At 71.2% G+C, this 55526-nt stretch carries 57 protein-coding genes, 2 tRNA genes and 1 other RNA gene (2 of these 60 running past the window's edge); 37 read left to right on the top strand and 23 right to left on the bottom strand.

Annotation, left to right across the window (positions count from 1 at the left end; genetic code table 11):
* Positions 1-483 carry the 5' end (the start) of a M20 family metallopeptidase gene (locus AB0M83_RS05600; RefSeq protein ID WP_364512893.1) on the bottom strand. Its footprint begins 747 nt before the window's first position, so the window shows 483 of its 1230 coding nt (coding positions 1-483); its start codon is at positions 481-483; the stop codon falls past the left edge of the window.
* 77 nt (positions 484-560) lie between these two features.
* Between AB0M83_RS05600 and AB0M83_RS05595 the strand changes: the two genes are divergently transcribed.
* The 4 genes from AB0M83_RS05595 (at position 561) to AB0M83_RS05580 (ending at position 1850) form a co-directional block, all read left to right on the top strand.
* On the top strand, positions 561-1043 hold the full coding sequence (locus AB0M83_RS05595; protein WP_364512891.1) for a tRNA adenosine deaminase-associated protein: 483 nt from the start codon (positions 561-563) through the stop codon (positions 1041-1043).
* A gap of 23 nt (positions 1044-1066) precedes the next feature.
* The gene (locus tag AB0M83_RS05590; protein ID WP_364512888.1) at positions 1067-1495 is read left to right on the top strand and encodes a nucleoside deaminase; all 429 of its coding nucleotides are present in this window, start codon (positions 1067-1069) and stop codon (positions 1493-1495) included.
* A gap of 30 nt (positions 1496-1525) precedes the next feature.
* Positions 1526-1729, top strand: coding sequence for a CsbD family protein (locus tag AB0M83_RS05585; RefSeq protein WP_364512885.1), 204 nt, complete (start codon positions 1526-1528; stop codon positions 1727-1729).
* Positions 1730-1762: 33 nt separating this feature from the next.
* A tRNA-Ser gene (locus AB0M83_RS05580) sits at positions 1763-1850 on the top strand.
* Between the two features lie 96 nt (positions 1851-1946).
* Here AB0M83_RS05580 and AB0M83_RS05575 read toward each other — a convergent pair.
* Both AB0M83_RS05575 and AB0M83_RS05570 read right to left on the bottom strand, forming a co-directional pair.
* Complete coding sequence (locus AB0M83_RS05575) at positions 1947-2114, bottom strand: hypothetical protein (protein WP_364512882.1); 168 nt, start codon at positions 2112-2114, stop codon at positions 1947-1949.
* 1252 nt (positions 2115-3366) lie between these two features.
* Positions 3367-3885 carry a GNAT family N-acetyltransferase gene (locus AB0M83_RS05570; protein ID WP_364512880.1) on the bottom strand — a complete coding sequence of 173 codons (519 nt, stop codon included), beginning with the start codon at positions 3883-3885 and terminating at the stop codon, positions 3367-3369.
* A gap of 86 nt (positions 3886-3971) precedes the next feature.
* Between AB0M83_RS05570 and AB0M83_RS05565 the strand changes: the two genes are divergently transcribed.
* Positions 3972-4739 (top strand): NAD(P)H-binding protein, encoded by a 768-nt coding sequence (locus AB0M83_RS05565; protein ID WP_364512878.1) that lies wholly within the window; start codon positions 3972-3974, stop codon positions 4737-4739.
* Here AB0M83_RS05565 and AB0M83_RS05560 read toward each other — a convergent pair.
* Together AB0M83_RS05560 and AB0M83_RS05555 are read right to left on the bottom strand one after the other, a co-directional pair.
* Complete coding sequence (locus AB0M83_RS05560) at positions 4732-5304, bottom strand: hypothetical protein (protein WP_364512875.1); 573 nt, start codon at positions 5302-5304, stop codon at positions 4732-4734. The genes AB0M83_RS05565 and AB0M83_RS05560 overlap by 8 nt on opposite strands.
* A complete protein-coding gene (locus AB0M83_RS05555; RefSeq protein ID WP_364512873.1) occupies positions 5301-5723 on the bottom strand; it encodes a hypothetical protein in 423 nt (140 codons plus the stop codon). Before AB0M83_RS05555 ends, AB0M83_RS05560 begins: the two co-directional genes overlap by 4 nt.
* A 322-nt stretch (positions 5724-6045) precedes the next feature.
* Here AB0M83_RS05555 and AB0M83_RS05550 point away from each other — a divergent pair, with 322 nt between their 5' ends.
* The gene (locus tag AB0M83_RS05550; protein WP_364512871.1) at positions 6046-6969 is read left to right on the top strand and encodes a TauD/TfdA family dioxygenase; all 924 of its coding nucleotides are present in this window, start codon (positions 6046-6048) and stop codon (positions 6967-6969) included.
* A 16-nt stretch (positions 6970-6985) separates the two neighbouring features.
* Positions 6986-7432 (top strand): limonene-1,2-epoxide hydrolase family protein, encoded by a 447-nt coding sequence (locus AB0M83_RS05545; protein ID WP_364512869.1) that lies wholly within the window; start codon positions 6986-6988, stop codon positions 7430-7432.
* Between the two features lie 322 nt (positions 7433-7754).
* On the opposite strand, the gene AB0M83_RS05540 is transcribed toward AB0M83_RS05545, so the two are convergent.
* Positions 7755-8744, bottom strand: a complete 990-nt coding sequence (locus tag AB0M83_RS05540; RefSeq protein ID WP_364512866.1) for a CapA family protein — start codon at positions 8742-8744, stop codon at positions 7755-7757.
* Positions 8745-8870: 126 nt separating this feature from the next.
* Here AB0M83_RS05540 and AB0M83_RS05535 point away from each other — a divergent pair, with 126 nt between their 5' ends.
* The 6 genes from AB0M83_RS05535 to AB0M83_RS05510 all read left to right on the top strand — a co-directional run bounded on the left by AB0M83_RS05535 (position 8871) and on the right by AB0M83_RS05510 (position 14608).
* Positions 8871-11348, top strand: a complete 2478-nt coding sequence (locus tag AB0M83_RS05535; protein ID WP_364512863.1) for an endonuclease/exonuclease/phosphatase family protein — start codon at positions 8871-8873, stop codon at positions 11346-11348.
* A gap of 135 nt (positions 11349-11483) precedes the next feature.
* Complete coding sequence (locus AB0M83_RS05530; protein ID WP_364512860.1) at positions 11484-12134, top strand: hypothetical protein; 651 nt, start codon at positions 11484-11486, stop codon at positions 12132-12134.
* Positions 12131-13324 carry a putative T7SS-secreted protein gene (locus AB0M83_RS05525; RefSeq protein ID WP_364512857.1) on the top strand — a complete coding sequence of 398 codons (1194 nt, stop codon included), beginning with the start codon at positions 12131-12133 and terminating at the stop codon, positions 13322-13324. Before AB0M83_RS05530 ends, AB0M83_RS05525 begins: the two co-directional genes overlap by 4 nt.
* Positions 13324-13902: a hypothetical protein gene (locus AB0M83_RS05520; RefSeq protein WP_364512855.1), complete on the top strand. Its 579-nt coding sequence runs from the start codon at positions 13324-13326 to the stop codon at positions 13900-13902. Before AB0M83_RS05525 ends, AB0M83_RS05520 begins: the two co-directional genes overlap by 1 nt.
* Positions 13899-14231, top strand: a complete 333-nt coding sequence (locus AB0M83_RS05515; RefSeq protein ID WP_364512852.1) for a hypothetical protein — start codon at positions 13899-13901, stop codon at positions 14229-14231. The genes AB0M83_RS05520 and AB0M83_RS05515 overlap by 4 nt, the downstream gene beginning before the upstream one ends.
* Positions 14228-14608, top strand: coding sequence for a YbaB/EbfC family DNA-binding protein (locus AB0M83_RS05510; protein ID WP_364512849.1), 381 nt, complete (start codon positions 14228-14230; stop codon positions 14606-14608). Before AB0M83_RS05515 ends, AB0M83_RS05510 begins: the two co-directional genes overlap by 4 nt.
* A 5-nt stretch (positions 14609-14613) precedes the next feature.
* Here the strand turns inward: AB0M83_RS05510 and AB0M83_RS05505 are convergent, their stop codons facing one another.
* From AB0M83_RS05505 to AB0M83_RS05480, 6 genes are all read right to left on the bottom strand, one after another.
* Positions 14614-15018 carry a hypothetical protein gene (locus AB0M83_RS05505; RefSeq protein ID WP_364512847.1) on the bottom strand — a complete coding sequence of 135 codons (405 nt, stop codon included), beginning with the start codon at positions 15016-15018 and terminating at the stop codon, positions 14614-14616.
* The gene (locus tag AB0M83_RS05500; RefSeq protein WP_364512844.1) at positions 15015-17744 is read right to left on the bottom strand and encodes an FtsK/SpoIIIE domain-containing protein; all 2730 of its coding nucleotides are present in this window, start codon (positions 17742-17744) and stop codon (positions 15015-15017) included. Before AB0M83_RS05500 ends, AB0M83_RS05505 begins: the two co-directional genes overlap by 4 nt.
* A 32-nt stretch (positions 17745-17776) precedes the next feature.
* Entirely contained in the window at positions 17777-18022 is a 246-nt protein-coding gene (locus AB0M83_RS05495; RefSeq protein ID WP_286001186.1) for a hypothetical protein, read from the bottom strand.
* Between the two features lie 4 nt (positions 18023-18026).
* Positions 18027-18287, bottom strand: a complete 261-nt coding sequence (locus AB0M83_RS05490; protein WP_003056176.1) for a hypothetical protein — start codon at positions 18285-18287, stop codon at positions 18027-18029.
* 519 nt (positions 18288-18806) lie between these two features.
* Positions 18807-18891 (bottom strand) — tRNA-Ser (locus tag AB0M83_RS05485).
* Between the two features lie 46 nt (positions 18892-18937).
* A complete protein-coding gene (locus AB0M83_RS05480) occupies positions 18938-19702 on the bottom strand; it encodes a protein phosphatase 2C domain-containing protein (RefSeq protein ID WP_364512840.1) in 765 nt (254 codons plus the stop codon).
* A gap of 77 nt (positions 19703-19779) precedes the next feature.
* Between AB0M83_RS05480 and AB0M83_RS05475 the strand changes: the two genes are divergently transcribed.
* Together AB0M83_RS05475 and AB0M83_RS05470 are read left to right on the top strand one after the other, a co-directional pair.
* The gene (locus AB0M83_RS05475) at positions 19780-21471 is read left to right on the top strand and encodes an N-6 DNA methylase (protein ID WP_364512837.1); all 1692 of its coding nucleotides are present in this window, start codon (positions 19780-19782) and stop codon (positions 21469-21471) included.
* Between the two features lie 8 nt (positions 21472-21479).
* A complete protein-coding gene (locus AB0M83_RS05470) occupies positions 21480-22370 on the top strand; it encodes a serine/threonine-protein kinase (protein ID WP_364512834.1) in 891 nt (296 codons plus the stop codon).
* Here the strand turns inward: AB0M83_RS05470 and AB0M83_RS05465 are convergent.
* Positions 22360-22869 carry a hypothetical protein gene (locus AB0M83_RS05465; RefSeq protein ID WP_364512831.1) on the bottom strand — a complete coding sequence of 170 codons (510 nt, stop codon included), beginning with the start codon at positions 22867-22869 and terminating at the stop codon, positions 22360-22362. The two genes, AB0M83_RS05470 and AB0M83_RS05465, sit on opposite strands and share 11 nt — an antisense overlap.
* Before the next feature lie 222 nt (positions 22870-23091).
* Here AB0M83_RS05465 and AB0M83_RS05460 point away from each other — a divergent pair, with 222 nt between their 5' ends.
* Complete coding sequence (locus AB0M83_RS05460) at positions 23092-23736, top strand: L,D-transpeptidase (RefSeq protein WP_364512828.1); 645 nt, start codon at positions 23092-23094, stop codon at positions 23734-23736.
* A gap of 111 nt (positions 23737-23847) precedes the next feature.
* Positions 23848-26676, top strand: coding sequence for a PQQ-dependent sugar dehydrogenase (locus AB0M83_RS05455; protein WP_364512825.1), 2829 nt, complete (start codon positions 23848-23850; stop codon positions 26674-26676).
* 88 nt (positions 26677-26764) lie between these two features.
* Here the strand turns inward: AB0M83_RS05455 and AB0M83_RS05450 are convergent, their stop codons facing one another.
* Positions 26765-28282, bottom strand: coding sequence for a 3-hydroxyacyl-CoA dehydrogenase (locus AB0M83_RS05450; protein ID WP_364512823.1), 1518 nt, complete (start codon positions 28280-28282; stop codon positions 26765-26767).
* A gap of 52 nt (positions 28283-28334) precedes the next feature.
* Between AB0M83_RS05450 and AB0M83_RS05445 the strand changes: the two genes are divergently transcribed.
* A complete protein-coding gene (locus tag AB0M83_RS05445; RefSeq protein ID WP_364512820.1) occupies positions 28335-28925 on the top strand; it encodes a TetR/AcrR family transcriptional regulator in 591 nt (196 codons plus the stop codon).
* Between the two features lie 29 nt (positions 28926-28954).
* On the opposite strand, the gene AB0M83_RS05440 is transcribed toward AB0M83_RS05445, so the two are convergent.
* Positions 28955-29626 (bottom strand): TetR/AcrR family transcriptional regulator, encoded by a 672-nt coding sequence (locus tag AB0M83_RS05440; RefSeq protein ID WP_364512817.1) that lies wholly within the window; start codon positions 29624-29626, stop codon positions 28955-28957.
* Between the two features lie 127 nt (positions 29627-29753).
* On the opposite strand from AB0M83_RS05440, the gene AB0M83_RS05435 reads away from it, so the two are divergent.
* A complete protein-coding gene (locus tag AB0M83_RS05435; protein WP_364512814.1) occupies positions 29754-30200 on the top strand; it encodes a nitroreductase family deazaflavin-dependent oxidoreductase in 447 nt (148 codons plus the stop codon).
* On the opposite strand, the gene AB0M83_RS05430 is transcribed toward AB0M83_RS05435, so the two are convergent.
* The 4 genes from AB0M83_RS05430 to AB0M83_RS05415 all read right to left on the bottom strand — a co-directional run bounded on the left by AB0M83_RS05430 (position 30190) and on the right by AB0M83_RS05415 (position 33161).
* Positions 30190-30390: a hypothetical protein gene (locus AB0M83_RS05430; protein WP_286001196.1), complete on the bottom strand. Its 201-nt coding sequence runs from the start codon at positions 30388-30390 to the stop codon at positions 30190-30192. The two genes, AB0M83_RS05435 and AB0M83_RS05430, sit on opposite strands and share 11 nt — an antisense overlap.
* A gap of 9 nt (positions 30391-30399) precedes the next feature.
* Positions 30400-31065: a response regulator transcription factor gene (locus AB0M83_RS05425; RefSeq protein WP_364512811.1), complete on the bottom strand. Its 666-nt coding sequence runs from the start codon at positions 31063-31065 to the stop codon at positions 30400-30402.
* On the bottom strand, positions 31062-32216 hold the full coding sequence (locus AB0M83_RS05420; protein ID WP_364512808.1) for a histidine kinase: 1155 nt from the start codon (positions 32214-32216) through the stop codon (positions 31062-31064). The genes AB0M83_RS05425 and AB0M83_RS05420 overlap by 4 nt, the downstream gene beginning before the upstream one ends.
* 312 nt (positions 32217-32528) lie before the next feature.
* On the bottom strand, positions 32529-33161 hold the full coding sequence (locus AB0M83_RS05415; RefSeq protein ID WP_364512805.1) for a hypothetical protein: 633 nt from the start codon (positions 33159-33161) through the stop codon (positions 32529-32531).
* A gap of 175 nt (positions 33162-33336) precedes the next feature.
* On the opposite strand from AB0M83_RS05415, the gene AB0M83_RS05410 reads away from it, so the two are divergent.
* The 11 genes from AB0M83_RS05410 to ffs all read left to right on the top strand — a co-directional run bounded on the left by AB0M83_RS05410 (position 33337) and on the right by ffs (position 45109).
* Positions 33337-34086, top strand: a complete 750-nt coding sequence (locus AB0M83_RS05410; protein ID WP_364512802.1) for a response regulator transcription factor — start codon at positions 33337-33339, stop codon at positions 34084-34086.
* Complete coding sequence (locus AB0M83_RS05405) at positions 34064-35575, top strand: HAMP domain-containing sensor histidine kinase (RefSeq protein WP_364512799.1); 1512 nt, start codon at positions 34064-34066, stop codon at positions 35573-35575. Before AB0M83_RS05410 ends, AB0M83_RS05405 begins: the two co-directional genes overlap by 23 nt.
* A gap of 166 nt (positions 35576-35741) precedes the next feature.
* Complete coding sequence (locus AB0M83_RS05400) at positions 35742-37616, top strand: glycosyltransferase family 39 protein (protein ID WP_364512797.1); 1875 nt, start codon at positions 35742-35744, stop codon at positions 37614-37616.
* Between the two features lie 555 nt (positions 37617-38171).
* Positions 38172-39179 carry an ABC transporter substrate-binding protein gene (locus tag AB0M83_RS05395; RefSeq protein WP_364512794.1) on the top strand — a complete coding sequence of 336 codons (1008 nt, stop codon included), beginning with the start codon at positions 38172-38174 and terminating at the stop codon, positions 39177-39179.
* On the top strand, positions 39176-40114 hold the full coding sequence (locus AB0M83_RS05390) for an ABC transporter permease (RefSeq protein WP_364512791.1): 939 nt from the start codon (positions 39176-39178) through the stop codon (positions 40112-40114). Before AB0M83_RS05395 ends, AB0M83_RS05390 begins: the two co-directional genes overlap by 4 nt.
* Entirely contained in the window at positions 40111-40899 is a 789-nt protein-coding gene (locus tag AB0M83_RS05385) for an ABC transporter ATP-binding protein (RefSeq protein ID WP_364512789.1), read from the top strand. The genes AB0M83_RS05390 and AB0M83_RS05385 overlap by 4 nt, the downstream gene beginning before the upstream one ends.
* Before the next feature lie 39 nt (positions 40900-40938).
* Positions 40939-43641 carry a nitrate- and nitrite sensing domain-containing protein gene (locus AB0M83_RS05380; RefSeq protein WP_364512786.1) on the top strand — a complete coding sequence of 901 codons (2703 nt, stop codon included), beginning with the start codon at positions 40939-40941 and terminating at the stop codon, positions 43639-43641.
* Positions 43638-44072 carry a roadblock/LC7 domain-containing protein gene (locus AB0M83_RS05375; RefSeq protein ID WP_284747416.1) on the top strand — a complete coding sequence of 145 codons (435 nt, stop codon included), beginning with the start codon at positions 43638-43640 and terminating at the stop codon, positions 44070-44072. The genes AB0M83_RS05380 and AB0M83_RS05375 overlap by 4 nt, the downstream gene beginning before the upstream one ends.
* Positions 44072-44416: a DUF742 domain-containing protein gene (locus AB0M83_RS05370; RefSeq protein ID WP_364512978.1), complete on the top strand. Its 345-nt coding sequence runs from the start codon at positions 44072-44074 to the stop codon at positions 44414-44416. The genes AB0M83_RS05375 and AB0M83_RS05370 overlap by 1 nt, the downstream gene beginning before the upstream one ends.
* Positions 44394-44993 (top strand): ATP/GTP-binding protein, encoded by a 600-nt coding sequence (locus AB0M83_RS05365; RefSeq protein WP_364512783.1) that lies wholly within the window; start codon positions 44394-44396, stop codon positions 44991-44993. Before AB0M83_RS05370 ends, AB0M83_RS05365 begins: the two co-directional genes overlap by 23 nt.
* Before the next feature lie 21 nt (positions 44994-45014).
* Positions 45015-45109, top strand: an RNA gene (gene ffs, locus AB0M83_RS05360) — signal recognition particle sRNA small type.
* 180 nt (positions 45110-45289) lie between these two features.
* Here ffs and AB0M83_RS05355 read toward each other — a convergent pair.
* Positions 45290-46165, bottom strand: coding sequence for a fused MFS/spermidine synthase (locus tag AB0M83_RS05355; protein WP_364512780.1), 876 nt, complete (start codon positions 46163-46165; stop codon positions 45290-45292).
* Positions 46166-46197: 32 nt separating this feature from the next.
* Between AB0M83_RS05355 and AB0M83_RS05350 the strand changes: the two genes are divergently transcribed.
* The gene (locus tag AB0M83_RS05350) at positions 46198-46593 is read left to right on the top strand and encodes an ALF repeat-containing protein (RefSeq protein ID WP_364512976.1); all 396 of its coding nucleotides are present in this window, start codon (positions 46198-46200) and stop codon (positions 46591-46593) included.
* A gap of 44 nt (positions 46594-46637) precedes the next feature.
* Positions 46638-48911, top strand: coding sequence for a DNA polymerase III subunit gamma and tau (locus AB0M83_RS05345; RefSeq protein WP_364512778.1), 2274 nt, complete (start codon positions 46638-46640; stop codon positions 48909-48911).
* Between the two features lie 125 nt (positions 48912-49036).
* Here AB0M83_RS05345 and AB0M83_RS05340 read toward each other — a convergent pair whose 3' ends face one another.
* Entirely contained in the window at positions 49037-49891 is an 855-nt protein-coding gene (locus AB0M83_RS05340; protein ID WP_364512775.1) for an N-acetylmuramoyl-L-alanine amidase, read from the bottom strand.
* A 79-nt stretch (positions 49892-49970) separates the two neighbouring features.
* Here AB0M83_RS05340 and AB0M83_RS05335 point away from each other — a divergent pair, with 79 nt between their 5' ends.
* Together AB0M83_RS05335 and recR are read left to right on the top strand one after the other, a co-directional pair.
* On the top strand, positions 49971-50330 hold the full coding sequence (locus AB0M83_RS05335; protein WP_155549341.1) for a YbaB/EbfC family nucleoid-associated protein: 360 nt from the start codon (positions 49971-49973) through the stop codon (positions 50328-50330).
* Between the two features lie 5 nt (positions 50331-50335).
* Positions 50336-50932, top strand: coding sequence for a recombination mediator RecR (gene recR / locus AB0M83_RS05330; protein ID WP_328612972.1), 597 nt, complete (start codon positions 50336-50338; stop codon positions 50930-50932).
* Here recR and AB0M83_RS05325 read toward each other — a convergent pair.
* On the bottom strand, positions 50929-51489 hold the full coding sequence (locus AB0M83_RS05325) for a glucosaminidase domain-containing protein (protein ID WP_364512773.1): 561 nt from the start codon (positions 51487-51489) through the stop codon (positions 50929-50931). The two genes, recR and AB0M83_RS05325, sit on opposite strands and share 4 nt — an antisense overlap.
* A 57-nt stretch (positions 51490-51546) precedes the next feature.
* Positions 51547-52644, bottom strand: coding sequence for a UDP-N-acetylglucosamine 2-epimerase (locus AB0M83_RS05320; protein WP_364512770.1), 1098 nt, complete (start codon positions 52642-52644; stop codon positions 51547-51549).
* 84 nt (positions 52645-52728) lie between these two features.
* Between AB0M83_RS05320 and AB0M83_RS05315 the strand changes: the two genes are divergently transcribed.
* The 3 genes from AB0M83_RS05315 to AB0M83_RS05305 form a co-directional block, all read left to right on the top strand.
* Positions 52729-53751 carry a glycosyltransferase family 2 protein gene (locus AB0M83_RS05315; protein ID WP_364512768.1) on the top strand — a complete coding sequence of 341 codons (1023 nt, stop codon included), beginning with the start codon at positions 52729-52731 and terminating at the stop codon, positions 53749-53751.
* 8 nt (positions 53752-53759) lie between these two features.
* Positions 53760-55064, top strand: coding sequence for a hypothetical protein (locus AB0M83_RS05310; RefSeq protein WP_364512765.1), 1305 nt, complete (start codon positions 53760-53762; stop codon positions 55062-55064).
* Positions 55065-55128: 64 nt separating this feature from the next.
* Positions 55129-55526, top strand: partial view of a DUF6541 family protein gene (locus AB0M83_RS05305; protein ID WP_364512763.1) — the beginning only. Its footprint extends 1579 nt past the window's final position; 398 of the gene's 1977 nt are visible here — the first part of the coding sequence; the start codon lies at positions 55129-55131; its stop codon lies off the right edge, out of view.

Below are 55526 nucleotides of genomic sequence, written 5' to 3'. Positions count from 1 at the left end.
GATCATGAACCGGGCGCCGTGGTGACCCTCTTCGCCCGGCTGGAACATGAACACGACCGAGCCGGCCAGCTGGTCCTTGCGTTCGGCGAGCAGCCGCGCCGCCGACGCCAGCATCGCGACGTGCGTGTCGTGCCCGCACGCGTGCATCGACTCCTCGTCCTCGGACGCGAAGTCGAGGCCGGTCTCCTCGGTCAGCGGCAGCGCGTCCATGTCGCCGCGCAGCAGCACCGCCGGGCCGGGCCGCGCGCCGCGCAGGACGGCCGTCAGCGACGTCGTGGCCTTGCCTTCGGTGACCTCGAGCGGCAGGTCGGCGAGGGCTTCGCGGATCGCCGCCTGGGTGCGCGGCAGGTGGAGGCCCTGCTCCGGGTGGCGGTGCACGGCGCGCCGGAGGGCGACCGTGCGGTCTTGCAGCGCCCGCGCGTCGTCGAGGAGGCCGGCGAACGGCGTGCCGGGCAGCGTGGGCAGGTCAGTGGGGCCGGTCATGCTCCCGATAGTGCCCCATGCGGCGCTTCGGGCGCACCGTGCGTGCGCTCGGTCGAGCGGCGGAATACGGTGTGCGCATGGCGGTGGATGAGCCGGTCACGGGCTTCGCGGTAGCCGTGGTCCGGGAAGACGGTCGGTGGCGGTGCAGTGCGCTCGACCCGGGGGCGCTGACCGAGCTGGACGCAGCGATCACTGAACTGGGCAAACTACGTTCCACCGGTGCGTCCTTCGGGCTCCTGGCGGTCGACGACGAGTTCTTCGTCATCGTCCGGCCGAGCCCGCGAGGGCCGTCGTTGCTGCTCTCGGACGCGGCGGCGGCACTGGACTACGACATCGCGGCGGACGTCCTCGACGTCCTGCGCGTCGATCCACCGGACGAAGAGGACGACTCTGTCTGGCCCGAAGGCGACCTGTCGATCCTCGCGGACATCGGGCTGCCCGGGCCGGAGCTGGAGGTCATCGTCGGCGACGTCGACCTGTACCCGGACGAGCAGCTGCAGATGATCGCGCAGCGCGTCGGATTCGGCAGCGAGTTCGCCAAGCTCCTGGACGAGCTCTGAGACGGCCGTCCGACACCGAAGCCGTGGAAGCGGCGCTGGAGGCAGCGCGCGCCCCCGGCTCGGACGTGCCGATCGGGGCGGTGGTCTTCGCCCCGGACGGCAAGCCCCTGGCGGCGGCGCGCAACGCCCGGGTCGAGCTGGGCGATCCGACGGCCCACGCGGAGATCCTCGCGCTCCGCGCGGCGGCGGGCGTGGTGGGCGACGGCTGGCGCCTGGAGGGCTGCACGCTGGCGGTGACGCTGGAGCCGTGCACGATGTGCGCGGGCGCGCTGGTGCTGGCGCGGATCTCGCGGCTGGTGTTCGGTGCGTGGGAGCCCAAGACGGGCGCGGTGGGGTCCCTGTGGGACGTCGTGCGCGACCGCCGGCTCAACCACCGCCCGGAGGTCAGCGGAGGCGTCCTTTCGGCGGAGTGCGCCGCCGTCCTGGAGACGTATTTCGCGACGCGGCGCTGACCTGCGTGCCCTGGTGGGTACCCCGTCAGTATGACTATGAAGGACAAGGTCCAGCAGGCGGTGGGCGGCGCACGGTCGAAGCTCGGAGCGGCGACGGGCAACCGGCGCCTGGAGGCGTCCGGACGGATGCAGCGCCGCCGCGCACAGGTGACCGAAGTGGCCCACGACCTGCGCGACCGCTTCCGAGAGGCCCAGGTCAGGCGGCGTACGCCCCGCCCCGGTGACCCCTCGTAAGGCTCGCGGGTGCCCTCCGGTATTGTTCTCGGCGGTGGCGTGTCCGAGCGGCCGAAGGAGCACGACTCGAAATCGTGTGACGGCTAATCCCCGTCCGTGGGTTCAAATCCCACCGCCACCGCTCTACGCAGGCAAACGCCCGGCGACCCTCATGGGGCTGCCGGGCGTTCTGCTGTCTCGTCTCAGTTCCGTCTCATATGCCCCTCTGATCAGGCGGTCACGAGCGCGCCTTCCGGGCCGTCGTCTTCGTCGTCCGGATCGGCCCACATGTGGCGCCTACCTGCTCCGCCACCGACGTCACCAGCTTGGTGTTGGCGTGCATGTACCGCTTGGCCACGGCCGCGTTGGACCAGCCCATCAGCTCCATCGCCGCGGGCAACGGCACCTTGAGCTCAACAGCACCGTCGCGGCTGTGTGTCGCGCGTCGTGGAGCCGGGCGTTGCGCATGCCTGCCGGGCACCGCAACGCCTTCCGCTCGCGGTCGTCCGGCGTCGGGTGCGTCGGCCAGCCGATCGGCGTGGCGAACACCCACTCCTCTTCCTTCCGCAGGTCCGCCGCCTCGCGCTCGTCCGCCTGCCTTCAGCGCTTCTCTTTCCCTTGAATATCCTCACGCATGGCAGCTCGGAGGTCTTCTACGGCTTGTCCATACGGCTGGTGTACATCTAGCCACTCTGATGAGCTACTCGTTCCCCAGTTCCATTTTCCTACAGTCAGGGTCTCCGTGATGAGTGCCTCTCGGACATGGCGCAACTTATCGTATGCGTTTTCCACAGCATGAGTGACGGTCGGAGGTGCGACTAATGCTGCATGATATCTATGTGCCAATAGGGACTTGGATCGAAAATTCGACATCACTGTGGCCCGATCAATTGGCGTAGGTTGGCTCAAGGCGAGGATTTGCATCGCGGCGTCGGTCTCGGTGAGAGCCACGAGATACGAGGTATAGGCGTTGCGTCGCACCTCCTCAAACTTGTGTCCACGTTCCCTTTTTGCCCGTGCTCGATCGACTAGCAGTGTGCTGCCGACTCCAAGGATTCCGCCGCTTAGTGTGCCCACCAGCGTTAGCCACTCCATCATCCAACTATAGAAGACGACCTAGAATCGCTCACTCCGCAGAACGGATGAACCTACAGAAGAAGTGCACAGGACGACCGTGTTTGGCTAGAGAGGGGCGCCGACATGCTGCCCCAGTCAGAAGCTGACAACTCCCGTGGAGTCAGTGGTTCAGTTGCTATTACTCGACGGCGAGCCTGGCATAGGGGCGCGGGCTTTCGGGAGGCCCTCCGAGGCCTCAGAGGCTCTCAGTGCTTGACGTCCGGCTTGTCATGTCCCCTGCTCCCTTGCCGCAGCTGCGGCAAGGGAGCAGGGGAAGAGAGCGCCCGCCGAAGCCTTGCTCTCTTGCTTCCTTGACGGCCGGAAGCCGCCCCGGACGGCCGTCTCAGTTCCCGTCTCATTCCGTCCCCGTTCAAGCCGGTTCGCCGGTGTTCCAGCCTCTTGCTGACCTGGGCAGACGTACCCGCCAGGACCTGCTTGGACAGAGTGCCTCGGAACTCGAAATCGTGTGACGGCTAATCCCCGTCCGTGGGTTCAAATCCCACCGCCACCGCTCCCGAATCGCCCGGCGACCCTCACCAGGGTCACCGGGCGTTTTGCTGTGACCACACGCCGAGCCATTGCCGGGCGCCATAAGCCTCGAACCGCTTCACTTCCGTGAAGCCCAGCTTCGCCGCGAGCCGCATCGAACGGTCGTTGGCGGTTTGGGTGCAGAGAGCCACCGGCTCACCGGGATGCGCGCCGGCGAACCAGCCGAGGGCCGCCGCGCACGCCTCTGTCGCGTAGCCGTGGCCCCATGCGGCTGGCAGGAACAGGTAACCGAGTTCGGTTTCCGCGACGTGGTCTTCGCCGTCGCGAGGGTCGAGCGTGATCATGCCGATCATCGCCCCGCCGAGATCGACGACGAACAGGCCGGGACGCCGCCCGGGCACTGCGGCTGTCGTGCGTTCCAGTTCGTCCCGGGGTTTCGGGCCGCCGATGTAGGTGCCCACGTCCGGCGAGGCGAACAGCTCGATGAACGCGGCACGGTCGCGGGCCTCGGACGCGCGGAGCACGAGCCGGGCGGTGCTGAGCGGCGCGGGTGGCCACGTGGCTCCGGGCATGCCTGGCAACCTAGCGCACGCCTTGACTTGAAGGGCTCTTGAAGTGTGACGGTCGTCGGCACCAGCTGATCACCAAGGAGCGCACCATGAAGGTCCTCGTCACCGGGGCCACCGGCAACACCGGCCGCCACGTCGTTCGTGGCCTGCTCGATCGAGGCGCCGACGTCAGGGTTCTCGTCCGCGACCCGGCCAAAGCGCCCGGAGGAGAAGTCGTCCAAGGCGACATCACCGATCCCGGCAAAGCCGCCGAGGGAGTCGACGCCGTCTACTTCGTCTGGCCCTTCTACTCCTCCGAAGGAATCGTCAAAGCCGTAAAGCCCTTCAAAGACAAGAAGGTCGTCTACGTCTCCTCGGCAGCGGTCGAAGACGGCGGATTCTGGGGCGACGTCGAGGAAGCCATCAGAAACGTCACTGACGACTGGACCTTCCTTCGCATCACCGGACTCGCCACCAACACCCTCGGCTGGGTGGAGCAAGCGAAAACCGGCAAAGTCCGGGCGCCCTACGGTCAAGCCAAGCGTTCGCTCGTCCACGAAAAGGACGTCGCCGACATGGCGATCAAAGCATTCACCGAAAACCACGCGAGGCAGATCTACCTCGTCACCGGACCGGAAGCGCTTACCCAAGCCGAGCAGGTCGAAATCATCGGCGAAGCACTCGGCACGTCCGCGAAATGGGAAGAACAACCGCTCGCGGAAGCGGCAACGCAACTGGGCGAGGAATTCGCGAAGAGCGCCCTGCCCTACTGGGCCTCCCTCGTCGACGATCCGGAGCCTGTTTCCCTCGACGTGGCGCAGGTGACCGGGCATCCGGCAAGAAGCTTCGAAGACTGGGCCCGGGAACGGTTCAGCTGAGCTCGACCGCCGGCACCGTCAACGGCTCCAGCTCCGCCAGCAGCGAAGACAGCGACGCGATCTTCGCCGAGACCGTCCGGACCACCGCCGTGCACGTCGTGCTGACCGTGCTCACCACTTCGGGTGACCGGTCGTCCGCCAGTACCGCCGCGACGGCCGCCGAGGCCGTGTCCGCGAGGGCGGACACCTCCGCCGACGCCGACGTCGCCAAGGCGTCCAGCTCGGAAGCGATCCGGACGCCCAGCTCGGCGGTGGCCGCGGCCGCGCGGGCCGCTGCGGCGTACTGACCGTCCACTGTGTCCGCCCAGATGCCGAACGTCTCCGCGCTGCCGCCGGTTTCGCCCTGCTCGACGCCGTTGCGGAACTCCGCGGAAGCCGACGTCATCAGCGATGCGCCCGCGTCGACCGCCGAAGCGGACGCGCTGATCGCCGACGGCGAACAGTCCAGGTGCCGCAGGGCCGCGACCGGGTCCGGGGCGCCGATGCGGCCCGCCGCCGTGCGCAGGGCGGCCAGCCGGGCGGCCGCCGACGTCAGCGCCGGGTGCTCGAACACCGGAGAGGTCACGGCGCCACCGCGATCCGCCCCCGGAAGCCGGAGCTCCGGGTGCTCTCCGCCGCCATGCGCAGCCGGCCGGCCAGGTCGGACGTCGCGTCGCCGAGGACGCGCGCGTCCGCTTCGCGCGCCGCGAGGGCGGACGCCCAGCGCGCCGCCAGCTCGCGGGCCTGCGGGGAAATGCCGAACGGGGTCGAGTCGACGCGGGCTTCGGCGAACTGTCCCGCCGCTTTGTCGTCGGCCGCCGCGGCCTGGTCGAGCAGGTCCGCGGCGGTGCGCAACCGGTCGGGTGCCTTCGGGGCGTTCCGGGTGGCGAAGCCCCCGGCGCTCGAAACCTCACCCCCCTTCTTCAGGGGGTTCCGGGCGGCGGAGCCTCCGACGCGGAGCTCCGGGATGTCACTACCGAGCCGCGAGCCTCTGCCTTCCGGCATGGGGACCTCCGTCGTCAAGGGCGCTCACCCGATCGTGGAAGATCTTGCCTCATGGTCCCGAGCCGCCCGCATCGCGGTGACCTGCGGCGTTGATCGCGTTCCACCAAGTGGACGTCTTGACCGCAGGGCGGGAGGAAGAACACCATGTGCACATGCCCGCCACCTCGGAAAGCACGCCTATCCGGTGGCACGGCCGCGCCTCCAAGCGGTCGATCGGGGAAGGCACCGTGGAGCTCCTGCTGCGCCGCGGCCGCCTGGGCTCGCCCCCTGCCTGACGCGAACCCGGCGTCCGAATTCTCCCGAAAACCCTTGGAGCACAACCATGTCCGTAGACCTGCCTGCCCGGATTCAGCTGCGGGAGGCCGTCACCCCCGATCACGGCATCGTCGAAGGTCCCCGCGTCCTGCACCGAAGCGGACGCGGCGAGCCGTACGAGCGCTTCACCCTCCGACCGCTGGGCCGGGTGATCGGCGCCGAGGTCGACGGCGTCGACCTGGCCGAGCCGCTGACCCCTGAGCTGCGGGAAGACCTGCACCGAGCCCTGCTGGAGTGGAAGGTGATCTTCTTCCGCGACCAGCACATCACGTCGGCGCAGCAGCGCGCGTTCGCCGCGAACTGGGGCGAGCTGGAGACCAACCCGTTCATCCCGAAGGGTGACGACGACGCCGTCACGCGCTTCGAGCGCACCGCCGCCATGCCCGGCTACGAGAACATCTGGCACGTCGACGTCACGTGGCGGCCCAACCCGGCGCTCGGCTCGGTGCTGCGGCTGATCGAGGTGCCGCCCGTCGGCGGCGACACGATGTGGGCCGACATGGCCGCCGCCTACGACAACCTGCCCGAGGACGTCCGCGCCCGCATCGACGGGCTCACCGCGGTGCACGACTACCTCCCCGGCTTCGACCGGTTCTCGGACCCGGCGCTGCTCGCGCAGTGGCAGGACGAGTTCCCGCCGGTCGAGCACCCGGTGGTCCGGACGCACCCGGAGACCGGGCGGCGCACCCTGTTCGTCAACCAGGCGTTCACCACGCACATCGTCGGCATGGACCGCGACGAGAGCGACCGGCTGCTGCGGTACCTGTTCCTGCAGGCCCACACGCCCGAGTTCCAGGTCCGGTTCAGCTGGCGGCCGGGCTCGGTGGCCTTCTGGGACAACCGCGCGACGCAGCACTACGCGGTCAACGACTACCACCCGCACGTCCGGATCGCGGAGCGCGTCGCCATCGCGGGCGACCGGCCGTTCTGACCCTTAGCCTGGGGGCATGACCGATGAACCCCAGGTAGTGGTGACCGGTTTCCTCAAGGCCCTCGAGGACCTCGACATCGACCGCGCGCTGACGTTCGCGGCGAGCGACATCGTGTACCAGAACGTGCCGTTGCCGCCCGCTCGCGGCGTCGCCGCGGTCGAAAAGCAGCTGCGGCTCATGGCCAGGTTCGGCTCCGGGTTCGAAGCGCGGACGCACCACATCGCCTCCGACGGCAACGTCGTGCTCACCGAACGCACCGACGTGCTGCGCCGCGGCGCGTGGGGAGCGGAGTTCTGGGTGTGCGGCACGTTCGAGGTCGAAGCCGGCCGGATCGTGCTGTGGCGCGACTACTTCGACTGGACGACGGTCCTGGCCGCGAGCGCGAAGGGCGCCGGGCGGGTCGCGCTCGCCGGCGCGCGGACGCTCATCGGGCGCTACAAAGGAAAGCGGGCTGTGCGCTAGACCCGGTGTTCGCCGCGGTCGTGGTCCCGAAGGTCCACGACCGCGGCTATCCCCAGCACCAGCACGAACACGCAACTGAGAACAATCAGCCCCCACATGATGGTTCTCCCTCCCCCACGTGTTCGTGCCGGCCGAGAGCTGTCGAAAGTGGTCTGTGCCACTTTTCCGGCGGCTCTCGCAGACCGTACCGCCGCTTCACGCGGGTTGTTCCGGGTCTTAGGGAGCATTTAAGGCAGATGCGCCGGATGGGTGACAGAGGCGCCGGATCCTGTCACAGTCCGCGCGCGATCGGTTACCTCCACCTTCCTCCCCGCCGCCACCCTCAACGGAGGAGCTTCGCTCCACTGTCTTCACCCAGGCCAGCCACTGACGCGATTCCGTCCCGCACGGACAACGTCGTGGAGCGCAGCGCCGAGAGCTCCGCGAGGTACCGCAGCACCTTGCCCGCTTCCTCGCCGTCGAGCGGCTCGCACTCGTTGCCGGCGTCGCGCCGCACGGGGATGAGCTCGAGCCGGGGCTCGGGACCGAACAGGCAGCCGGCCAGCAGGCCGTCGACGTGCCGGCCGCGCATCGTCGGCCAGTCGAGGACGAGGTTGCCGAGGCTGTAGAGGATCGGGCGGCCGCGGTACACCTCGACGGCCTGGATCGTGTGCGGCCCGTGTCCGGCGACGAGGTCGGCGCCGGCGTCGATCGCCGCGCGTCCGTAGGTGACCTGGTACTCGGCCAGTTCCGGCCCCGGCAGCCCCCAGTGCATCGAGACGACGACGTGGTCGTGGGCAGCTTTGGCCTGCCTGACGTCGGCGACGAGCCGCTCGACGTGCTCGGGCACGGGCGTCGTGCGGACCAGCGGCGGGCGGCCGGGGATTTCCGCGACGCGCGGATCAGGCTGGTAGGCGGTGGTCGCAAACGCTTGCGCGACGCCCGGGGAGCCCGACTGCGCGGCTTGGCCGTAAGCGCGGCGAAGTGAGGTGTACGCGAGGAATGCGACCTTTTCGCCGGATCGCTCGAGCACGGCGGGCGCGTGCGCGGCGTCGAGGTTCGCGCCCGCGCCGCAGTGCGCGATCCCGGCTCGGTCGAGGACCGCGAGGCTCGCCATGGCGGCGGCCGGCGGGTGGGTCACGTCGTTGGCGCACGAGACGACGTCGATGCCGGCCGACGTCAGCGCCGCGGCCATCGGCGCGTCGAGCGGTCCTTCGAGGTTCACGAACCGGAGGTCGGCTCCCTTGAGCAGCGGAGCCAGCCGGTCGAACGCCGTCGCCGGCGTCGCGCGGCCCTGAACGTTGACGTCTCCGCCGAGTACCAGCGTGATCACAACACCTGCTCTGCCGAAAGAGTGACGACGAAAGTAGTTGTTACGAATCGTTGCATCTTTGTCTTCCTCCTCCTCATCTGTTCGGGGGACTATGCCACGACTGCTCAAGTACAAAGGGGACTCAGGGTGATCAAGACCCACAGAGCCAAGACCGCGCTGACGGTGGCCGTCGCGTCCGGCTTGGTGCTCGGCGGAGTGGCCGCACCGGCCGCGTTCGCGGCACCCAGCGCCGACGCGGTCATCGCCGAGGTCTACGGCGGTGGCGGCAACTCCGGCGCCACGTTGACCAACGACTTCGTCGAGCTCGCCAACCACGGTACTGCCGCCACGAGCGTCGACGGCTTCAGCGTCCAGTACCTGCCCGGCTCGGCGAGCGCGTCCAGCACGTGGCAGGTGACGCAGCTGGCCGGCAGCGTCGCGCCCGGCGGGCGCTACCTCGTGGCCGAGGGCAAGGGCAGCGGCGGCACGGTCGCGCTGCCCGCACCGGACGCGACCGGCACGATCGCGATGTCGGCGACCGCGGGCACGATCGCCCTCGTCGCCGGCACGACCGCGCTGACCTGCAAGACCGCCGCGGACTGCGCCGCGGACCCCCGGATCAAGGACCTCGTCGGGTTCGGCGCGGCGACCGTGCGCGAGGGCAACCCGACGGCCGCGCCGGCCAACTCGACGTCCGTCGCGCGAGGCCCGGCCCTGGCCGACACCGACGACAACGCGGCCGACTTCACCGTCGGCGACCCGTCCCCGACGAACACCAAGGGCGAGACGACCGGCGGCGGGAACCCCGGCGAACCGGGCACCCCGGCGAAGATCCACGAAATCCAGGGCACCACGCGCATTTCGCCGTTCAAGGACAAGAAGGTCAGCGACGTCACCGGCGTCGTCACCGCGACCCGGACGTTCGGCTCGGTGCGCGGGTTCTGGCTCACCGACCCGAATCCGGACAACGACCCGCGCACCAGCGAGGGCCTGTTCGTGTTCACCGGCTCGACGAGCCCGGCCGTCGCGGTCGGCGACGCGGTGACCGCGACCGGCACCGTCCGCGAGTTCTACCCGGACGCGCCGGCGACGTCGAACTACCAGTCGCTCACCGAGCTGGGCGGTGCACAGTGGACGGTCGGCTCGCACGGGAACGCGTTGCCTGCGCCGACCGTGCTCAACCCCGACACCGTGCCGACGACGTACGCGCCGTCGCCCGGCGGGAACATCGAGCCACTCCCGCTGGAGCCGGCGAAGTACGCGCTGGACTTCTGGGAGTCGCACGAAAGCGAGATCGTTTCGGTCAGCGACGCCCGGGTCGTCGGCCCGTCGAACTCGTTCAACGAGCTGTACGTGACGTCCAAGCCGGACCAGCACGAGTCCGTGCGCGGCGGCAGTGTCTACTTGGGATACGACCAGCTGAACAGCGGCGTCATGAAGGTGTCGTCGCTGATCCCGTTCGACCAGCGGCCGTTCCCGAAGCTGAACGTCGGTGACGTGCTGACCGGCACGACCTCCGGCCCGGTCGAGTACAGCAACTTCGGTGGCTACACGCTGTTCGCCAGCGTGCTCGGCACCGAAAAAGACAACGGGCTGCAGGCCGAGTCGACGCGCAAGCAGCGTTCGGGAGAGCTCGCGGTCGCGACGTACAACGTCGAGAACCTGGCGCCGGGCGACCCGCAGGCGAAGTACGACCGGCTCGGCGAGGCGGTCGTGACGCACCTGGCGACGCCGGACATCGTTACCCTGGAGGAGATCCAGGACAACACGGGCGCGACCGACGACGGCACGGTCGCGGCGGATCAGACGCTGCAGAAGTTCACCGACGCCATCGTGGCCAAGGGCGGCCCGCGCTACCAGTGGCGCTCGATCGACCCGGTGAACGACGAGGACGGCGGCCAGCCGGGCGGCAACATCCGCGTGGCGTTCCTGTTCAACCCGGCTCGCGTGTCCTTTGTGGATCGTCCGGGTGGGACGTCGACTTCTCCCGTGGGCGTCGTCCGTGAGCACGGGAAGACGCACCTGACGGCGTCGCCGGGCCGCGTCGACCCGGCGAACGAGGCCTGGGAAGCCAGCCGCAAGCCGCTCGCCGGCGAGTTCGTCTTCAAGGGCCGCACGGTGTTCGTCATCGCCAACCACTTCAACTCCAAGGGCGGTGACCAGCCGACGCACGGCCGGTTCCAGCCGCCGGTGCGCAGTTCCGAGGTGCAGCGGGCGAAGCAGGCGACGGTGCTGCGCGGGTTCGTCGATTCGTTGCTTTCGGCCGATCGCAACGCGAACATCGTCGTGGCGGGTGACCTGAACGACTACCCGTTCTCGCCCGCAGTCCAGACGCTCACCGCCGGTGGCGCGCTGAAGGACCTGATCGCGTCGGTGCCGGAAGCCGAGCGGTACAGCTACGTGTTCGAGGGCCAGTCGCAGGTGCTGGACCACATCCTGGCGTCGAAGGCGCCGCGCGGGGTCGACTACGACGTCGTCCACATCAACGCGGAGTTCGCCGACCAGGCCAGCGACCACGACCCGCAGGTGATCCGGTTCCGGCCGAGCGCCGGCAACCCGATCCAGGACGCGCTCAACGACCTGCTCGACTACCTCGAGCAGGTGCTGGGGAAGTACTTCCCGTAAGTCTCGTTCGACGAAGGCCACCACCGGGCGCTTGCCCGGTGGTGGCTTTTTTTGTGCCACACCATCGGGTGATGGGGAAACCGCATCGCGGGTGCTGCCGTCTTTACTGGTGACGGGACCACAGGGGAGGGTGGCGTGGACGGGTACGCGGTGAAGGCCGGCGAGCTGGGCAAGCTCATCGACGACCTCGGCACGGCGGCGGACAAGATGGCCGGCGCCAACCGGAAGCTCGGCGGCGGCGGAGCGTTCGGATCGTTGGGGACGGCGGAGCTGGGGCAGGCGGGGGTCGAGTTCGAGGAGGCGTGGGGGTACGGGATCGGACGGCTCGGCGAGGCGGCTTCGGAGATCAGTGAGCGGCTGAAGGTGGCGAAGGAGAAGTACGAGCGGATCGAGGCCGAGTTCGGCGGCGAGCTGAAGAAGTTCGGCTCGATGGTGCTGGGCGACGACGACCCGGCTGAGCCACACGCGCAGCGTGGGAACTACCCCGGGGCCGGCCGGCCGAGCGGCGAAGACCCGGTCGGCGGCGGCTCGTTCGGCACCGTGCTGGGCGACGACGGCATGGTGGGCGGGGGAGTCACCGGCGGCGTGCCGGGCATCGACGACCAGGCCGAGGGCGAGGAGCCGGGCGCGGGCCTCGGCGGTGGCGTGGTGGGTGGTGGGGTGACGGGCGGGGTGCCCGGGGGCAACGACCTGGCCGAACACAAGGGCGGGGATCCCGGCGGCGGCATGGTCGGCGGCGGCGCGACCGGCGGCATCACCGACATCCTGAACGGCCTCGACCGGTGAGCGCCCGCGACTTCCCGGCCCTGGGCTTCGACCCGGCGCCCGGCGACCTCGACGGCGTCACCGACCTGGCCGGCAAGTACCGCTTGGTGAGCGGCGACCTGACCGAGGCCGACGACTCGCTGCGGCAGATCGTCCGCAAGCAGGGCATCTGGCAGGGCGAAGCGAGCGAGGCGTTCGCGAGGCGCATCGGCCCGCTGCCGCAGTACCTCGAGGGCGCGGCGAAGTCGATGGGCCAAGCCGCGGACGCGCTCGAAGACTGGTCCCGGGACCTCGGGGAACTGCAGAAACGCGCGGCCGACCTGGAGGCCCGGGCGGAGGCGGCGGCGAAGGCGGCCGAGCAGGCGCGTGCGAACCCGGACTTGGCCCTGGCCGACCGAACGTTCCCGGACCAGCAGTCACTGCAGATCGCCCAGCGCCTGCTGGACAACGCGGGCCACCAGCTCCAGGCCGCGATCGACGGCTGCCAGAACGTCCAAGACGCGGCGAAGCAGCTCCAGCAGGAGCACACGGAGGCGGCGGCCGGGGTCGCCGAGGCGCTGCGGAAGGCGAAGGAACTCGCGCCGGACGAGCCGGACCTCCTCGACCAGCTGACCGACGCCGTCGGCGGGGCACTTGTCGACTTGTCGAACACCCTCGCGGACAGCGTGGATGAGGCGTGGGATTTCGTCCAGGATCACGCGGAGGTGATCGCCAAGGTCTCGGACGTGTCGGGCGACATCGGGAATGCCCTCGGGCTCGTTGGTGAGTTCCTTCCTGATCCCGCCAAGGAAATCGTGGGAGCGGTCGCGACCGGCTTCGGGGTGGCAGCGCTCGCCGGCCACGCCACGGCCAAGCTGGCGGGTGCCGATGTCGCTACGGAGACCCTGATCTTCGACGGGCTCGGTGCGGTGACTTCGCTGGTCGGCACCTTCGCCCCACCGGGAGTCGAGGCCGCGATGAAGGGCATCGGCTACGGCGCACTCGATACCCAGCTCAAGCTCGACGTAGGCGCGCGGGCGGCGGGGGTGAGCTTCGAGGGGCCGATCGGCGACCTTGTGAACTACTGGGTGCCGAAGGACGCGACCCAGGCCGCTGCTTCGTTCGTTTCTCCGGCGGGTGTGGCGTATTGGAATGCTGCTGAAGCTGGAGCGAAGGCGGACAACGCACCGGATCGCCGGCGCGCGCGGGCGGAAGACGAGGTGTGGAACTGATGCCTCTCGAAATCGATCTGCCGCCGGGGTTCGCGGGCATGCCGGTGGGCGCCGACGACAAGATGAACCGCGGGCACGCCTGGTCCATCGCGGAGGACGCCGCGGCCGGAGCCGGGACGTCCGTCGAGGAGTTCGGCAGCTACCTGATGGCCTTGGTGCCGACCATGCAGGCCAACGGCATCCGCGTCTTCGGCAAGTTCGCGGTCGGTACCCGGAAGGGTGACGTCGCGACTCTGACGCTGGGTGTGGTGCAGTGGCCGGAGTCGGCGCCCGGCAGCCCGGACGTCATGGTGGCGGCCATGGCCGAGCAGTACCGGAGCCGGCACAAGCGTGCGGTGGTCCAGCCGGTGCGCCTCCCGATCGGCCCGGCGATCGTCGCGATCAGCGGAGCTGAGCTGCACCTGCCCGACCGCGACGTCTCCACCCAGACCAAGGCGGAGTACCAGATCCCCCTGCCGGACGGCCGGTCCGTAGTCATCCTGTCGGTGGTCGCGGAGTCCGAAGACGCTTGGCCTGCTGTCGCCGAAGCGACGGCGAGGGTGGCCTGGAGCCTCCGCAGCGAGGAGGCCGCGCAGTGATCGCACTGTCCCGCGAGGCGAGCAACTCGGCCGGGCCTTGGATCGCTTTGCTCACGATCCTGGTCTGCGGGGCTGCCTTCGCCGGCGCGTTGACGATCGTCATCATCCGGCTCTCGCGGCGCGGCCAGCCGCGCGAACAGCAACTGAATCGCTTGGCCGCCCAGCTCGACGGCCGGAGCCGCGTGAGCATCCGGACGGTGGAGTTCGGCGTGGCGAAAGCCGACCTCCTCTGGGTCGCGCGGAGCCGGGGCTACTCCATGGTCGAACACCGCTTCGGCCGGTACTACGAGTTCGTCTACACACCACACCTGCCGGGGAGGGTGGTATGAGCAACGCGCAGCTCATCGAGGAAATGCGCTGGCAGCTCAGGCAGATCGAGGACCGCAAGGCCGACAACCAGCGCATCCTTGCCGGTATCGCCGGGGGCGACCACACCACCGTGACATCGCCGGATCGGTCCGTCACCGTCCTTGCCGGGCCCGGTGGCGTCGTGAGCGAAGTGCGGTTAGCGCCCGAAGCCATGCGGTTCGACGCCGTCACGCTCAGCCGGACCGTCACGGCCACCATCCGGGAAGCCGCGGCTGCCGGGGGACGGCTCGCCGAGCGACCGCAGCCGCAGCCGCCACGGCGAGCACCGCAACCGCAGCCAAAGCGCAGGCAAGCTCCCACCGACGACGAGCCCTACGACACGGTGTTCGATGTCTGAGCAGGCTAGACCGGCGGCTGCTCTCCCCGCTTCGGCGCCGCTCGTTTGGCGCGCCACCCCAGGCTCAGCACCGCCTGCACCAGCTCCTGGTAACTGGGCTTGACCTCCTCGAGGTACCGCTCCAGATACGCCGGGCGCGCGGTCAGGACGGGGCGGGGCTCGTCGCCCGGGTCCAGCCAGAGCAGGCCCTGGATGTTGTGCAGCGCCATCTTCCACCAGCGCGTCGCGCGCTCGGCCGCGCGGGCCTCGCGCTCGGTCGCCACCTCGATCGCCGTCTGGGCTTCCTCGATCTCTCCCGTCAGCGCTTCGGCGCGCGCCAGCTCCCATTCGCGCAGGTTCTCCGCCGAGCCCCGGGACAGGGCGATGATTTCCTTGTACCGCATGGCCGCGGTGGCGCCGTCGTCGGTCACTGTGCGTTCTCCGGGCGCTGGAACGGGATGATCACTTCGGGAGCGCCGTGGGTCGTGCGGTCGAAGAACAACGCGCGGCCCGGCCGCGGCGACCAGTGCACCACCTGGCCCGCCGCGAATGGCGACAGCTCGTTGCCCTGGACGTCGAGCGCCGCCCACGTGCCGATGTCGTCGGTGCCCGCGAAGCCGAGCGTGTCCTTGAGCCGGGCGATGCTGCGCCACCAGCCGATCGTGTGGATGCCGTGGCCCGGCCCGTGTTTGAGCACCAGCCGCAGGTGGTCGAGGCCGCTCTTCAGCTGCCCGACGGCTTTCACTTCCAACGTCGGCAGCGCCGCGTCCACCCCGTACAGGAGCAGGATCTTCGCGCCGCCGGACATCGAGCCCGTCATCGACTCCAGGACGCCGGTCAGGTCGTCGACCAGCGTGGCCGCGTGGCCGTCGGCGCGCAGCCGCTCGGTCAGCTCCAGTGCCGCCGGGGCGCAGGCCTCGATCGGGCAGCTCAGCACGAACTCGACCTCGCCCGGCTCGTACTGCCGCGACAGCGAGCGCGCCGCCGAGTCCATGATGGACAGTGCTTCGGCGGTGGCCGACCCGAGCACCGCGACGTTGCGGCCCGGCGCCCGTGGCAGCTCCACGCTGCACGCGGCCTCGGCGACGTCGATCGACTGCCCCAGCAGGGCCCGCGGCCGCGAGTTCGGCTTCAGGTCGAGATACGCCGAGAACTGTTCCAGCACCGGCGAATGCGCGCCGTCGAACAGGCGGGGGCGCGGGAACCGGCCCTGGTACTCCTCCCACAACCGGTGCTGCAGCCGGACGAACACGTTCTTGCTGCTGGCGTCCGGGATGTGGGCGAGCTGGTTGCCGTGCGCGACGCCGGAGTCGTGGTTGATCACGCCGTGCCACTTCGGCGCCGAGACCGCGGCGTTGTTCGTCTCGGCCAGCACGCGCCGCGCCTTCGGCATCGCGATGCGCAGCGTGCACTGTTCGAACACCGCCGGCTTGCCCCAGAACGCCTCGATGCCGGCGACGTCCTGGCTCGCCAGCACCAGGTGGATGCCCTGCGACCGGCCGCGCCGCGCGATGTCCTCCAGCAGCTGCGTGGCCGTCGCCGTCACCTGGTCGCGGCCCGCGAACAGGTACTGGAACTCGTCGATCACGGCGACGATCCGCGGCCAGTGCCCGCCGGGGTCGGCTTCGCGGAGGTCGGCGAGGTTGGTGACCTCGTGCTCCTTCGCGGCGGCGGACCGGCGCCGCAGCTCGTCGGCCAGGAAGCGCAGCAGCGCCAGGCCGAACTCGCGGTCGGTGTTGACGTTGACGCCGACGAGCCGCGCGTGCGGCAGCCAGCTCGCGTCCTTGCGCCCCGGCGCCAGGCCGGCGAACGAGACGCCTTCCTTGAAGTCCAGCAGGTACAGCGCCAGCTCGTTCGGGTCGTACCGGGCCGCGAGGCTGCCGAGCAGCGCGTACAGGAAGTTCGTCTTGCCCGAACCGGACGGCCCGCCGATCAGGACGTGCGGGCTCGCGTCGCCGATGACGACCTCGACCGGCTCGCCCTCGAAGAACCCGACCGGTGCGCGCAGCTCCCGCGCCGAGCTTTCGTGCCCGAGCTCGGCCGGCAGCAGGTCGTCGAACGACCGCGGTCCGCCCTGCTTGGCGATCAGCGCCGCGGCGATCCGGTCGGCGGCCCGGATGACCTGCCCCGACGGCATCGGCGGATCGAGGTCGACGACCAGGTCGGTGCCGGTCATGCTGCTGATCGCGTGCCGGTCGTCGATGAGGCTGAGCGTCTCGACCGACGCGCTCACGGCGGTCGGCACGTCGATCATGATCAGGCAGATTCCCGCGGCCAGCGCACCGCTCGCGACGCGCTTGAGGTCGCGGGCGCGCTCCGGCTCGAGGGTTTCGCCGTTCCCGTACAGCACGACGATGCGGTACGGCTCGACCCGCTCCTGCCGGGCGACGCGCAGCTCGCGCAGCGACGTGTGCCCCGCCTGCATCCCGGTCGCGTGGATGCGGCGGATGTGCCCGGCCAGCTCGTCGAGGAGGTCCTCGAGCCGGCCCGGGTCGTACAGGGAAAGCGCGCTCGTGCGGCTCAGCGGGTAGAGGTCGGGCAGGATCGCGGTCAGCTGCCCGATGTCCCACAGGTGCACGCGCACGGCACCCGGTTCGAACGTCGAGAGCACGCGGATCAGCAGGTTCTGCACGATGCCGTCGATGGTCGGGCGCGTCTTCGGCGCCGACGTGATCGCCAGGTGCGACTCGTCGAGGAGCGGGACGGCGACGTCGAACGTGCGGGTGGCGTCGCCGCCGGCCGCCGTCGCGGAGCCGACGCGCCACAGGCCGGGCGAGGTGATGCCGGCGTTGTGGCCGACGCGGCCGAGCCAGTCACCCGGTGGCAGCCCGGCCGGGCCGGGTGCGTTCTGCGAGACGAGTTCGCGCAGCGTCGAAGGGCCTTGACCCCAGTCGACGTAGAAAGCGCTTCGCACACTGCCGAGCGCGCCGAACACTTCGTGCGCGGCGGGGTGCCGGGACCACTCGTTCTGCTGTTCCGGAGTGGCGTGGTTCATGCCGACGCGGACGATGTCGCGCTCCAGCTCGAGTTTGGCGAGGTCGGCCTCCGCGGCTTGGCGCGCACCGGCCGCCGCGCCCAGGACCAGCCCGATCTGGTGGCGGACCCGGTCGAGTGCGGTTTCGACGCGGTTGCGTTGCTCGGCTGCTTTGTTGGCCATCGGCGTCCCCAAGAAAGGTGTCCCCAAAAGGATTACAGGCGCGACCGGTATCCGCTCACCAGATCTTCGGCAGCGGCCAGGCGGACGAGGAGCTGATCCAGCCCCTCGCCGGCCTGCGCGTACTGCGAAGGAAGCCAGGGATCGGCCTTGGCCTGGGCGTCCACGAGAGCTTGCCGGGCTTCGCCGAGCAGGCTTGTGGCCCGCTCGGAGTGGGCGCGCGCGTCGGCGAGCCCGGCCACGGCGGCGGTGAGCAGCTGGTGGAGTTCGGCAAGCGACATCCGGCTAGAGACGCGCCGAGTAGGAGTCGGCGGAGGAAATGCTTGCTTGGACCGTGCTCTGCAAGCCGTTGATGCCTTGCAGTGCCTCCGCCAGCAACCCGTGTGCCTGGCTCACTTCGTGCTGGCTGCTGCCTTGCGTCGCTTGTGCGAGCGACTGCTGGGCTTCTTCGAGAGACTGCGCTGCCTGCTGCAGGGCGGCGATGCTCGCGGACGCCTTTTCATTGGCGAGCGCGATGCCAGCGCGGATCTCTTCGACTCCGGCCATCGGGCCTCTACTCCTCGAAATTTCGTCGGTCGTACGGGGGCGAATCCATTGAAACAGATCCAACGACTCAGCGTGATCATCTGACTGTGCGGAGTGATCACGGGCCTGGAATCAGCAAGGCCCCGGACGTGGGAACGTCCGGGGCCGGGCCGATCACGGTGCGTGCCGGGGTTGACCTGGCACGTCTCTTGCACACTGAAGTCGCTGGCCGGCGCTACCCCAGGTCAGAGCGGTTTTCGTGCCACTGCTGGCCTTTCTGGAAGCGTCGGGCTCGGGTTGGGGTGAGACTAGCGCGACCGGAGCAACGGGCTGCGTTCAGCCCTACTGGTAACTCCCTGTGGACGAGCGAATTTGTCCGGCAATCGCTCGAAAGACATTTCACATTTCGGGCAGCGGCGGGGCGGCCGAGCAACCGCACGGGCAGGTGCGCGTGCGGGCGGATTCGGGGCAGGCCACCGATTTCCGGAGCGGAACGACGAAACGCCGGGCGCGCGGCCCGGCGTTTCGCCTGTTCAAGTGCGGAGGATACAGGATTCGAACCTGCGAGGGCGTGAACCCAACACGCTTTCCAAGCGTGCGCCTTAGGCCGCTCGGCCAATCCTCCGCAGGAGACGATACCGGATGGCCGTCCCGGGACCTGAAGGTGGGTCTCAGCCGTCGGTGGGGCGGGGCGCCGGGACGATGTCGGCCACCACGCAGGTGATGTTGTCCGGGCCGCCGCCTTCGTTGGCCAGGCGGATCAGCTCGGGGATCACCTCGGCCGGGTCCGGGATCGCCGCCAGGACGTCGCGCATGGTCGCCTCGGTCACCGGGCCGCTCAGGCCGTCCGAACAGAGCAGGTACCGGTCGCCTGGCTTCGCCTTGAACGTCCAGATGTCGGGGTCGCTGGAGCCCGTCGTCTGCAGGGCCTTCATCAGCAGCGAACGCCGCGGGTGCGAGGCCGCGTCCTCGGCCGCGACCCGGCCGTCCTCGACCAGGGCCTGCACGAGCGTGTGGTCGCGGGTCAGCCGGCGCAGGCCGCCTTCGCGCAGCAGGTACCCGCGGGAGTCGCCGACGTGGGCCGCCGCGAACTCGACGCCGTCGAACATCAGTACCGTCAGGGTCGTGCCCATGCCGACGGTCGCCGGCTCGTTGGCAGCGACCTCCGTCAGCCGCTGGTCGATCGACTTGACCACGCCGGCCAGGGTCGCGGCCAGGTCGACGCCCGTGAGGTCCATCCGCCGGAGGTCGACGTCGAGCTCGCGCAGCACGTCGACCGCGGTCGCGCTGGCGACTTCGCCGTGCGGCTGGCCACCGATGCCGTCGGCGACGGCGAGCAGACGGGAACTCGCGTACAGCGAGTCCTCGTTGACCCGGCGTCGCCGGCCGACGTCCGACCCCGCGGCGTACCGCAGGACGTACCGATCGTGTGTCATGTCCCCATGAAAGCATTGGTTGACTGAGTTCACAAGCAATCCGGCTGAATGGAGCACCCTCCGATAGAGTGCCCGCCATGGACGACGACGCCACGGTCAGCGCGGCCGATATCGCGCGGCTCGCCGGGGTCGGCCGGGCCGCGGTGAGCAACTGGCGCCGTCGCTACCCGGACTTCCCGCCGCCCGTCGGCGGCACGGCGTCGAGCCCGCTGTTCGGCCTGTCCGCCGTCGCCGGCTGGTTCCGCGCCCGCGGCAAGAAGTTCGAGCTGTCCGCCGGCGAACGCGCGTGGCAGCGCCTGCGCGCCCTGGGCGACGACCTCGGCCTCGCCGAGCGCGTGAGCCGCGCGGGTGCTTTCTTCGCCTTCCAGGCCGGAATCCTCGACACTTTCGACAGCAAGCTCGACGACCCCGAGCTGCTCGCCCTGCTCAGCGAGATGACCCATCGCGCCGGGCCGCTGGAGTCGTTCGAGCTGTTGTGCCGCCGGTACTTCGAAGCGCATTCGCGGCGGCTGTCGGCCACCCCGGAGCCGGTCGCCGAGCTGATGGCCCGGCTCGCCGGCCCGGTTTCGGCGATCCTCGACCCGGCGTGCGGCTTCGGCGCCCTCGCGCTGGCGAGCGGCGCGAAAACCGTGCTGGGTCAGGACAGTGACCCGATGACGGCTTCGATCGCGACGGTGCGGCTGCGGCTGCGCGGCATCGAGGCCGAGGTCCACGCCGTCGACGCGCTGCGCGAAGACGCCTTCGCCGGCCGGACCGCCGAAGCCGTGCTGTGCGACCCGCCGTTCAACGAACGGGCCTGGGGACACGACGAACTCGTCGGCGACGCGCGCTGGGAGTACGGCCTGCCGCCGCGTGGCGAGCCCGAACTCGCGTGGGTGCAGCACTGCCTCGCCCACGTCGAACCCGGTGGCACGGTGGCGATCCTGATGCCCGGCGCGGCGGCCGGGCGGCGCAGCGGGAAGCGCATCCGCGGCAACCTGTTGCGCGCGGGCGCGGTGCGCGCGGTCGTCACGCTGACGCCGGCCGGCCCCGACCTCTGGCTGCTGCGGCGGCCGGTGCCCGGGCAGCGTCCGCCGTCCACCGTCCTGCTGGCGGAGGCGGGGGAGGATTTGTCCACAGTGGACGAGATGTGGCGGGAGTTCGGCGAGCACCCCGAATCCGGCGTCCGGATCATCGACCTGCTCGACGACGACGTCGACCTCACGCCGGCCCGGCGCCGCGGCCGTGACGAGGACCTCGGCCAAGCTTTCCAGGCCGTGCGGGGCCGGTTCGCCGCGCTGGCCCCGCGGCTGCCGGCGCTGGAAGCCGCCGACACCGAACCGGCGTTCACGACGATCGGCGAGCTGGTCAAGGCCGGGGTCGTCGAGGTCAAGCACGCGGCCCGCGCCGACGCCGAGCACCCGAACGCCGAAGCCGGTGACGTCGTCGCGTCCGTGACCGGGATCGCGTACGTCCACAGTGGACCACCGGAACCGGTCGGGCCCGGGCTCACCGTGTACCGCGTCGACCCGGACCGGCTGGACGCGGACTTCCTGGCCGGCTGCCTGCGCGCGGCCGACCTGCCCGCCGCGTCCGCGTCGACGCGCATCGACAGCAGGCGCGTGCGGATCCCGCGGGTCGCGATCGGCGTCCAGCGCGAGTACGGCCAGGTCTTCCGGCGGCTCGCCGAGTTCGACGCCGTCCTGCGCGAGACGGCCGAAACGGGCCGTGAGCTGGTCCGGCTAGGCTTCGCGGGACTTGTCGAAGGACGGCTCACACCGGGCCGATAGGGGAACGGATGCTGATCGCCGACCGCTACGAGCTCGACGAGCTGCCGCTCGGGCGCGGCGGGATGGGCGCGGTGCACGGCGGGCGCGACCGGCGGCTCGGCCGGCGCGTGGCGATCAAGCTGCTCAGGCTGCCGGGCCGGGACGAAGAACTCGAAGCCCGCTTCGCGCGTGAAGCACGGATCCTCGCGACGCTCGACCATCCCGGCGTGCCGACGCTGTACGACTACGGCACCCACGACGACCGGTTGTTCCAGGTCATGCAGTTCGTCGACGGTGTGACGGTCGCCGACCTGCTCGCCGAGCACGGGCCGCTGCCGGTGCCGTGGGCCGCGGCGATCGCCGCGCAGGCGTGCGCGGTGCTGACCGCCGCCCACGCGCTCGCGGTGTGCCACCGCGACCTCAAGCCGTCCAACCTGATGCTCGGGCCGGACGGCGGCGTCAAGGTGATGGACTTCGGGCTCGCGGTGCTGCGCGAGGCCGACGCCGCGCAGTTCACGCGGGCCGGGCAGCTGCTGGGGACGCCGTCGTACATGGCGCCCGAGCAGATCCAGCGCGGCGGCGCCGAACCGCGAAGCGATCTGTACGCGCTGGGGTGCGTGCTGCACGAGATGCTCACCGGGCGGCGGCTCTTCGACGGGCCCACCGCGTACGCCGTGTTCGAGCGGCAGGTCAAGGAGCTGCCGCCGCCGGTGGCGGGAGTCCCGAAGCAGCTCAACGCGCTGCTCGCGGAGACGCTGGCGAAGGATCCCGAAGCGCGGCCACCCGGGGCGGCCGCGCTGTACGACCGGCTCGGCGCGTTCGTCGGTGAGCTGCCCCCGCTGCCGGGGTTCCTGGTGCCGCCGTCGGTGCCCAGCCCGGGCCGGATGTACGCGCGGATGCTGGGGCGCGTCAGCGGCTGAGCGCCGCCGCCGGCCGGTCGGCGAGCGGCAGGCCGCGCCGCTGGATGCGGGAGTAGGTCGTCGCGTTCTGCACCGCGATGCTGACGCCCAGGGTGAGCGCGATCGACGCCGACGTCAGCGGGCCGGCGACCCCGAGCGCGGTGCCCAGCGCCACCAGGCCCACCCGGACGGCGATGGTCAGCAGCCACAGCCCGACGGTGACGGCCGAGCCCTTCTGGAACGTCGTGCCGTCGCGTTCGGTGAGCGTCGTCGTGGTGCTGCGCAGCACGCCCAGGCCGGCGAGGACGACGAGATCGGCGCCGAGCAGCCCGAGTTCGGCGGGCGACGCGCCCGGCAGGGCCTCCGCGGCGAGGTAGGCGCCGACGGCTACCAGGATCAGCGGCATCAGCACCAGGGTCCGGCGGGTGAGCAGCGTGCCGCGGATCTGCTTGTAGACGACCTTGTAGAGGACGTAGGCGGCGATGACCGCGTAGAGCAGGACGTTCGCTGCGCTGGGCATTGCGGGCTCCTTGGTTTCGAGGTGCTCCCAGCTTCGGCGAACGGCGCGGCGGAATCGTCGGCGTGGGGACCGGGCCCGGGTGGAACCGGGGGTCAACCCGCGGGTGGAGACGCCACCCGTCCGGGCTACCCAAATCGTGACCTTCGCGGACGAACCTCGAACGGGTGACCGCCGTCTTTACGGGTGTCCACAAGCGATGATCGAGTATGGGGGTAACGGATCGTGAAGAGGCTTTTGGCGGGAGCGGCCGCGCTGGCCACCGCGTTCGTGCTGGCCGCCTGCTCCGGGGGTGGGGCGGCGACGCCGAACGCGGGCGGCGGGGCCGTCGCCGCCGCGGGTACGGGAGGCGGGGCGCCGACCACGTCGAGCACCACCGCGGCCCCCACCACGACGACCAGCGCCACCCCGACCCCGACGCCGTCGACCACGAAGCCGGCGCCGACCAGCACCTCGGCCAAGCCGAAGCCCAAGCCCAAGCCGGTCGCTCCGGCGGCCAACCCCGGCGTCCCGTGCGCCGCCGCGGCCGCCGCGCCGGGCACCGCCGCCTGCGTCGACATCTCCGCGCACAAGGCGTGGATCCTGCAGGGCGGCAAGGTCGTCTACGGGCCGGTGCCGATGCTGCCGGGCCGCAAGGGCTACGCGACGCCGACCGGCACGTTCCACGTGCTGTCGAAGGAAAAGGTGCACCTGTCGAAGGAGTTCGACAACGCGCCGATGCCGAACTCGGTGTTCTTCTACCCGGGCGACGCCTTCCACACCGGCAGCCTGTCGGTGTACTCGCACGGCTGCATCCACCTGTCGGCGAGCGCGTCGCTGAAGTTCTTCACCACCCTGCATATCGGTGATGTCGTGCAGGTTGTCCCCTAATCACAGACCGGCCAACACGGACAGTAGGTCACGAACAGATAAATTCACGCGGCCGAGTGCAACTGGCCCCCTTGCTCAGGCGATAAGTGATCGCTTGGGAAGGGGGGCCAAATGGCCTTGGGAAAGCTCAGAGCACTACGTCACGCCTTCGTGGCGACGGTGTTGACAGGGGCGCTGCTGCCCGTCGTGACCACGGGGGTGGCGGCAGCGGCGACCACGCTCCCGCCGGGGTTCGTCCTGCGGGACACCGACACCGGAGCGGGGAAGCTCCAGCTCACCGACTTCGCGTACCTGCCGGACCAGTCCGTCCTCGCCACGGCGAAGAACGGCCGTGTCCAGTGGGTTCCGACCAGTGGGACGCCGCGGACCATCGCGACGCTGCCGACCCGCGAGATCAGTGACATCGGCCTGGTCGGGCTGGCCGTCGCACCGGACTACGCGACGTCGCACACGATCTACGTCACGCGCTCGCTGAACGTCACCGGCGGCTTCGTCATGCGGCTTTCGAAGTTCACCGTGGGCCTGGACGCGGCCGGCGCGCCCGCGTCGCTGTCCGGCGAGCAGGCGCTGTTCGAGGTGCCGGGCATCTACGAAGTCCACGGCATCAACGGCGTCGTCCCCGCCGCCGATGGCACGCTGTGGCTGTCCATCGGCGACAACGCCGACTTCGAAAAGGTGGACGCGGGCGCGCTGCGCTCGCAGGACATCAACCAGCCGTACGGCAAGATCTTCCACCTGGCCGCCGACGGCAAGGGCGTGCCGGGCAACCCGTACTACGACGCGGCCAACCCGGCGTCGACCGCCAGCAAGGTCTTCGCGCGCGGGTTCCGCAACCCGTTCCGGATGACCATCGACTCGAACTCCGGCCTGCCGGTCGTCGGTGACGTCGGCTGGAACGTCTGGGAAGAGGTCGACGTCGTCCAGCGCGGATCCAACCAGGGCTGGCCGTGCTGGGAAGGCAATCACCCGGTCTCGGGCTACAGCACTCTCGCGGGCTGCGCCGGTGTGCCGAACCAGGCGCCGATCTTCGAGTACCAGCACGGTGCCGGCACGATGCAGGGCAACAGCGTCACCGGCGGAATCGTCTACAACGGATCCAGCTACCCGGCGTCCTACCGCGGCTCGTACTTCTTCGGCGACTACGTGACCAACAAGATCTGGACCCTGCGCTACGACGACCAGGGCAAGCTCACGCAGGCCCCGGAGAACCCGCCGGTCTTCACCGGCATCGGCGGCCCGGTCAAGTTCGCGGCGGCGCCGAACGGCGACATCGTCTACGCCGACATCCTCAGCGGCAACCTGCGCCGGCTGAGCTACTCGGCGGGCAACACCGCGCCGGTCGCCAAGGCCACGACGACCACCGACCCGGACACCCGCACGGTGTCCTTCGACGGCTCGACGTCGGTCGACTACGACAACGACCTGCTGAAGTACGACTGGGACTTCGGTGACGGGACCACCGCGGCCAACGCCGGGCCCACCACCAGCCACCAGTACGCGGCGGGCACCGAGTCGTTCACCGCGAAGCTGACGGTCCGGGACCCGCTGGGTCTCACCGGCACGACCGACATCAAGGTCGCGCCCGGCAACCACACCCCGCAGCTCACGGTGACCACGCCCGGGGACACCGCGACGTTCGCGGTCAGCCAGCAGGTCGACCTGAGCGCCACGGCGACCGACGCCGAGGACGGCACGCTGCCGATCACGTGGACCACCGCGGTCCGGCACTGCCCGAGCGAGGCGACCTGCCACTCGCACCCCGGCGCCGGCGGCACCGGGGCGAGCTTCGCGCAGCCGTTCACCGAGCACCCGGACTCCCGGATGGAGTTCACCGCGACGGTGACCGACAGTGCGGGCGTCACCACGTCCAAGACGTACACGGCGATGCCGCGCCAGCACCGGATCACCTTGCTCAGCACGCAGCCCGCGGCGCTGAGCATCCCGGTCGAGGGCGGTGTCAGCACGGCGCTGGTGACCGAGGGCGCCAGCTTCGACATCGAGGCCGCGCCGCTGGGCACCGACGGCGTCTCGAAGTTCACCGGCTGGCAGGGCGGACCGGCGGACACCACGTGGGTCATCACGATCGGCACGGGCGATCTGGCGCTGACGGCCAACTACGCGACCCCGATCGACCAGCGCTACAACGCCGACCCGGCGTTGCAGGCGAAGCTCGGGGCGCCGACGGCGGCCGAGGTCACCGACGGCGCGGTCCACTACCGGGCGTACGCCAACGGCCGCCTGTACTGGAGTGCCGTGGGCGGGACGAAGTTCCTCACCGGTCCGGTGCTGGACAAGTACGTCGCCATGGGCGGGCTCACCAAGCTCGGCCCGCCGACGACCGACACCGCGTCCAATGCGGACGGTGCGCAGTTCAACGACTTCAACAACGGCGGCAACCAGGGCTCGATCTACTACACGGCCGCGACGGGTGCGCACGCGATCTACGGTGAGATCCGGAAGAAGTGGGCGGCGCTCGGCTACGGCCAGATCCTGGGCTACCCGACGAACGACGAGGACGGGACCCCGGACGGCGTCGGCCGCTTCAACCACTTCCTCAAGGGCGCCGGCGTCGGTTCGATCTACTACACGCCCGCGACGGGCGCGCATGCGATCTACGGCGAGATCCGGAAGAAGTGGGCGGCGTTCGGGTACGAGCGCGGGCTCGGCTACCCGACGAACGACGAAGACGGGACCCCGGACGGTGTCGGCCGGTTCAACCACTTCAGCTTCAACCACTCGATCTACTTCACGAACGCGACGGGCGCGCACGTGATCAAGGGCGAGATCCGCAAGCGCTGGGCGGCGCTCGGCTGGGAGCGGTCGTACCTGCGGTACCCGACGACGGACGAGTACGTGACGAACGGGGTGTACCGCAGCGACTTCCAGGGCGGCTACATCACGTACACGCCGCAGACGGGGGCGGTCGACCGCCCCTGGTGACGGTGGTCGTCAGGAAGTGAACGAACAGACGCGGGCCGTCTCCGGGATTCCGGAGGTGGCCCGCGTCCGTTTCGGGTCCTCTGTGGACTCAGGAGCGCAGAGCCGCGGGTGTCGTCCCGGCCGACGTCAGCGGCAGCCCGAGTGCCACCCGCTCGGTCAGCCACGGACTCGGCCGGTACCGCGGATCCCCGGTGGACGCGGCCAGTCCGCGCAGGATCCGCAGCACGATGTCGCCGCCCACCAGGTCTCCCCAGGTCAGCGGGCCACGCGGATACCCGAGGCCCAACCGGACCGCCGTGTCGATGTCGCCCGGGGACGCCAGGTTCTGGCCCGCGATGAAGCATGCCGTGTTGACGATGGAGGCCAGGAGGCGCTGGGCGATCGGGGCGGGGCCGTCGCGGACGACCGTCACCGGGTGGCCCGTCGCCGCCAGAGCGCCCCAGGCCGCGCGGCCCGCCGCCGGGTCGAGTCCCGGGTGGACCGACATCGTGAGGCGCCGTTCGTAGCCGCCCAAAGGATCCACGCCGGCGACGCGGTCCAGCGGCAGCCCGGCGCGCGTGCCCGCTTCCACTGTGGACTCGCCGTAGAGCGGGACGAGCAGGACCGCGTCCGGGTACGCGTCCGACACCACCTGCACGCCGGCCGCCGACAGCACGCGGCCCAGGTGCTCGTCCGCCGCGAACACCGGGCTCGTCGGCTTCGGCGGCGCGGCCGGCTCCTCGATGACCTGCTGCTTTCCCTCGGCGTAGGAGTAGAAGCCTTCGCCGTTCTTGCGCCCGAACAGGCCGGCGGCGACGCGCGGCCGGGTCAGCCACGACGGCCGCAGCCGCGGTTCGCCGTGGAAGCCGCTCCAGATGCTCTCCAGCACCGCGTGGGACACGTCGAGCCCGGTCAGGTCGAGCAGCTCGAACGGCCCGAGCTTCAGGCCGAGCACGTCCCGCGCGACGCGGTCGACATCGGCGGGCTCGGCCAGCGCCTCGGCGAGGATCTGCAGCGCCTCGGTGTTGAGGCCGCGCCCGGCGTGGTTGACCAGGAAGCCCGGCGCGTCCTTCGCCAGCACCGGCTCGTGACCCCAGCTCTTGACCAGCTCGAGGGCCTCGGCGGGCAGCCAGTCGTGCGTGCGCGTGCCCGGGACCACCTCGACCAGGCGCATCAGCGGCACCGGGTTGAAGAAGTGCAGGCCGATCAGCCTGCCGGGCTCGGCCAGCTCGGCGGCGATCTCGGTGACCGACAGCGAGCTGGTGTTCGTTGCGAAGATCGTCTCCTGTGGACAGACGCGCTCGAGCCCGGCGAACAGGGCCCGCTTCGTTCCGAGGTCTTCCCGGACGGCCTCGACGACGAGGTCGACGCCGTCCGCGGGCGCGTCGGGCGCGTCCACCGCGACCAGCCGGTCCTTGACCGCCTGCGCGTCGTCGAGCTTGCCCTTCGAGGCCAGCTTGTCGGCCATCGCGCCGACGTGCTCGATCGCCTCGGCGACGGCCTCGCGCCGGACGTCGGCGAGCTCGACGGTCACCCCCGCGGTCGCGGCGAGCTGGACGATCCCGCGGCCCATCACCCCGGTCCCGATCACCCGGATCCTGCCGACCTTCCCGGCCCACCCCGTCACGTCGCCTCCGCCTTCCCGCCGATGTCGTCGGGCCGACGGTACCGTCTCGGCCGTGACGGGGAAGCGGCTGACGCGGGCGGAAAGCCGCGAACGGACGAAAGACCGGCTGCTCGCGGCGGCCGCGGAGCTGTTCGCCGAGCGCGGCGTCAACGGCACGTCGGTCGAGCAGATCGCCGAACGCGCCGGGTACACGCGCGGGGCGTTCTACGGCAACTTCGAGGACAAGCACGAGCTGGTCGTGGCATTGCTGGCTCAGCGCCGGTCACAGGAGGCGGGGGAGGTGGCCGCGCTCGAGGGTGACGTCATGGCGCGGCTGAAGGAGTGGCACGCGGCGCGTGCCGAGCACCTGCCCGAGTGGTTCGCGCTGCGGACCGAGCTGACGCTGTACGCGCTGCGCAACCCCGAGGCCCGGCCGTCGGCGGGCGCGACCGAGCGGGCCGCGCGCGAGCTGATCGAGGCGAGCGTGCGGGAGACGTTCGCCGCCCGCGGGGTCGAGCCGCCGGCCGATCCGGCGTTCCTCGCGCTGGTCATCCACGCGCTGGAGGACGGCCTGCTCCGGCAGCGCTACCTGAGCCCGGACGGCACGAGCGACACGGTGATCGCCGACGCCGTCGAGCTGCTGCTGCGGACCTGGCTGCGTTAGAGACTCGGCTGCTTGGAGACCTGGCCGCGTTAGAGGCCGACGAACTCCGCCATCCGCTTCGCCGAGTGGGTGAAGAACTCGTCGGCGGGGTCGACGCTGCCGACGTACTGCCCGAACAGGTCGAAGTTGATCGCCCCGAACAGCTGGGTCCACGCCATCAGCAGCCTGACCACGGTTTCGGGTCCGGCGATGATCCCGAGGGCCTTCGTGAGCGTCTCGGCCTGGGCGCGCAGCTGGGGCGGGACTTCGCCGTCGATGGCCCGCAGTTCGGTGTGGGTGAGGACCTTGACCAGGGCGAGCGCGACGCGGGCCGCGGGCGCGACGGTGTCCTGCGGGGCCTGGTAGCCGGGGATCGGCGAGCCGTAGATCAGCGCGTACTCGTGCGGGTGCGCTCGGGCCCAGTCGCGGGTCGCCTGCCAGATCGCGAGCCACCGGTCGCGCGGGGCGCCCTTGCCCGGGTCGGCCTGTTCGGCTGCCTCGCCGATCGCGTTGTAGGCGTCGACGATCAGGTCGGTCAGCAGCCGGTCGCGGCTGGGGAAGTACCGGTACAGCGCGGACGACACCATGCCCAGCTCCCGCGCCACCGCGCGCAGCGAAAGCCCGTGCGCGCCGACCTCGGCGAGCTGGCGGCGGGCCTCGTCCTTGATCTCCTGGGTGAGTTCGGCGCGGGCACGTTCGCGCGCGGTCCGGGTCGCGGTCATGGGGATCAGTGTGCCATGACGAGAGCAGCGCACAAAACAGAGAGCACTGCTCTTGACAGTGTGCGGTGCTCGGGTGTTCACTGCTCTTAACCGAGAGCACTGCTCTCCCAAAACTTCGGAGGACATCATGACCGCCGCCCGCTACATCGAGCCGAAGAAGTCGACCAACGCCTTCAACGAGGCCGTCGCGAAGCTGACCCGGATGGGCTTCAGCGTGTGGGGCAGCCGGGTGCTGACCGTCGTCGGCCGCAAGAGCGGCGAGCCGCGGTCGGTGCCGGTCAACCTGCTGACCGTCGACGGCGTGCGCTACCTCGTCGCCCCGCGCGGCGAGACGCAGTGGGTGCGCAACCTGCGCGCCGCCGGCCAGGGCACGCTGCGCGTCGGACGTCGCGTCGAGGAGTTCACGTTCCGCGAGCTGGGCGACGACGAGAAGCCGGGCATCCTGCGGGCCTACCTCAAGCGCTGGAAGTTCGAGGTCGGCGTGTTCTTCGACGGTGTCGACGCCAAGGCGTCCGACGAGAAGCTGCGCGAGATCGCGCCCGGCTACCCGATCTTCGAGATCTTCACGAAGTAGGTTTGCGCCGCTTGGTCAGGTTCGCGGCGACCAGCACGACGCCGGCCAGGAACGCGACGAGCCCGATCAGGAACCACAGCTTCTGCCCGGTCATGAAGCTGCCGGTGATCACCCCGATGCCCTGCAGCACCCAGACGGCGCCGACCAGCACGAGCACGACCCCGACCGCGAAGGTGATCCAGCGCCTCATGCGGCCAGTCTAGGCAGGCCGGTCGCCCGGGACGAGTTCGTGCCGGTAGGCGTAGACCACGGCGTGCACGCGGTCGGGCAGCCCGAGCTTGCTCAGCACGCGGGACACGTGCGTCTTGACCGTCTCCTCGCCGACGTGCAGCTGCCGCGCGATCTCGGCGTTGCTGCAGGCGTTGGCGATCAGCAGCAGGACCTCCCGTTCGCGGGAGGTGAGCCGGGCCAGCTCGGGCGGTTCGGCGGCCGCGGGCTCGAGCACCGACGCGAACTTCGCGACCAGCCGCCGGGTCACCGACGGGTCGATCAGCGCGTCGCCGCGCGCGGCCACCCGCATCGCCGCGACCAGCTCCTCCGGCGCCAGGCTCTTCAGCAGGAACCCGCTCGCCCCGGCGCGCAGCGCGCGATAGACGTACTCGTCGGCGTCGTAGGTCGTGAGCACGAGGACGCGGGTGTCGTTGCCCGGTGCGGCGAGGATGGCTTCGGTCGCGGCGAGGCCGTCGAGGCGGGGCATGCGGACGTCGAGGACCGCGACGTCCGGGCGCAGGCGGGCGGTCTCGGCGACGGCTTCGCGGCCGTCGGACGCCTCGCCGACGCAGGTGAAGTCGGGCTGGGTGTCGAGGAGCGCGCGCATCCCGGAGCGGAACATCGCGTGGTCGTCGGCCAGCAGGACGCGGATCATGTGCTCTCCACCGGGAAGGTCGTGCGCAGCTGCCAGTGCTCGCCGGTTTCGCCGTAGGAGACCTGGCCACCGAACAGGGTGACGCGCTGGCGGATGCCCGTCAGGCCGCGGTGCGCGTGCTCCTTCCGGGTGGCGCGGTCCGGGCGCAGGCCGTTCGTCACCGTGAGCACGACTTCGGTGCGGCCGTGGTTCAGCTCCACTTCGACCGGGCCCTCGCCGTGGCGCAGCGCGTTGGTCAGGGCTTCCTGGACGATGCGGTACAGGGCGACGTCGAGCGAGCCGGGGAGCTCGCGGGGTTCGCCGCGCAGGGTCAGCCGGGTCGGCAGGCCGGCCGCGCGGACGGTCTCGACCAGCTCGTCGAGGTTGTCGAGACCGGGCTGCTCGGCGTTGGTCTCCGCGTGCAGGAGGTCGAGCAGGCGGCGCAGGTCGGCCATCGCCGACCGGCTCGCGGACTCGACCGCGCCGAGCGACTTGCGCACGGGCTCGACGCCGTCGGGGAGGCCGAGCCGGGCGGCGCCGGCGTGCACGCCGATGGCGCTGACGTGGTGGGAGATGACGTCGTGCAGGTCGCGCGCGATGGTCGTGCGCTCCTCGGTGACGGCCCTTCGCACGGCCTCCTCTTCGTGCTGGCGGCGTTCGTCCGCTTCGCGCTCGAGGTCGGCGATGTAGGCGCGCCGGGCGGTGGTGTACCGGCCGACCAGCCACGGCAGGAGCCCGCTGACGCTGACGCTGATGGCGGTCAGCCGCCAGTCGGACGCGGTGCGCCCACCGCCTTCGATGCACCCGGCGACGACGCCGGCGAGCAGGGCGAGGAGCGCGAGGACGGCGGGTTTCGGGCGCAGCCAGGCCCCGGCCCGGTAGCCGGCGATCAGGATGCCGGCGTTGTTCCCGGTGACGTATCCCTGACAGGTGCAGAGAAGGAGCGGCGAGCCGGCGAAGAGGAGGGCGTGTGCGAGGGCGACCCACCCGGAGTACCGCGCGGGGCCGGCGAGGGCGGCGTTGACGGCGATCCCGCCGAGCAGAACGGCCCAGGCGCGCCAGCCGGCTTCGCCGAGCGGGCCCCGGAGGGCGAAGAGGGCGGCGTCGCAGACAACGCAGACCAGCGCGACCAGCAACGACTGGCGCCGCAGGGATCCGCTGATGTCGTGCACACCCGCAACTGTGCCCTAGTCGGCAGGAGGGATGGGCGGAAACGCCCCGATGCGGCGGGAGGGGGACGCGGCACCGGGGCGTTCCCTGGCAGGAGGGCAGTGATCGGCCAGGCTCGGCCAGCTCCGCTCTTGCTGGGCCCAAGCGCCCCAATGTGGCCTTCGGTGCGTTGGACGCACCCAAGGCGGCCTTCGGTGCGTCAGACGCAACCAAGGCCACATTGGGGCGCTGGAAGCGCCGGAGGTCGTGAACGACTCGTTCATCGCGCCTGGTGTCAGGAAAGGTCGTTCATGACGTTCGACCAGGCGCCGTCGTCAGTTCGTGGGGCGGGTCGGGTAGTTGCCGCCTCGGCGCTGGCCCGGCTGGCGCTGGCCCTGCAGTGCCTGGCCCAGCGAGGTCGCCGTTGCCGTCTGGCCCTCCACCTTGGCCACCACCGTCACGTTCGCGTCGCCCTGCTTCACGTCGCCCGTCTTCTGGGTCGAGGCGTCGAGCGTGTACGTCTGCTTGTAGCCGTCCTTGCTCGTCAGCGTCACCGACGTCGCGCTCAGCTCCGTGACGTCGCCCGTCTGGAGGCGCTCGGTCGTGTAGCCGCCGCTGCCGTTCGACACCACGAAGTCGCCGTGCAGCGCCTCGCGCAGCGCGGCCATGCCGCCGAAGCCGCCGAAGTTTCCGCCCGGGCCGCCCTGGCCGGGGAATCGGCCGCCGCCCGGGCCGCCGAAGCCGCCCGGTCCCTGCTGGGCCGCGTTGTCCGCGCTGCTGGTGCCCGCCCAGATCGCCGCGCCGCCGCCGGCCGCGATCACCACCGCGATGCCGGCCGCGATCGCCGTCTTCTTGCCGGACCAGCCCTTCTTCGGCGCGGCCGGGGCCGGGTCGCCCCAGTTCGCCGGGGCCGGCTGGCCAGCGGGGGCCGGCTCGCTCTGGGGCGGCGTGTTCGGCTCGGTCGTCATCGTGTCCTCCGGTCGTACCCACACTGGTCCAGGCCAGGTTCACCGCCGTGGCTGTGTTTGAGCTGTGCGGGGCGTCAGCACGCGCTGTGGCTCCCTTACCCGGACGAAGGACTCTCACAGGAAACGCACAGCGAGGTCACAGTGAGCACCGATGGGACGCCGAGAAGATGGCACTATGACCGCTATGAACGCCACGTCACCCGGCCCCGGCAAGGCCGACCTGCGGCGCGCCGACGGGAGCCCCGTCCGGGTCCTCGTCGTCGACGACGAGGCGACGCTGGCCGAGCTCGTGTCGATGGCCTTGCGCATGGAGGGCTGGGAGGTGCGCAGCGCGGGTGACGGCACGGAAGCCGTCCGGATCGCGCGCGACTTCCGCCCGGACGCCGTCGTCCTCGACGTCATGCTCCCCGACTTCAGCGGCCTCGAAGTCCTGCGGAGAATGCGCTCCGAGGCGCCACACCTGCCGGTGCTCTTCCTGACGGCGAAGGACGCGGTCGAAGACCGCATCGCCGGGCTCACCGCGGGCGGCGACGACTACGTCACCAAGCCCTTCAGCCTCGAAGAGGTCGCGCTGCGCCTGCGCGCGCTGCTGCGCCGGGCCGGCGGGGTGACCGGCGCGGGCGGGTCGACGCTCGTCGTCGGCGACCTCACCCTCGACGAGGACAGCCGCGAGGTCCACCGCGGCGGCGATCTCGTGCCGCTGACCGCGACCGAGTTCGAGCTGCTGCGCTACCTCATGCGCAACCCCAAGCGGGTGCTCTCGAAGGCCCAGATCCTGGACCGCGTGTGGAGCTACGACTTCGGCGGCCAGGCCAACATCGTCGAGCTCTACATCTCCTACCTGCGCAAGAAGATCGACGCCGACCGCGAGCCGATGATCCACACCATGCGGGGCGCCGGGTATGTCCTCAAGCCAGCGGGCTGAACGGCGGCGGTTCCGGCCGCGGCGGCCGTGGTCGTTGCGGCGGCGGCTGATCGTCCAGCTGGCCGCGCTGCTCGCGCTCGTGTGCGTCGTGGTCGGCGTGGTCACGGAGTTCGCGCTGAGCGAGTTCCTGGTGCGCCAGCAGGACGACCGGCTGAAGGCGGCCACCGACCGGGCCACCCACGGTGGCGTGCGGTCGCCGTGGGAGTACCCGGACGCGCCGCCGCCGGACCCGCTGCGGGTGCTGGGCCAAGGCGACGGCACGCTCGCGGTGGTCCAGAACGGCGCGCAGATCTCCGCCGGCGTGCTCGACTCGAGCGTCGGCTCGCCGTCGAAGCGCAAACCGCCGTTCAAGGGCATGCCCGTGGACCAGGCCTTGTTCCTGCTCGCGCTGCCGTCGGACGGCAAACCGCACAGCGTCGACCTCGGCAGCGCGCTCGGCGAGTACCGCGTCGTCTCGACCGTGACGCCCACCGGCCAGCGCACGATCATCGGCCTGCCGCTCAAGGACGTCAACGAGACGCTCTGGCGGCTGGGGTTCATCCTCGGCGGCGTCGCGCTCGCCGGGATCCTCGTGGCCGGCGCGGTCGGCGCGGCGACGATCCGGCGCACGATGAAGCCGCTCGACCGCCTGGCCGCGACCGCGACGCGCGTCTCCGAGCTGCCGCTCGACCGCGGCGAAGTCGCGCTGTCCGAACGCGTTCCGGAGGCCGACACCGACCCGAACACCGAGGTCGGCAAGGTCGGCTCGGCGCTGAACCGGATGTTGCAGCACGTCGCGAACGCGCTGACCGCGCGGCACGCGAGCGAGAACCGCGTCCGCCAGTTCGTCGCGGACGCGAGCCACGAACTGCGCACGCCGCTGGCGGCGATCCGCGGGTACGCCGAGTTGACCCGCCGCGGCGGCGAGCAGGTGCCGCCGGACGTCGCGTTCGCGATGAGCCGCGTCGAGTCCGAGTCGCGCCGGATGACGACGCTGGTGGAGGACCTCCTGCTGCTCGCGCGGCTCGACTCGGGCCGCCCGGTGGTGCACGAGTGGGTGGACCTGTGCCGGCTGGTGGCCGACGCGGTCGCGGACGCGCACGTCGCGGGGCCGGGTCACAAGTGGCTGATGGACGTCCCGGGTGAGCCGATCGGCGTCCTCGGCGACGCGGGCCAGCTGCACCAGGTGGTGATCAACGTGCTGGCCAACGCGCGCACGCACACCCCGGCGGGCACGACGGTGACGACCACCCTGTCCACTTCGGACGGAGTGGTCCGGCTCCACGTGGCGGACGACGGCCCGGGCATCCCGCCGGACGTCCTCCCGGACATCTTCGAGCGCTTCGCCCGCGGCGACAACTCCCGGTCACGGGCGGCGGGGAGCACCGGACTCGGGCTGGCGATCGTGGCCGCGGTGGTCGCGGTGCACGGCGGCCGGGTCGGCGTGCAGAGCAGGCCGGGACGCACGGAGTTCGAGATCACCTTCGCGGCGGCCCCTGCCCCAGAGTGACGAAGACCACGCCGCCCAGTTGTCCACATCCCCCGAATTCCCTCCACAACGACGCATCTTTCGTAGAGAAAGTGGCGTTTGGGGGCCCGCCCAGGGGGTCGGATGCACAGGGGGCGCACAGCTTCGGCACAAGTTCACCACATGCGGCCCCGGCACGGTGAACGTCATGACGACCACGCTGTCGGCGCCCGCGCACGCCCAGCCCGCTCCCGAAGCCGACCGGAAACCGCGGTGGGTCAGGCCTTCCGTCGCCGCTCTCCTGGTGGGCACCGGCCTGCTCTACCTGTGGGACCTGGCGAAAACCGGCTGGGCCAACGACTTCTACGCGATGGCCGCCCAGGCCGGCACGTGGAGCTGGAAGGCACTGTTCTTCGGTTCGCTCGACCCGGGCAACGTCGTCACCGTCGACAAGCCGCCGTTCTCGTTGTGGGTCATGGGGCTGTCCGGCCGGCTGTTCGGCTTCTCGAGCTGGAGCTTGCTCGTGCCGAACGCGCTCGCCGGCGTCGCCTCGGTGGGCCTGCTCTACCTCGCCGTGCGACGGCTGTCCGGCCCGGGCGCCGGCCTGCTCGCCGGGGCCGGGCTCGCGCTGACGCCGGTCGCCGCGCTCATGTTCCGCTACGACAACCCCGACGCCTTCCTCGTGCTGCTGCTCGTCGCCGGCGCGTACTGCGTCGTGCGCGCCCTGGAGCACGCGAGCACGAAGTGGCTGCTGCTCGCCGGGGTCGCGGTCGGGTTCGGCTTCCTCGACAAGATGCTGCAGGCGTTCCTCGTCCTGCCCGCGTTCGTGCTGGCCTACGCGGTCGCGGCGCCGACCTCGCTCGGGCGCCGGGTCGGCCAGCTGTTCGCCGCGGCCGGCGCGGTGCTCGTCTCCGCGGGCTGGTGGATCGCGGTCGTCGCGCTCTGGCCGGCGGCGGACCGGCCGTACATCAGCGGCTCGACCGACAACACCGTGCTGGAACTGGCCTTCGGCTACAACGGTCTCGGCCGGATCTTCGGCGAAGGCCGGGGCGGCGGCGGGGGCGCGTTCACGCCACCGTCCGGAGCCGGCGGCCGTGGCTTCGGAGGCGGTTTCGGCGGCGAAACCGGCCTCACGCGGTTGTTCGGCGGCGAGTTCGGCGGCGAAGCCTCGTGGCTGCTGCCGGCCGCGGTGCTCGGCCTGGTCGCCGGATTGTGGTTCACCCGGCGCGCGCCCCGCACCGACCGGACCCGTGCGGCGCTGCTGCTCTGGGGCGGCTGGCTGGTCGTCACAACGCTCGTGTTCAGCTACATGAGCGGCATCATCCACCCGTACTACACGGTCGCGCTGGCCCCGGGGATCGCCGCCACGCTGGGGATTTCCGCGCGTGAGCTCTGGCGTGGCCGGGCGAACTTCGCGGCCCGCGCGGTGCTGGCCGTCATGCTCGCGGTCACCGCGGTCTGGGGCTTCGTGCTGCTCGCCCGGACGCCGGACTGGCAGCCGTGGATCCGCTACGCACTGCTCGTGCTCGGCGTGGCCGGGGTGCTGGCGCTGCTCTTCGGCGCCGACCGGTTCCGGCGCTTCGGCCCGGCAGTGGCCGTGATCGGCCTCTGCGGCGCGTTGCTCGGGACGGCGTCCTTCACGCTGGCCACGGCGGCGACCGCGCACTCCGGCGGCACGCCGTCGTCCGGCCCGGCGGTCGCGAGTGGACGCGGGTTCGGCGCCCGAGGCGGTTTCGGCGAGGGGCAGACCGACACCGCGGTGATCGAGCTGCTGAAGAACACGACGACGAAGTGGGCCGCGGCGCAGAGCGGCGCGATGCAGTCGGCCGGGCTGGCGCTGTCGAGCGGACGGCCGGTGCTCGCGATCGGCGGCTTCAGCGGCAGCGACCCGGCACCGACGCTGGCGCAGTTCGAGCAGTACGTCGCCGCCGGCGACATCCACTACTTCGTCGCCGGTGGCCGCGGCGGCTTCGGCGGCGGCCGCGGCACCTCGGGGGAGATCCAGACCTGGGTCGAGCAGAACTTCGCGCCGCGGACGGTCGGGAGCACGACCATTTACGACCTCACAAAATCTGTCGGTTGATCGAAATGCCGCCCATTGTTTCCGGCGTGTTAACAGTCGAGGAATCATTCGCGGATCGGGGATCGGTGCGATAACGGCGGAGGCGTACACCTGTTCGATCGCCACCTCGATGAGCGACGCATTCCGAACGATTGTTCACTTCCGGGGAATAGCGCTCAGTGATGATCACGGCGGGGCGTAACGACGAGGGACTACAGCCCGTGCAGCTGCACGGGTTCGCCACCGCGATCTTGGCCGGGCGGCCGACAGAAAGCGGGTCGGCGAGGACCGTCGAAACCGTCGATGACGCTGGTTGGCCTTACCGTGGATCACTCGTTCGGCGGCAGCCTCCAGGCATTGTGGTGATCTTGGCCCCCTCGCTAGGCTCTCCGCCGGGTGAGGGACAAGGGGTATCCGATCCGGTGCGCTGAGGGACCGGATTTCACTGGGTGTGGGTGATCCCTGTCCGCGTTCTCTCATCCGTGACCCGATCAGGTGCGTCTGGAAGAGGGCAGCGATGACTGTGCGCTTTCGGCGCCGTAACACTCCACTTCCCCCGCCTTTTGGAGTTTCGCTGTGACTTCCCGCCCCCGTCGGCTGACGGTGCTCCTGACCTTGCTGACCCTCGCCGCGGTCACCGCGCTTTCCGGCTGCAGCGACAGTTCCGCGAGCGGCAGCGGCGACAAGATCACCCTCGGGTTCAGTGCCTGGCCCGGCTGGTTCCCCTGGCAGGTGGCGCAGGAACAGGGCCTGTTCGCGAAGAACGGCGTGAACGTCGACCTGAAGTACTTCGACAACTACACCGACAGCATCAACGCGCTCTCCAGCGGGGCCATCGACGCGAACAGCCAGACCCTCAACGACACGCTCTCCTCGGCTTCCGGCGGCGCGAAGCTGTCGATCGTGCTGGTGAACGACAACTCCACCGGCAACGACAAGATCATCGCGCGCGACGGGATCACCGCGGTCGCCGACCTCAAGGGCAAGAAGGTCGCGGTCGAGCAGGGGACGGTCGACCACTACCTGCTGCTGCTCGCGCTGCAGGAGGCGAAGCTGACCGAAAAGGACATCGAGCTGGTCAACCTGCCGACCGACGCCGCGGCGGCCGCGTTCGTCGCCGGCCAGGTCGACGCGGTGGGCGCGTTCGCGCCCTTCACCTCCAAGGCCCTCGAGCGTCCGGGCAGCCGCGCGATTTCGACGTCGGCGGAATTCCCGGGCGCCATTCCGGACCACCTCGTCACGTCGCAGAAGCTGGTCAAGGACCACCCGAAGGACGTCCAAGCGCTGGTGAACACCTGGTTCGAGACGCTCATCTGGATCAAGAACAACAAGGACGCGGCCGTCGGGATCATGGCCAAGCGCGGCGGGGTCTCCGCCGCCGACTACAAGTCCTACGACGCCGGCACCACGATCTTCACGCGCCAGCAGAACATCGACGCGTTCACGCCCGGCGTCACCGCGCAGCACCTCGACTTCCAGGCGAACAAGATCGTCGACTTCATCGTCGGCACCGGGCTCGCCCAGCAGCGGCCGTCGCTGGACGGGCTGTTCGACGACCAGTTCGTGAAGGCCGCGCCGCAGTGACCGGTCCGACCCAGCGCACCACCCCGGCGGTCACGGCCGGCGACCGGGCCGCCGAGGCGCTCGAGGCCGAGCAGCGGCTCGCCGAGGAGCAGGAGTCCGGCCGGGGCCGTCCGGCCTGGGCGCCGTTGCCGCGCCGGGCCGCGCCCAAGGCCGCGTCGCCGCTGTTTTCGTTGCGCACGCCCATTTCCGCCGGCGCGCGCTGGAAGCTGGCGGTGCTGTCGTTCGCCATCCCGCTCCTCGCGTGGATCGCGCTGAGCGTCAGCGGGGTCGTCAACCCGACGTTCCTGCCGTCCCCGGCCTCGGTGGTCAAGGCAGGCGTCGACATGGCGAGCACCGGTGAGCTCTTCGACGACCTCTGGGCGACGAGCCAGCGGGTGCTCGAAGGCTTCGGCCTCGCCATCCTGGTCTCGGTGCCGCTCGGCATCCTGATGGGCAGCTTCACCGCCGGGCAGGCGTTCTTCGAGCCGCTGATCGGGCTGCTGCGCTACCTGCCGGCGAGCGCGTTCATCCCGCTGCTGATCATCTGGCTCGGCATCGGCGAGCCGTCGAAGATCGCCATGCTCTTCATCGGGACGGTCTTCTTCAACACGCTGATGACCGCCGACGTCGTCCGCGGTGTGCCGGGTGAGCTCCTCGACGTCTCCTACACCCTCGGCGCGCGCCGAGGCGAGGTGCTGCGCAAGATCGTCGTGCCGCACTCGCTGCCGGGCATGATCGACGCGATCCGCGTCAACGCCGCCGCGGCCTGGAACTTCGTGGTCGTCGCCGAATTGATCAACTCGCAGGCCGGCCTCGGCCACCGGATCGTGCTAGCGCAACGGTTCCTGCGGACGGACACGATCTTCGCCGTGCTCGTGGTCATCGGGATCGCCGGGCTGGTCATCGACGTCCTGCTGCGCCTGCTGCGCACGCGCGTCGGGAAGTGGGCGGCATGACGCTGGAACTGCGGAACGTCGCGAAGGACTACCGTGTCCGCGGCCGGGTGACGCGCGCGCTCGACGGCGTCGACCTCGAGGTGCTGCGCGGCGAGTTCGTCTGCGTCGTCGGCGCGAGCGGCTCGGGCAAGTCGACGCTGCTGTCGCTGGTGGCCGGGCTCAGCCGGCCGACCGAGGGCGAGATCGTGCTCGACGGCGTCCCGGTGACCGGCCCCGGGCCGGACCGCGGGCTCGTCTTCCAGGCCGGCGCGCTGTACCCGTGGCGCACCGTCGAGAAGAACGTCGCGTTCGGGCTCGAGCTGCTGCCGGTCGACGCGGCGGAGCGCGCCAAGCGCGTGGACTGGTACCTCGCCGAGACCGGGCTCCACGCCGTGCGCAAGTCGTTGCCGAAACAGCTTTCCGGCGGCCAGAAGCAGCGCGTCGCGATCGCGCGGGCGCTCGCCTGCGAACCGGACGTCCTGCTGCTGGACGAACCCTTCGGCGCCTTGGACGTCCAGACCAAAGAGGACATGCAGGTGCTCATCCGCCAGGTGTGGGCCGACACCGGCACCACGGTGCTGATGGTCACCCACGACGTCGAGGAAGCGGTGTTCCTGGGCGGCCGGGTCGTGGTGCTCGCCTCCGACCCGGGGCGGATCGCCGCCGACGTCGAGGTGACGCTGCCCGCCGAGCGGGGCCTGGCGGTGAAGCGCGAGCCTGCGTTCCTCGCGCTGCGCGCCCGGATCGAGGACCTCGTCCGGGAGCAGCACCGCGGCCACGTCGGCCGGGTGACCGCGGAGGGATGAGCACAGCCGGGTGAGAACGGAAGACGGGAAGGTGTGGGGATGAGGCACGGCAGGGCGACCGCGGACCGAGCGGGCGGCGGGGGACTCCTCGCCCGGCTCGGCATTCGCGGCAAGCTGAACCTGCTGCTCCTGCCCCCGCTGGCCGCGGTGGTGCTGGTGTCGGTGCCGTTCGTGCTGACCCAGGCGAGCAGCGCGGCGGCCGCGACGCAGTCGGCCACCGTGGCGCGCCAGGCCCAGCAGCTCGGCGGGCTGGTGTGGCAGCTGCAGCGCGAGCGGCTGCTGACGGGTGCGTTCGTGGCGACGCCGTCGGCGAGCCCGGACCAGATGCTCCAGCAGCAGAAGGTGGTCGACCGGACGATCGGCGAGGTCCGCGCGTCACTGGGTGACGACGCTCCCGACGAGCTTTCCGCGGCGCTGACCCGGATCGGCTCGCTCGGCGAGCTGCGGCAGAACGCCGCGAGCCGCGGCGTCGCGCTCGACAGCGTGGCGCGCACCTACCACGCCGTGGTCGACGCGGTGATCGACTCCTTGCGCCTGGTCCCGCAGCTCACCAGCGACGCCGAGGGCACCCGGGAACTGACGGCGCTGGACGCGCTGCTGCGGGCGAACGAGGAAAGCTCGCTGCGCGCCATGGCCCTCATCGTGACCGCGGTGTCGCCCGAAGCCGGCCGGTCCATCCTGGACGACGCGACCCAGCAGGTGCCCATCTTCATCGACCGGTTCGTCAAGCAGGGCGACGACGGTGACGACAGCGAGCGGGCCGCCCTGGTCGTCCGGGTCGAGCAGAGCGACGCCGGCCGGCGCATCGACGACCTGGCCGCCCAGGTCGGCAACCCGCGGGACGCGGGGGGCACCACGCGCTACGTCACCGACGTGCTCGCCGCGGCGGAAACCCATGCGGGGCAACGGAAGATCGTGCAGGAGCGGGCCACCGGCGAGATCGCCGGCTCGGCGACCGGACGTGCCGACGCCGGCACCCGGCTGGCGTGGCTGGTCGGCGCCGGCGCGGGCCTGCTGTTCCTGCTGGTCGCCTTCCTCGCCGTCGCGGTGTCCCGGTCGATCGCCCGGCCGCTGCGGCGGCTGACCACCGCGGCGACGTCGGTCGCCGACCTCGCCGGCACCGAGCTCGTCCGCGTGACCGACACCGAGGAAGCCGAGGAGCAGGTGCCGCGGCTGGCCACCATCGACGTCGTCTCGAGCGACGAGCTGGGCGAGCTGGCCGCCGCGTTCAACCGCGTCCAGACCACCGCGGCCGAGCTGGTCGAACGGCAGGCGCTCACCCGGCGCAACACCAGCCTGATGTTCGCGAACGTCGCCAAGCGCACGCAGAACCTCGTCGGCCGCCAGCTGGCGCTGATCGACGAGGTCGAGCGCAACGAGCAGGACACCCGGCTGCTGGCCAGCCTCTACCGGCTCGACCACCTCTCCACCCGCCTGCGCCGCAACGCCGACAACCTGCTCGTGGTGTCCGGCACGCGCGACGAGACGCGCATCGCCGGCCCGATCGAGCTGTCCACGGCGCTGCGGTCCGCGCTCGCCGAGATCGAGGACTACCAGCGCGTCAAGCTCGGCGTCATCGCGGAGATCCTGCTGTCCTCGGCGCTGGGCGCCGACCTGGTGCTCGTGTTCGCCGAGCTGCTCGAGAACGCGACGTCGTTCTCGCCGCCGGGCTCGGTGGTCGAGGTCGACACGATGTTCCTCGCGGACGGCGCCTGCCTGGTCAGCATCGTCGACCACGGCATCGGCATGACCGAGCAGAAGTTCGCCGAGGAGAACCAGCGGCTCGTCGAGCGCGAACGGCTCGAGCTGGCGCCGACCAGTGTGCTCGGCCTGTTCGTGGTCGGCCGCCTGGCGCGGCGCCACAACCTGGGCGTCGAACTGCTCGCGACGCCGACCACCGGCGGCGTGACCGCGCGGCTGACGATCCCGTCGTCGCTGTTCAGCCACCGCGCGGGAGTGCGCGTGAAGCCGGTGCCGGTGATCCCGGCGCAGGCCGTGCCCGAGGCTCGCCCCGCCGAAGCCGTCGCGGTGTCCACTTCGGACGAATCGCGGCCGGTCCCGCTGCCCTCGCCGGCGATCCCGGCGCTCCTCGGCTCCCGCGCCGGCTTCCGGTGGTTCAACCAGCTGGAACCGGTGTGGCCGGCCGCCGAGCCGGACGTCGCGGCCGAGCAGGAGGCGCAGAGCCGGGGCGGGCTCAAGCGGCGCGTGCGCGGCGCCCAGCTGCCGGGCCCGGGCACCACCGCGCCGGTGCCGCCGGAGCCGCGGCACGACCCCGAGGCGGCCAAGACCGCGCTGGACGGGTTCCAGGACGCTTTCGTGCGGGCCGCCGAGGTTTCCGCGCCGGCGGGCGACGGCGCGTCGCTGCCGGTCCGCGTGCCCGGGGGCTCGGCGATGGCCGCCGAAGCTCCGGTGTCGGCGCCGCGGACCGTCGTCACGGAAGCCGTGCCCGTCCCGGCCACGCCGTCGGCCGGGATTCCGGCCGCGCCGCAGTCCCGGGACGGCCTGGTCCGCCGGGTCCCCGGGGCCCAGCTCGCCCCCGGCCTGCGTCAGCAGGCCGCCGCGGGCCGGCCGATCGCCCGGCCCGGCGTGGACCGCGGCAAACGCGACCCGGCGGCCGAGCGGGCGGCGTTCGACTCGTTCGCCGCCGGCCTGGCCAAGGCGGACGAGATGACGGCGGACAGCCCGCCGCGAGGCGTGGTCGCCGGTCGTGTGACGGAACGAGAAGAAGAGAGCAGGAAATGAGCATCCCCGCAGCTGGTGTCAGCGTCGAAGCCCAGAACTTCAACTGGCTGGTGAGCCGCTTCGCGCAGCACACCGCGGGCGCGATCGCCGCCATCGCGGTCTCGGCCGACGGCTTGCTGATCGCGGTGTCCTCGGAGCTCGAGCGCTCCAACGCCGACCGCCTCGCCGCGATCTCGTCCGCCATGCTCGGCCTCGCCCACGGCGTCTCCGAAAGCCACCCGCTCGGCTCGCCCGACAAGGTGATCATCGAGCTGCAGCACGGGTACCTGCTGGTCTGCACCATCAGCATCGGCTGCTCGCTGGGCGTCCTGGCCAACAAGCAGGCCAGCCTGGGCACGATCGCCTACGAGATGGCCATGTTCGCCAACCGCGCCACCGAAGTCCTGACGCCGGGCCTGATCGAGGAGCTCAAGAACACCGTGGGGTCGTGATGACCGAAGAACCTTCGCTGCTGCGGCCCTACCTGATGACGTCGGGGCGCGCCCAGCCGGTCGACCAGAGCCTCGAGATCGAGGCGCAGGTCATGACGTCCCGCCTCGGCGCGGCGTCGCACCCGAAGCTCACGTTCGAACGGCAGGAGATCGTCTCCCTCTGCCGGAGCACCGTGTCGGTCGCCGAAGTGGCCGCCGTGCTCGGCCTGCACATCGGCGTCGCCCGGGTGCTGGTGGCCGACCTCGCCGAGCAGGGCTACGTCGTCGTCCGGCGGCCGGCGAGCAACTCGCACGACCTCGGCATGATCGAAAGGGTCATTCGTGGACTCGAAGCCATTCACTGAACCGGCGGCCCGCCCGCCGGCCCCGGTCAAGATCGTCATCGCGGGCGGCTTCGGCGTGGGCAAGACGACGGCGGTGTCGTCCATCTCGGAGATCAAGCCGCTGACGACCGAGGCGGCGATCACGTCGGTGGCGGCTTCGGTCGACCGCACGGGCCACGTCCCGGGCAAGACCACGACGACGGTCGCCCTGGACTTCGGCTGCATCACGATCGACGACGAAGTCAAGCTGTACCTGTTCGGCACGCCCGGCCAGGACCGCTTCGGCTTCATGTGGCAGGACCTGGTCCACGGCGCACTCGGCGCGCTGGTGATCGTGGACACCCGCCGCATGGACGACTGCTACCCGGCGGTCGACTACTTCGAGAACGCGGGCCTGCCGTTCGTGGTGGCGGTCAACATGTTCGACGGCTCGCTGGGCCACAACCTCGAGGACGTGCGGTGGGCACTGGCGGTGAGCGAGGACGTCCCCCTGATCACGTTCGACGCACGGGAGCGGCTTTCGGTCCGGGACGCCCTGCTGGCGGTCCTGCACAACACGTTCAAGAAGGCCCGCGCCCAGGCGGGCGCGGGCGCTTGATCGGGGCCCGCTACACTTGACCTCGGACCCCGCGCGGCGTCCACCCTGTGAACCTCCCCAGGGCCGGAAGGCAGCAAGGATAAGCAGGCTCTGACGGGTGCGCGGGGTCCCCTTCTTTTCGGCTCCGGCTCTCGGGGCTTCGCCCCTTCGCCGGGCCTTCACTCCGTCCTTTCACCCGGGGGCCGAGCCCCCGGACCCCCACGGTGCCTCTGGCGCGAGCTGGGAGCGCTGCCGCTGCCCTCTCACCCGCCGTGGGTTCGCTGCCGTGGCTCTCGCCGGCTTGGGTGGGCTTCTTCTCAGAAGAGGCCCAGCACGTCTTCCGGCGGCTGTGGGGACGGTGGGCGGTCCTCGTCTGTGATCGGGGTGGCCCTGCCTGCCAGTTTGCGCAGCTCGGCGCCCTCCACGCACCTCGTCGGGAACGCCGCCGAGGCCGTCCGGCGGGCGAGTTCCGCCGTCGGCAGCGGTGAGGCCGAGGCTGCGAACACCAGGTTGCCGAAGCGGCGGCCCTTCAGCACCGCCGGGTCCGCCAGCACCAGGACCTCGGGGAACACCTCGCGCAGCGTCGCCAGGAAGCGGCGGGCGAACGGGAGGCCCGCGCCGTCCGTGATGTTGGCCAGGTACGTCCCCGGCGGCCGGAGGATCGCCGCGATCGCCCGGGTCGCTTCCAGTGTGGCCAGGCCGCCCGCCAGGGTCGCTCGCTCGAACGCGTCGACCACCACCAGGTCCGCCGTGTCCTCGCGTCTCGTCGTCAGCCCGGAACGGCCGTCCGTCACCCGGACGCGCAGACCCGGCACCCGCAGCCCCAGCTGGGCGCGAACCAGCTCGACCAGCTCGCCGTCGGCGTCGAACACCAGCTGCCGCGACCCCGGCCGGGTCACCGCCACGTAGCGCGGCAGCGTGCACGCCGCCCCGCCGATGTGCAGCGCGTCCACCGGGCCCGGCGGCAGCTGGTCCACCACGTCGCCGAACCGGCGGACGTAGTCGAACTCCAGGTGGGCCGGGTCGTCGAGGTCGACGTACGACTGGGCGACGCCGTCCACCGACACCAGCCAGGCGTTGCCGCGGTCGACGTCGCGGATGAGCTCCGCCGTCCCGAACCTGACCGGGTACCGCCCGGGCACCGGACCGGGCTTTCGCGTGCGGCTCACGGAGTCCGAGGTTATCGGAACCATTCCGACCGGCCCGCCGACGAGGGAGCGGAACGATCATCGATCGAGGGGGTTTTGCGGGCGAACGCAGTAATCGTCGCCGCGAACGGAGACGCGGAGCTCGCCGCGGTCCAGGGCCGGCTCGACGGCGCCAAGGCGGGCCGGCGACGAAGTCCGCCGCGCAGCAGGCGCTGGACGGCACCGTCGCCGACGTCCGTGCGTTCCTGGCCACGGGTCAGTGCGTCGCGCGGACGCACGACCTGCGCATCCGGCTGGCGCAGACGCTGTCGGAAGGGCCCGAGGTCACGGCGGTCGCGCAGGGTGTCCTGGACGGCCCGGACTCGTACCTGCAGCCGTACCTGGACAACGACCTGGCCAAGGCGCGGGCGCGTGACGCCTTCACCGCGGAGCACGCCGCCAAGGTGAACGCGCTCCTGTCCCAGCTGCCCTGACCCGCACGGCGAAGGTTGTCGGAGGTCCCCGGTACTCTCGCGGCGTGGCTCTCGCGCTGTACCGCAAGTACCGTCCGGCAACCTTCGCCGAGGTCGTCGGGCAGGAGCATGTGACCGAACCCCTCCGCACGGCGTTGTCCGCCGGGCGGATCAACCACGCCTACCTCTTCTCCGGCCCGCGCGGCTGCGGCAAGACGTCGAGTGCGCGCATCATGGCGCGCTCGCTGAACTGCGCCAAGGGGCCGACGCCGGACCCGTGCGGCGAGTGCAACTCGTGCAAGGCGCTCGCCCCGGAGGGGTCGGGCAGCGTCGACGTCACGGAGCTCGACGCCGCCAGCCACGGTGGCGTCGACGACGCCCGCGAGCTGCGCGACAAGGCGTTCTACGCGCCGGCCGAGTCGCGGTACCGCGTGTTCATCATCGACGAGGCGCACATGGTCACCACGCAGGGCTTCAACGCCCTGCTGAAGATCGTGGAAGAGCCGCCCGAGCACGTCATCTTCATCTTCGCGACCACCGAGCCGGACAAGGTGCTGACCACCATCCGCTCGCGGACGCACCACTACCCGTTCCGGCTGATCCCGCCGGGCGCGATGCGCACGCTCCTGGAGAGCAACGTCGCGGCCGAGGGCGTCGAGGTCGAGCCGGCGGTGTACCCGCTGGTCATCCGGGCCGGCGGCGGTTCCGCGCGCGACACGCAGTCGGTGCTCGACCAGCTGCTCGCCGGCGCGGGCCCGGACGGCGTTTCGTATTCGCGCGCGGTGGCGCTGCTGGGTGTCACGGACGTGGCGCTGATCGACGACATGGTGGACGCGCTTTCGACCGAGGACGCCGCGACGGTGTTCGGCACGGTCGAGAAGGTCACGGAGGCCGGGCACGACCCGCGCCGGTTCGCGACGGACCTGCTCGACCGGCTGCGCGACCTGGTGCTGCTGCGCGCGGTGCCGGATTCCGCGGGCGGGCTGGTGTCCGCGCCGGAAGAAGAGCTGTCGCGGATGGTCGCGCAGTCGGAGCGGATCGGCCTGGCGACGCTCTCGCGCTACGCGGACATCGTCCACAATGGACTCCTGGAGATGCGTGGGGCGACGTCGCCCCGGCTGGTGCTGGAGCTGCTGTGCGCGCGGATGCTGCTGCCGTCGGTGACGGAGGCGGAGAACGCGCTGCTGGCCCGGCTCGAGCGCCTCGAACGCCGCGCGACACTGGCCGGTGGCGGTGGCGCGCCCGCCGAGGGTGGCGTGGAGCCGCCGATGCGGGCGGCGGCGCCGGATCGGGCGTTTTCCCGGCCTTCGCAGCGCTCGGCATCGGCCGGCCCGGCGCCGGTCGCGGCCCCGGAGCCCGCTCGGGCCGAGCCGGAACCTGCTGCACCGGCAAAGCCCGCAGACGGCGGCTGGGGCGCTTCGCGCACGCCCGGCGGCGCCGCGGCTGCAAGCGCCGATGCTTCGGCGGGGTCTGGCGCTCCGGCGAGCCGGAGTTCTGATGCTGGCTGGGGCGCTTCGCGCACGCCCGGCGGCGCCGCGGCTGCGCCCGCCGATGCCTCGGTACCGGCGGCCCGTCCCACTGCTGCGGGTGCGGGCAACTCCGCCCAGCCCGCGGACGGCGGCTGGGGCACGCCCCGCACCCCGGGCGGCGGCACGCCCGCTCCGGCCGCGGCAAGCGCTGGTGCTCCGGACGCTGACCCCGCTCCGGCAGCCACTTCGGCACCCGCGGCGGCGCCGGCGTCCGGTGGCCTGGATGCCGCGGCGATCCGGAACGTCTGGCCGCAGCTGATGACCGCCCTGCGCAAGTTCACCGGCGGCCGGAGCCTCGAGGCGATGCTCACGCAGGCCACGGTCGCGACCGTCGAGGGGCATGCCCTCACGCTCACCCACAAGTCCGAACCGCTGGCCCGCCGCCTGTCCGACCAGGACAACGCGCGCAAGATCGCCGGCGCGCTGGCGGACGTCGTCGGGGGTGAGTGGCAGGTCCGCTGCGTCCACGGCAACGCCCCGGCCGCGCCCGCCGCGCGCGCGCAGCAGGCCGCGCCCGCGCCGGAACGGTCGTTCACCCGGCAGTCGGCGGCCCCGGCCCCGGCGGCCGCGCCCGCCGAAGCGCCCGCCCGCCCCGCCCCGGCGCCGGCCGCACCCGCCCGGCCCCGGGTGACCACGGCCGAGCCGGACATCCCGCTGCCCCCGGAACCCTCCGACGAGGACGACGAGGACCTCTACAACGAGGACGCCAGCCCCGCCCCGCCGCCTCCTCCGCCCCCGCCGGACCAGGACCCGGACGAGCTGGCCCGCAAGCTGATCTCGGACCACCTCGGCGCCCGCCCGCTGGACTGAACCCGGACGGTCGGCTCGCGTACCCAGGGAGTCGGCTCACGTACCCAGAGGGTCGGCTCACGAGCCGACTGTCCAGGTACGCGAGCCGACCCTTCGGGTACGCGAGCCGACCGTCCAGGTACCGCTCAGGAAGCCAGGTAGGCCTCGATCGCCACCGCGATGGCCGACGCGTACTGCTGGCGGCCCTCCGCGCTGGTCATCCGGGCGGCCTCCGCCGCGTTGCGCATGTTGCCGCACTCGACGAGCACCGACGGCCGCGTCGAAAGGTTCAAGCCACCGAGGTCCGCGCGGGCCGACAGGCCGTTGCCGCCGATGTAGTTCGACGTGCTGAAGCCGCTCGTGCGCAGCGTGTCCCGCACGGTCTGCGCCAGCCGCGTCGACGGCGGTCCTTGCGCGGCGTTCAACGGCGGCGACGAGTACGCGACGTGGAAGCCGTTCGCGCCGGCCGCGGTCGAGCCGTCCGCGTGGATGGAGACGACGGCGTCGGCGTTCGCGTCGTTGCCGATCGCCGCCCGCTTGTCGACGCAGGGGCCGACGCCGGTGTCGTCCTGTCGCGTGTAGACGACGCGGATTCCCTTGGCCGCCAACGCTTTCCCGACCCGCTGGGCGACGTCGAAGGTGAACGCGTGCTCGGGGTAGCCGGCGTTGGTCGACGTGCCGGTGGTGTTGCACGGCTTGGTCTGCCCGCGCCCCGCGGGCACCTGCCGGTTGATCTCCGCCGGGTGCGCCCCGTTCCCGCCGTTGTGGCCGGGGTCGAGCACGACGACCTTCCCGGACGCGGCCGGCGGCGCGGCGGCCGAGGACGGCGGCGGGGAAGGCGACGGGGGCGGTGTCACGGTCGTCGGTGCCGGCGTGACCGTCCGGGTCGTCACGGGAGCGGGCGCGGGAGCGGGAGCTGCCGGGGTGTCTTCTTCGCAGCCGGTGAGCAGCAGGGCACCGGCCAGCAGGAGGGGGACAATCGCGCGTCGCACGGCGACCACGGTGCCACACCCCGGGCCCACCCGTGGCGCGACTACCCTGGCGGAGGACACAGGCGTGCAGAGAGGACCGAGTGCGATCATGGTGCAACCCGGCGGCGGCTTCGACATTTCCCAGCTGATGCAGCAGGCGCAGCAGATGCAGCAGAAGCTCGTCGAGGCCCAGGAGGAGCTCGCCAACACCGAGGTCACCGGCACGGCCGGTGGCGGGCTGGTCACCGCGACCGTCTCCGGTGACAGCCAGCTGAAGAGCCTGCAGATCGACCCGAAGGTCGTCGACCCGGACGACGTCGAAACGCTGTCCGACCTGATCGTGGCGGCGGTCCGCGACGCGTCGGCGAGCGCGCAGAAGCTCACCGAGCAGAAGCTCGGCCCGCTGGCCGGCGGCCTCGGCGGCGGTGGCGGCATGCCGGACCTCGGCGCCCTCGGCTTCGGCGGCTGACGAACTTGTACGAAGGTGTCGTCCAGGACCTGATCGACGAGCTCGGGCGGCTGCCCGGGGTCGGGCCGAAGAGCGCCCAGCGGATCGCGTTCCACCTGCTGGCCGCGGACCCGGTGGACATCTCGCGGCTGCAGGACGTCCTCGGCAAGGTCAAGGAGGGCGTCCAGTTCTGCGAGGTCTGCGGCAACGTCTCCGAGCAGCAGAAGTGCCGCATCTGCCGCGACGAGCGCCGCGACCTCACGGTCATCTGCGTGGTCGAGGAGCCGAAGGACGTCCTGGCGGTCGAGCGCACGCGCGAGTTCAAGGGCCGCTACCACGTCCTCGGCGGCGCGCTCGACCCGTTGTCGGGCATCGGGCCGGAGCAGCTGCGGATGCGCGAGCTGCTCAAGCGCATCGGCGAGGCGGACATCACCGAGATCATCATCGCGACGGACCCCAACACGGAGGGCGAAGCGACGGCGACGTACCTGGTGCGGATGCTGCGCGACTTCCCGGGCCTGAGCGTGACGAGGCTGGCGTCGGGGCTCCCGATGGGCGGTGACCTGGAGTTCGCGGACGAGCTGACGCTCGGGCGCGCGCTCTCGGGCCGCCGGGTGCTCTAAGCGACGTCGAAGCGGCGCAGGTCGTAGAGGTCCATCAGCCTGATCACCTTGTTCGCGTACTCCGGGTCGGTGGCGTACTTCCGCGCCACCGCCCGGATGAACGCGTCCGGGTCGTCGCGCACCGGCAACGCCGCCGCGTAATTCGACGACGTCGTCAACAGCCGCCCGTAGTCGCGGAATGAGTCGAAAACGGACGCGTACGACCGGAAAAACGCATCCACCGGGTGACACGGCGCCGGAATGCACTCCGTCGTCGGATACCGGGCACACCGCACCGCGATGGGCCCCGGGCTCGTCGGCGTCACGCACTTGAAGCCGAAGTGGTTCAGCTCGGCCGTCGACAGTTTGCTGCGGCCCCAGTTCGACTCCAGGATCGACTGCGCCACCGTCACCGAGGCCGGGATGTCGTACGCCGCGTGGATCGCGCGCGCGATCGGGCCCGCCTCGCCGACGTACGCCTCCTGGAAGCCCGAGGAAAGCGCCGCGTCACGCACCGACGCCTGGTCGATGGGAGGCGGGACCACCACCAGTAACGCCGCCAGTCCGATGTGGATCATGGCGACACTCTGCCCGGCTCACCCCCGGAGAAACCCGAGGTCACCCGAACGTAGGACTCAGCAGTAGCCGAGCTGCGCCAGCGTGTCCACGACGATCTCGGACGGGTGGTACTTGTCCATCCAGGACTCGCCGCGGCGGTTCTGGTACGTGTCGAGGAAGTTCTGCAGCTTGTCGCCGCGCATCTCCGTCAGCACGACCGTCTCGCCGAGGTGCTGCGGCGTCTCCGTGCGCTCGCGGTGCACCGCGCACGGCAGGCCGAGGTAGTAGCACTCCGCCGAAAGACCACCCGAGTCGGTGACGACGTACTCGGCGCGCGCCACCAGCGGGAGGAACTTCAGGTAGCGCATCTTCGGCTGGACGATGAACTGGTCGTCGAAGATGTTCCCGATGCCCAGCGCGCGGATCTTCTCGCGCTCCGGCGCGCCCGCCATGTACAGGATCGGCATCTTGCGGCTCTGCTCGCGCAGGATCTCCAGCGCCTCGCGGTACTTGTCCGGGCGCGAGACCAGCTCGAAGCGGTGCAGCGTGGCCAGGCCGAACTTCTCCGGCAGGTTCGGCACGTCCAGCGGCTGGTTGATCGCCAGCCGCATCGCGTCGATCGCCGTGTTCGCCTCGGTGTCGACGACCACGCCGCGGGCGTTGCGGAGGTTGTTGACCTCACGCGCGCTCGGCGCGAAGTGGATGTCGACGATCTTCGCCGCGATCTTGCGGTTGAGCTCCTCCGGCAGCGGCGACAGGATGCTGCCCGACCGCGCGCCCGCCTCGACGTGCCCGACGCGGGACTTGAGGATCCGCTTCCCGATCAGCGAGCCGTACGGCGTGGTGAACGTGTCGCCGTGCACCAGCACCAGCGGGGGACGGCCGTCCTCGGTCAGCGCGGCGCGCAGCTCGTGACGGCGGCTCCACGCGGTGCGCATGACCTGCGCGGCCCAGCCCGGCACCTGCGCCGGCGACTCGAGGTTGTGCGCCTTCTCCTCCGGCACCAGCCAGACGTCGGGCGCCGGCATGTCCAGGTCCGCGAGGACGTCCGCGACCTCGTCGACGTGCTGCGCGGTGAACCAGATCTTCGGCCGCATCCCGCGATCGCGGATCCCGTGGTAGACCGGCGCGATCTTGATCAGTTCCGCGGTGGTGCCGAGAATGAAGGAAATCACCGTGAAGGCCCATTTCTGGTCGGGTGCGGTGGCGCAAGGATACTGGCCGACCCGCCGCGGGGGCCGCCGGGTAGCCTCGGCCCGGTGAGTGCGAACCCGCTCCTCCCCTCGCTCAGCGTCGTGATCCCGGTCTGCAACGAGCAGGACTGGATCGAACGCAGTGTCGGCGCGCTGCTCGCCTCCGCGACGGAGGCCAGCTGGCCGATCGAGGTCGTCGTCGTCGACGACGGCAGCACGGACGCCACCCCCGCGCGGCTCGACGAGCTGCGCGAACGCCACGGCATCACCGTGCTCAGCCAGGCCAACTCGGGCCGCTTCGAGGCGCGGCGGGCGGGGATCGCCAAGGCCTCCGGGAACCAGATTCTGCTGCTGGACAGCCGGGTCGTGGTGGACATCGGCGCGCTGACCTTCCTGCGCGACCAGCTGGTCGACCACCCCGAGCGGACGGTCTGGAACGGCCACGTCAACGTCGCTTCCGAAGACAACCCGTACGCGGGTTTCATGGCCGGGCTGGTGAAGATTCCCTGGCGCCGGTACTGCGCGAATCCGCGCCTGATGTCCTTCGGCATCGAAGAGTTCGACCTGTTCCCGAAGGGCACCGGATTCTTTTCCGCGCCGCGCGCGGTTCTCGAGTCGGCTTCGGACGCTTTCGTTTCCCTGTTCGACGACGTGCGCTTCGCCAGTGACGACACCGGCGTCCTGCGCTGGATCGCCGAGCGGCACCGCATCTACCTCGCGCCGGAGTTCTCCGCGACCTACCACGGGCGCGAGAGCTTCAAGAAGTTCGCCGCCCAGGCGTACTTCCGCGGGACGACCTTCGTGGACTCCTACCTCGGCTCGCCGGGCCCGGCCCGCAACGGCCTGTTCGCCGCGTTCGGCGTCGGCGTGCTCGGCCTCGGCCTCGCGCTGCGGAAGCCGAAGACGGCCGTGGTGCTCGCGGCCGCCGGGTCGGCCGCGGCCGGGGCGGCCGTGACACGCTTCGGCGCGACGAACGCGGAGGCCAAGGCCGTCGCGAAGCTGGCCCCGGTCTTCGGCGCCGGCTTCGGCGCCGGTGCCGTCCGTGGCCTCGTCATGGCGCTGCGTGCCCACCGGCGGCGGGGACGATGAGCTCACCGGTGACCCACGAGTCCGACGAGACAGACGGGCGCAGCCTGGCGAAGGAAACCGGGCGCTCGGCCGGGAAGATCGGCATCTCGCTGCTCGTCGCGATCGCGCTCGGCTACGTGCTGACGCTGGTCGCCACCCGCTGGCTCGGGCCGGAGAACAGCAAGGTCTACCTGTCGTTCTGGGGCATCCTGATGGGCCTCGGCAGCGCGCTGTCGCCGCTGGAGCAGGAGCTGTCCCGCCAGTCGGCGGTGGCCGCGCTCGACGGCGGCAAGGCGGGCAAGCCCGCGCTGCGCGCCCTCACCGTCGGGGCCGCGACCGTGGCGGTCGTGGCCGGGCTCACCCTGGTGGTGCCGGTGCTTTCGGACCGGCTGTACGCGGGGAACACCGCCCTCGGCGTCATCGTGCTCTTCGGGGCGGTCGCGTTCGCCTGCCAGTTCGCCGCCCGCGGCCTGCTCGTCGGGCAGCAGCGGATCAAGCCGTACTCGGGGCTGGTCGTCGCCGAGGCCGCCGTCCGCGTGGTCGTCCTGTTCGGGATCGCCGCCGCCGGCCTCACCGGCGTGACGTCGTTCGCGATCGCGGCCGCGACCGGCTCGTTCGCCTGGCTGCTGTTCGTCAAGCCGGTCTCCGGGCTGGTCGACCCGCACGCCGACGGCGACGGCTGGGGGCCGGTCACCGCCCGGATCCTGGTCCTGCTGACCGGCGCCGCGCTGACCGCCAGCGTCATCACCGGCTACCCGGCGATGGTCAGCCTGCTCGCCCCGGGCGGGTCCGACGCCGACGTCGGCGTCCTCTTCGCGACGCTCACCGTGTCCCGGGTGCCGCTCCTGCTGCTTTCCCCGCTGCAGGCGCTCGCGGTGCCGACGGTCGTCCGGCTTTCCGGCACCGAGGAGGGCACGCGCCGGCTGCGGCGGCTCCTCGCGCTCGGCGCCCTCGGCACGGTCGCCCTGGGTGTCGTCGGCGCCCTGGTCGGCTGGCTGATCGGACCGTGGCTGGTTTCGCTGCTCTACGGCTCGGACTTCGTCGCCCGGGGCTGGTGGGTGGCGTGGATGGTGTGGGGTGCGGTGCTGCTCACCGCGCTGCAGCTGATGACGGCCGTGCTCGTGGCCCGCAAGGAGGCGAGCAAGGTCCTCGTCACCTGGGCCGTGGTCGCGGTCGCGACCGCGGCGACGCTGCTGCTCGTGCCGGGCGACCCGATCCTCAAGGCGGTCGCCGGGCTGGCCGGGGGGCCCACGCTGGGTCTCGTGGTCGTGTTGATGTTCGTCTTGCGACGTCCGGGCAACGTGCGGCGCGCCCCGGACGTCCCAGTAGGGTGACCCCGGCCGGACCGGGGACAGGAGTCGGCGGGGTATCGCCGGTGAGGTTGGACAGCGGAAAACCATGAACGTACTTCTGGTCGTGCTCGCCTTCTGGCTGCCGGGCCTCGTCTTCGGCGCCGCGATCCGGCTGCGCGGCTGGCTGCTCGCCGCGGCCGCGCCGATCCTGACGTTCGGCATCGTCAGCCTGGGCGTGCCGGTGCTCGGCGGGCTCGGCATCCGCTGGTCGATGCCCGAGGTCGCCCTGTGGACGCTCGTGCTTTCGGTCGCCGGCTTCGGGCTCTCGTTCGCCGTCCTGCGCTTCACCGCCCGGCGCCACCCGGACTGGGCGGAGAAGGACGCCGCCGCGGCGCCCCCCGCCCGGTCCCTGCGCGAGCACCTCCTGATCGGGGCCGGTGTGCTGGCCGGCAGCCTCGTCGGCATCGTCACGTTCCTGCGCGGCGCCCGCGGCCTGAACCAGGT

This window comes from Amycolatopsis sp. NPDC051106 (assembly GCF_040682775.1).
GTDB lineage: Bacteria > Actinomycetota > Actinomycetes > Mycobacteriales > Pseudonocardiaceae > Amycolatopsis.
The sequence above is the reverse complement of the archived record's forward strand: the minus strand, read 5'-3'. Positions and strand labels throughout refer to the sequence as shown.

Excerpts from the sequence above, each read along its gene's own strand:
- AB0M83_RS05595 (WP_364512891.1), top strand. The coding sequence starts at position 561 with ATGGCGGTGGATGAGCCGGTCACGGGCTTCGCGGTAGCCGTGGTCCGG.
- AB0M83_RS05585 (WP_364512885.1), top strand. The coding sequence starts at position 1,526 with ATGACTATGAAGGACAAGGTCCAGCAGGCGGTGGGCGGCGCACGGTCG.
- AB0M83_RS05570 (WP_364512880.1), bottom strand. The coding sequence starts at position 3,885 with ATGCCCGGAGCCACGTGGCCACCCGCGCCGCTCAGCACCGCCCGGCTC.
- AB0M83_RS05565 (WP_364512878.1), top strand. The coding sequence starts at position 3,972 with ATGAAGGTCCTCGTCACCGGGGCCACCGGCAACACCGGCCGCCACGTC.
- AB0M83_RS05555 (WP_364512873.1), bottom strand. The coding sequence starts at position 5,723 with ATGCCGGAAGGCAGAGGCTCGCGGCTCGGTAGTGACATCCCGGAGCTC.
- AB0M83_RS05550 (WP_364512871.1), top strand. The coding sequence starts at position 6,046 with ATGTCCGTAGACCTGCCTGCCCGGATTCAGCTGCGGGAGGCCGTCACC.
- AB0M83_RS05545 (WP_364512869.1), top strand. The coding sequence starts at position 6,986 with ATGACCGATGAACCCCAGGTAGTGGTGACCGGTTTCCTCAAGGCCCTC.
- AB0M83_RS05520 (WP_364512855.1), top strand. The coding sequence starts at position 13,324 with ATGCCTCTCGAAATCGATCTGCCGCCGGGGTTCGCGGGCATGCCGGTG.
- AB0M83_RS05510 (WP_364512849.1), top strand. The coding sequence starts at position 14,228 with ATGAGCAACGCGCAGCTCATCGAGGAAATGCGCTGGCAGCTCAGGCAG.
- AB0M83_RS05500 (WP_364512844.1), bottom strand. The coding sequence starts at position 17,744 with ATGGCCAACAAAGCAGCCGAGCAACGCAACCGCGTCGAAACCGCACTC.
- AB0M83_RS05495 (WP_286001186.1), bottom strand. The coding sequence starts at position 18,022 with ATGTCGCTTGCCGAACTCCACCAGCTGCTCACCGCCGCCGTGGCCGGG.
- AB0M83_RS05490 (WP_003056176.1), bottom strand. The coding sequence starts at position 18,287 with ATGGCCGGAGTCGAAGAGATCCGCGCTGGCATCGCGCTCGCCAATGAA.
- AB0M83_RS05480 (WP_364512840.1), bottom strand. The coding sequence starts at position 19,702 with ATGACACACGATCGGTACGTCCTGCGGTACGCCGCGGGGTCGGACGTC.
- AB0M83_RS05475 (WP_364512837.1), top strand. The coding sequence starts at position 19,780 with ATGGACGACGACGCCACGGTCAGCGCGGCCGATATCGCGCGGCTCGCC.
- AB0M83_RS05470 (WP_364512834.1), top strand. The coding sequence starts at position 21,480 with ATGCTGATCGCCGACCGCTACGAGCTCGACGAGCTGCCGCTCGGGCGC.
- AB0M83_RS05465 (WP_364512831.1), bottom strand. The coding sequence starts at position 22,869 with ATGCCCAGCGCAGCGAACGTCCTGCTCTACGCGGTCATCGCCGCCTAC.
- AB0M83_RS05455 (WP_364512825.1), top strand. The coding sequence starts at position 23,848 with ATGGCCTTGGGAAAGCTCAGAGCACTACGTCACGCCTTCGTGGCGACG.
- AB0M83_RS05440 (WP_364512817.1), bottom strand. The coding sequence starts at position 29,626 with ATGACCGCGACCCGGACCGCGCGCGAACGTGCCCGCGCCGAACTCACC.
- AB0M83_RS05435 (WP_364512814.1), top strand. The coding sequence starts at position 29,754 with ATGACCGCCGCCCGCTACATCGAGCCGAAGAAGTCGACCAACGCCTTC.
- AB0M83_RS05430 (WP_286001196.1), bottom strand. The coding sequence starts at position 30,390 with ATGAGGCGCTGGATCACCTTCGCGGTCGGGGTCGTGCTCGTGCTGGTC.
- AB0M83_RS05425 (WP_364512811.1), bottom strand. The coding sequence starts at position 31,065 with ATGATCCGCGTCCTGCTGGCCGACGACCACGCGATGTTCCGCTCCGGG.
- AB0M83_RS05415 (WP_364512805.1), bottom strand. The coding sequence starts at position 33,161 with ATGACGACCGAGCCGAACACGCCGCCCCAGAGCGAGCCGGCCCCCGCT.
- AB0M83_RS05410 (WP_364512802.1), top strand. The coding sequence starts at position 33,337 with ATGACCGCTATGAACGCCACGTCACCCGGCCCCGGCAAGGCCGACCTG.
- AB0M83_RS05405 (WP_364512799.1), top strand. The coding sequence starts at position 34,064 with ATGTCCTCAAGCCAGCGGGCTGAACGGCGGCGGTTCCGGCCGCGGCGG.
- AB0M83_RS05400 (WP_364512797.1), top strand. The coding sequence starts at position 35,742 with ATGACGACCACGCTGTCGGCGCCCGCGCACGCCCAGCCCGCTCCCGAA.
- AB0M83_RS05385 (WP_364512789.1), top strand. The coding sequence starts at position 40,111 with ATGACGCTGGAACTGCGGAACGTCGCGAAGGACTACCGTGTCCGCGGC.
- AB0M83_RS05380 (WP_364512786.1), top strand. The coding sequence starts at position 40,939 with ATGAGGCACGGCAGGGCGACCGCGGACCGAGCGGGCGGCGGGGGACTC.
- AB0M83_RS05375 (WP_284747416.1), top strand. The coding sequence starts at position 43,638 with ATGAGCATCCCCGCAGCTGGTGTCAGCGTCGAAGCCCAGAACTTCAAC.
- AB0M83_RS05370 (WP_364512978.1), top strand. The coding sequence starts at position 44,072 with ATGACCGAAGAACCTTCGCTGCTGCGGCCCTACCTGATGACGTCGGGG.
- AB0M83_RS05355 (WP_364512780.1), bottom strand. The coding sequence starts at position 46,165 with ATGGTTCCGATAACCTCGGACTCCGTGAGCCGCACGCGAAAGCCCGGT.
- AB0M83_RS05335 (WP_155549341.1), top strand. The coding sequence starts at position 49,971 with ATGGTGCAACCCGGCGGCGGCTTCGACATTTCCCAGCTGATGCAGCAG.
- AB0M83_RS05325 (WP_364512773.1), bottom strand. The coding sequence starts at position 51,489 with ATGATCCACATCGGACTGGCGGCGTTACTGGTGGTGGTCCCGCCTCCC.